The following is a 54,902-nucleotide window of genomic DNA, read 5'->3' on the forward strand; positions in this document are numbered from 1 at the left end:
TTGGCGCGGACTGCGTCAGCACCATGACCTACGACGACAACGATTTCCTCAACCTGCATGTTGCCAAGCGTATCCACTACATGCTGGACCATTGGCTTACCGCACACAGGGTGCAAAACCTTGTACAGCTTCGATTTCATCCGTGTACCCTGACCAGCTGCCAGAACCACGGCATGGATCTTAGACATGTCAACCCTCCATCGTAGAAGTTCCACAATGACTATATCTTAATCATATGTGGATTTCAAGACACTGGATGCAGGATTCTGACTGTTTCCCTGATCTTTCCTGAAAGTTAGCCATATAACGTACAACATTTAATTTTCTGATAAAAGTGTGATATATTGATGGGCGAAAGGGGTTTTTTAGAGGAGGTAGGAATACATGAGTGCTCACGTTTACTTGCTGACCGGATATTTGGGAAGCGGAAAAACCACACTTTTGCAAAAACTGCTTACTCATCTGCAGCAACAGGATGACAAGGTTGTGGTTTTGATGAACGAAATGGGAGAAGAAGATATTGATGGCGAACAGCTGCAAGGTTTTGGTTTCCCCGTAAAAAAATTGTTGGATGGCTGCATTTGCTGCTCTATCCAGGGAGAATTGACCGAGGGGCTTAAGGACATTCTTCAATCACTTGGGCCGGACCGTATTCTTATCGAAACGACTGGTGTCGCAGACCCGATTGAAGTGGTCGATGCACTGACACATCCAGAATTGTACGATCGCCTCGATTTGCGCGGAATCATCAGTGTCGTAGACGCATCGCGTTTCCTGGAGCTCAATTCACGCTTTTCATCCACAAGCTCTTTAGTCAAGACCATCCGCAATCAAGTCAAATACGCAGACTTGCTCCTATTAAATAAAATGGATCTCGCTACTGCCGATGTGCTTCAGAAAGTGGAGCAGAAGTTAAAAGAGCTAAACCCACTTGCCCCGATCCATACAACGATCCAAAGCGACATGGATCTAAACCGTCTTTTGTCCGTCGAGCGCCTGGCAAAGCAATACAAAAAAGACAATGACACCGCGAAAGCTGTACCTGTTCAAAAAACGATTGGACGACTCTCGCCCATGGACAAGCTCAAACAATCATTGGGGCTTCGAACGAGCCAGCCTTCACTCTACAACAGTATTGACAGCTTTTCCCACCAATTCACGGGACCTGTCCATGCGGAAAAATTTGAAGACTTTCTCTATGCGCTGCCAAAAAACGTCTATCGAGCCAAAGGCTACGTGCAGTTTCATGGCAAGCAAGAGCTTATCTCCTTTCAACATACAGACAATCAGGTTCATTTGTTTCCATTTGAAAATTTCGGTCCAAAAATGGTAGCTGTCTTCATCGGAGAAGGAATGGATCAGGAAAAAATCTTGAACGATCTAAAAGATTGCTACATGTAAACGGACACCGAAGCACCCTGCCAGTAAGGGACAGGGTGCTTAGTTTGTTTATGCACCAGCTTCGATGGTGCTTTCTTCTTCTTGACCTACGCGTTCGTACTCATTCAATACTGCCGCTTGAATTTTTTCTCGAGTAGTCGAGGAAATCGGGTGCGCGATATCACGGAATTCTCCATCCGGTGTGCGCTTGCTCGGCATGGCTACAAACATGCCATTGTTCCCGTCAATGACACGGATATCATGAACCACGAATTCGTGGTCGATTGTAATGGATGCAATCGCTTTCATCCTACCATCCGTATTCACTCGGCGAAGTCTTACGTCTGTAACTTCCATCTAGTTCACTCCCTTTATCTATGAAACGCGTTTAGGAGTATTTCCACCCTCTGGGTAAATATTCCTGCTAATCTTATGCAAATTTTTATAAAATATATAAAATTATTCATATCATTGAGTATATTTACGAAACAAGCTTGAGACCAGGGTCATAAAAACATTAGAAAACTTAGCTACGCCAAGCTTTTGGCGGAGCCTTAGTTGCACTTATACTATCATCCTTACATTTATACTTTCCGATAGTACAAAAAACAGCCCGATGCTGGCTATGCGCATCAGGCTGATTTCTATTTTTACGGCCGCTAGTACGCGTCCTCTCCCCAAGGAGCAGACCACGATAGTCAGCCTCTTATGCTTCCAAATAAGCAACGACTTCAATTTCTACTTTCACGTCACGCGGCAGACGCGCAACCTCTACAGTAGAACGAGCCGGTTTATGGTCGCCAAAATACTGACCGTACACTTCGTTCAATTGACCAAAATCGTTCATGTCCTTAATAAAGACGGTTGCTTTCACAACGCTGGACAAGCTGCCACCTGCTTCTGCCAATACCGCCTGGATATTTGCAAAAACCTGATGTGCCTGCGTTGCGATGTCGCCCTCTACCAGTGTACCATCTGCACGCAGCGGGATTTGTCCGGATGCAAACAGGAACGGACCTACCTTAGCCGCTTGGCTGTAAGGACCGATTGCTGCTGGAGCCTTGTCAGTTGAAACAAAAGAGATTGCCACCATTCATCTACTCCCCTCTATTTTCAAAAAAGCTGCCTAGCTCAATTTCTATCTGCTTACCCTTGATGTCTACATCCTGCAGCTTGGCAAGTGAAACATATTCATCGACCAGACGCTCGGAAACGTCTGCCGTTGTTTCCACCAAAACGCCACACCCAACTACGGTAGCACGGAATTCCTGCAAAAGATCGATCATGCCGCGCAGCGTACCGCCTGCTTTCATGAAGTCGTCCACAATCAGGACACGCGACTGTTCAGCCAGGGCACGTCTCGCCAGTGACATGGTTTGAATCCGCTTACTGGAACCTGATACATAATTAATGCTCACAACTGAACCTTCCGTCACCTTGTTGTCACGGCGCACGATGACCACCGGTACATTGAGGAACATCGCTGTTGCATAGGCAAGTGGAATTCCTTTGGTTTCCACCGTCATGACAACATCCACGTTCTTTTCCGCATAGGCCGTTGCAAAAATTTTGCCGATCTGGGACATCGTTGACGGGTTACCGAGAATGTCCGACATGTACAGGTACCCACCTGGCAAAAGCCGCTCCGGATTAGCCAGATGTACAATCAGATCGCGAACAAACTGAAGGGCCTCGTCCGTTTTGACCTGAGGAATAAACTTTACTCCTCCTGCCGCCCCCGCCACCGTCTTCAGCAAGCCTACACCTTGGACTTCAAACGCTTCCTTGATAATAGACAAGTCCTCACTAATGGATGATTTCGCCGCCCCGTATTGTTCGGCAAACAAAGTAAGAGGAGTCAGTGTGTGGGGATGAGCAAGCAAGTGCTGCGTCATGTCGACCAGACGGGCACTTCTGCGCAATTTCTTCATGGCTCTTCCTCCAAAACCGAATATTATGGTGCTAATGTATCATTTCCATACGGGTTCATGCAAGCACTTCCCCTTCAACGGCGCCTAACATTCGGACAACGTACACATCTTTTACAAATCCACGCAAGGCATTATAGATGCGATGCACTTTAGCTTCCTTCTGCACAAGGGCAAATACAGTCGGTCCACTGCCTGACATCAGTACGCCATCTGCTCCCGATGCCATCATGAGCTCCTTGATTTGCCGCACCTGTGGATGCATGGATAACGTTACATTTTCGAGCACATTTCCAAGCGATTGACACATCAGGGAGAAGTCTTGTCCCTCAATAGCTTGAAGCATCTGCTCGGTAGATGGATGGTTGGTGATCTCCTGCACACGCAAATTGCCGTATACATCTGGCGTTGATACTCCTATTGGCGGCTTGGCAAGAATGACCCAGCACGGAGCTGGCGTCCCCAGATGCGTGATCTGTTCTCCCCGCCCTTTTGCTAGCGCTGTTCCTCCATAGACACAGAATGGCACATCTGAGCCGATCTCTGCGCCCAATACTGCCAGCTCGTCTATTGTCAGACCGAGATCCCACAATTGATTCAGGCCGCGCAATGTCGCTGCAGCATCACTGCTTCCTCCAGCCAAACCGGCAGCAACCGGAATTTGTTTGTCGATATACATATGTACGCCCTGGCGCACCTGATAACGTTCTTTCATAAGGACTGCCGCTTTATACGCATGGTTCCGAATATCATCTGGTACGAAGCTGGCAGAACAGTCCAGCGTAATCTCACCATCTTCGCGTAGAGTCAGATCTACACGATCAGCCAAGTCTACGGTAGTCATCACCATTTCCACTTCGTGATAACCGTCCGGCCGTTTGGCAAGCACGTCAAGAGTCAAGTTGATTTTGGCCGGAGCTTTGACCGAGATACGCACGTTGTTCACCTCTGCCCACTTTCTCAATTTCCTAGTTCCCTATTGTAGCATAGGGATTCTCTTCCATGCCACTTGATCAGCCAAAAAGAATATGCTGGCTACCATTAGGCGAAAGATTCGAAAAAGCGGCACGAACCAAGCATGCCTCTTACTCCCAATACCCCGTACCCAGAGCATGCTGTACACCCAAAAAGACCAGGGAATCGCCCTGGTCCTGTCAACGAGTTTGTTTGGTATGCGAAAAGCGTCTCGACGTATGGTACGAAGCACACAGCTGTGACAGGCCTGTTTATCAGCCTGTTATAGCTTTCTGGCTGCCATTGCTTCCTGTGCCATTTGCACAGCCCGTTTTACCATGTTGCCAGCGTCACGCGTCGTGATGGCACCCCAGCCCTCGGCTTTTACCTTATCGTAAAAGCCAAGCTCCTTGGCCAGCTCCATTTTGAACTCCTCTGACATCATGCTGTTTCGTCTGCGACTCATAACAGCCTCCCTTCTCGTTGACAAGGTTAGTTTGTCCCACAGAAGCTGTTTCATATGAAAACGGGCACCTAGTTATCCCAGCCTGAGAGCCTATGTACGGATCATTTTCAGTTAACCAGGTATGAGACCGCAAACACGCTGAAAAATAAAACAGTAGAACCCAAGGGGCTCTACTGTTGTACAAATGTAATGCGAATGTGCTCGTTTTCGCGGCACACCGTCAACTCTACTGTTTCCGTCAAGATGTCAGCATAGCTGTAAGAGACCCGCTCAAAGAGTTGATCATCGTCAAGCTTTACTACAAATACAGAGGGGTATGTTTCCTCGAGGATGCCACTTCGTTCAACGGTTTTTCGGCGCCCACCATTTGCCTTCAGCAGGATGCGCTCACCAATATGCCCGTCTAAACTGCGTTTAATGTCAAGTAACGCGTTTCTTGCCATTGTTCCATCCACCTCGCTTACATCTATTGTAACAGCACATGCTTATTTTGTCAAAGAAATAAAAAATTATAGCAACCCAGCCGATATTTTGTCAACGGGGTTTTTTTCATGAAATACGTTGATTTTTGTCAATAAGATCGGCTCTAAAGGCTGAATTCACAAAAAAACCCCACTTTTGGCGTAATTAGCCCAAAAACGGGGAGTGATTGGAACTATTTTGCGATCAAACCGCGCCGTAAGCCTTCGTTGGCAAGGCGAGAAAATTCCTCAATACTGAGTGTTTCCCCTCGACGAGTCGGATCGATTCCGATATCGGCGAGCATCTGTATTACTTCATCCTTTTGCGTTTTTAGAAACAGACCATTCATCAGGTTGTTCAACAGCGTTTTGCGACGCTGCGCGAACGAGCTACGCACAACCCGGAAGAAGATGTCCTGATCATCCACCTCGACAGGAGGACGCTCTCTCACCTTGAGACGAATCACGGCAGAATCTACGTTTGGACGCGGTATAAAGACACTAGCAGGAACAATCATAGCTACCTCTGTTTCGGCATAGAATTGTGCCGCTACAGAAAGGGAGCCATAATCCTTTGTACCTGGTTTGGCTGCGATCCGCTCCGCTACCTCCTTTTGGATCATGACAACGATGTTTTCCAGCGGGAGACGCTCTTCTAACAGCTTCATCAAGATTGGTGTCGTCACGTAGTAAGGCAGGTTCGCTACCACGCTCAGCTTGTCCACGCCCGTCATTTTTTCCTCTATCAGCGACTTCAGGTTCAGCTCCAGCACATCGCCATGCACAACCTCGATATTTTCATAGGGTGACAGTGTGTCCTCCAGAATGGGCAGGAGCCTCTGATCGATCTCAATCGCCATGACCTTGCCTGCGATACGTCCCAGCTGCTCCGTGAGTGCTCCGATTCCAGGACCGATTTCAATCGCGCCTTTTTCTTTGGTCAGATCAGCAGCGGAAACGATATTATGCAAAATATTGGTGTCGACCAGAAAGTTTTGACCAAGACTCTTTTTAAAAGAGAAGCCATACTTCTCCAAAATTTCCTTGGTTCGTGTAGGTGTGGCGATATCTTTGCCAGCAATTTGGGTCATGGCTTACTCCCTCTCTTTGTCAATGGCTTTTATAGCCGCTTCGAATTCATCTCGATTGATCTGAAAAGCATTCAGGCGTTGCAGCATCTGTTTGGCATTCGCATAACCGATGCCGAGCGCCTCTCCCAGCTTTATACGACGCTCCTTGGAGTCAGGACCTGATGTCAGTCCGTTTTCGAGCATATCGTCTGCTGTAATCTCTCCTGCCGTTTCTGCCATCTCTGTACGCACTTCTGACAGCGCACGAATGATTACTTCATCTGAGGCGTTCTCCACCCCAATATCGCCTTTTTTAGTGCCGTCCTCTTGCGTGATGAAGGCATGCTTGCAGCCGGGCACCTGGCGGCTAATAATTTTGCGTATGCGCTCCCCTTGGTAATCAGGGTCCGTAAAAATGATAACACCGCGCTTTTTCTGCGCGAGCCTGATTTTCTCAATCGTTCTTGTATGAATGGCAGAGCCGCCTGTCTCAATCGTATCCGCGTTAACCGCTCTTTTGATGGCAGCGGTATCGTCCCTTCCCTCTACCACGATGACCTCTTTGATCTTCATCATGTGCTCCCACTTTCGTACAAAAATCCGTATGGTACTAGTGTTCCAAAAAAACCAAGCCCACAGCCCAAAAAGAGTGAAACGTTTTTGGGCTCTGGACCGTCTTACTAGTATTCAGCTTATCACGACTGGCTTAAAAACGGAAAGACAGGAGCAAATCGCTCCTGTCCTACGGTTTCTGCGGGCCTATAATATAAACGGTTTTGTTGCGCTTGCGTCCAAACTGGACCGCCTCCGATTCTGTGCCAACAAAAACGTCAATTTTACCACCGCGCATAGCGCCACCCGTATCCTCTGCTCGACGGTATCCTACTCCATCAATGTAGACCCACCATCCATATGGTATGACCTTAGGATCTACAGCGATTGTATGACCAGCCTTAGCTTTTACCCCTGTTGCCGTGCGGCCATAGCCTGGCGAGCTCGGATGTTTGCCCCCACCTGATGGTGAATATGCAGTCAGGGTTACCCCTGTCAGTACTTTATTCGGCCTAAACACTTTTCCACCACGAGAAACCATACCTGCTGAAGCGACCAAGACCCGTTGTGATTTATCATCCGTTTGGAGCGCTGGGGCTGCAGTTCCGACAGCGATCACATGGTCCTTCTTTGGTGCAAGTACGTCTCTTGAAACCAGCTCACGGGAGACCTCAACTCCATCTTCCATGACCAGCTTGTAGTGTGCAATTGCCTTACCTTCTTGCCCGCTTTGTAGCACGCGGGTCTTGCCCTTTTCTAAAGAGGGATCGTTCTTGCGGATTTCCTGATAAGCAACTTTCTCATCCACATCGACCGTCTGCTCCACAACGCGTTTGACGCTGATCGCAGAATCTTTGGTTAACGATGCGGTCAAAGCCGGTTCTACCCGGTCCTTTTCACTAAGCGCAATGCCGCCGTCCTTCAACGCACCAGCTACATCGCGATTTAGTGTCTGTATCACTTGTGTCTGCCCGTCAACCTGGACTGGTATTGACCAGGTTGTATGTAAGGTAATTATTGCTCCGTCTGATAGCTTCGTCTGAGGTGTCGGTTGAAGGGAATCCTTTTCCGTTACCGTAATGCTTCGCTCGGTTAAGAACTGCTCCACGGTTTTTGCTTTGGTAGCTACCGTCTTGCTTTCTCCGTCCAACGAAAAAGTGACCTGTTTTGGCTGGGTAGCCTGGGCAGAGAAATAGCCAATCATGGGAACCAGCACAAGAGCAAGGCAGCCGAAAACGACAAGCCCCCGATTCTTATACCTTTCCCAAATTGCGCGTAACTCCATTTCCCACACTCCTTTTCCTAGAAAAGCGCGTTGGCTTTTCCTGTCTAGCCAGGTAAGGGTCGATGTAATTGCACTAATATTCTGGAAGTGGCCGGTACTAATTAAGGTCGGATTTGATTGTATGTTATCTTCCCGGCTTTGTCAAATTCCCCCTACTTTGGCCGAAGCGATAATGGAACCAGACTATCAAAAAACCAATGACGAATGGTAGCAGGTTCCTGTCGAGAGCACATGTCGGATGGACAATAATCGTTCGACACATTGTTCATGGTATGCGTCGATAAAAAGGAGTAGAACAACGACAAAAAAGCGGGAAATCCACGAAAGTCGTGATTTCCCGCTTTTATTTATTTGCTCAATCGAAACAAACGCTTGGCATTGTCTGAAGTAATTTGTGCCATTTCTTCGTAGGACAGGCCACGAATGTTCGCCATCTCCTCGCAGACATAGCGCACGTAGCCACTCTCATTTCGCTTGCCACGGAACGGATGTGGCGTGAGATACGGGCAATCCGTTTCTATCAACAGCTTGCCCAGCGGTACTTTGGCCGCTACCTCTTTTGGCTGCTTGGCATTTTTGAAAGTGAGCGGTCCCCCGAACGAAATGTAGAAGTTCATATCGAGAGCGAGCTTGGCAGTTTCCCAGCTGCCCGAGAAGCAGTGCATGATCCCGCCCACATCGGCAGCCTTCTCTTCTTTCAAAATGGTCAAAACGTCCTGATGGGCGTCCCGATTGTGAATAATGATCGGCATGTCGAGCTTGCGCGCAAGGCGTATCTGCTTGCGGAACACCTCTGCCTGAACATCTTTCGGCGATGTATCCCAATAGTAATCAAGACCCATTTCGCCCAAGCCTACGACTTTTGGATGACGACTCAGCTCCTCAATCCATTCCAGATGCTCATCCGTCATGTCCTTGGCGTCCTGAGGGTGCCAACCAATGACTGCATAAATAAAGTCATGGGCTTCTGCCAGCTCCATGCAGGTCGGGATCGTCTCTGCATTAAAACCGATGTTTACAATCGTACTGACGCCATTTTCCCTCGCGCGGGCGATGACTTCTTCCCGATCCTCGTCAAATTCCTTTGCATTCAAATGCGCGTGCGTTTCAAATAACACAGCTGGTCCTTCCTTTCCTGCCCCTTGTTACTTCACGATTGCTCCGTTTGGCATGCCTTCGTCTACGGTAGCAAGTGTCAGCTGATCTCCTGCGGATGCTGCCAAAATCATGCCTTGGGACATTTCTCCACGCAGTTTTACCGGCTTGAGGTTGGCAACCAGAATAACCTTTTTGCCCACCATATCTTCCGGAGTATAGTACTTGGCAATACCGGAAACAACCTGACGCTTTTCGTAGCCGAGATCCAATTGAAGAATCAGCAGCTTATCAGCATTTGGGTGTTTCGCACATTCTACGACCTGTGCCACACGCAGCTCTACTTTGCCAAAATCATCGATGCCGATCTCGTCTTTTGCATCAGCTGGCTTTTCCGCTTGGGTCGCTTCGGGTTGGTTTGCAGTTGTTTCGCTCACAGCTGGTTCCCCTTTCAACGCATCCTGCTTTTTCTTGTTTTCTTCTGCCTGACGGCGTGCTTCTGCTGTCGATTCATCGATGAATGCCAGCTCGGCTTGAACGTCCAGACGCGGGAACAGCAGCTCTTTACGACTAACGGTGCTGCCTGCTGGCAGTCCACCCCATACACCTGCGGATTCCCAGCTTGTCGCTTCGGCATTACCCAAAATACCCAATTGGTCCCAAATTTTCGCAGGGGCCTTGGTCATGAATGGCTGGATGAGCACGGAGCTGATCCGAATGCTTTCTGCGAGGTTATACATTACGGTTGCCAGGCGTCCTTTTGTTTCCTCGGACTTGGCAAGGTTCCACGGCATCGTTTCATCGATGTATTTATTCGTTCTTCCCACCAGCTCCCAGATGTGAGCAAGCGCGTTGCTGAAGCGCATTTCTTCCATATGCTCCTCAACCAGACCTTTGGTTTTTTGCGCCAGAGAGATCAGGCTGTCATCCGGTTCTCCTGCATCCTCGGCAGCCGGAACAACTCCATCAAAGTATTTTTCGATCATGGTTGCGGTACGGCTCAAAAGGTTACCGATGTCGTTTGCCAGGTCATAGTTCAAACGTTGTACAAACGATTCAGGTGTGAAGATACCGTCTTGACCAAAATTGATTTCACGAAGCAGGAAGTAACGAACGCCGTCAGAACCATAACGGTCGATTAACAGCTTCGGATCAATCACGTTCCCTTTTGATTTGGACATTTTTCCATCTGGCATCAAGAGCCAGCCGTGACCAAAGATTTGTTTTGGCAGTGGAACGTCGAGAGCCATCAACAGGATTGGCCAGTAAATCGTATGGAAGCGCAAAATGTCCTTCCCTACCATGTGAATATTGGCAGGCCAGAAACGGCGATACTTGCTGTCGTCATCGGACAGATAGCCAAGCGCGGAAATGTAGTTGGTCAAAGCATCGATCCACACGTAAATGACATGCTCCGGATCGCTTGGTACTTTAATCCCCCAGTCGAATGTGCTGCGGGATACAGACAAATCCTGCAGCCCTGGTTTGAGGAAGTTGTTGATCATTTCATTGCGGCGGCTCTCTGGCTGGATAAACTCAGGATTGGCCTCAATATGCTGAAGCAGTCTGTCTTGATATTTGGACATGCGGAAGAAGTAGTTTTTCTCCTTCACTTTTTTCACTTCACGACCGCAGTCTGGGCAGATGTAGCCTTTGTCCGTCTTACATTGTGTTTCTGTCCAGAACGCCTCGTCCGGTACACAGTAATAGCCTTCGTACTCGCCCAAATAAATATCTCCTTGGTCGAGCAAGCGCTGGAATACTTTTTGTACCACGTCTTTGTGGCGAGGCTGTGTCGTTCGAATAAAATCGTCATAGGAAATGTCGAGCTTGTTCCACAAGTCCTTGATCCAATCGACAACCGGATCAATAAATTCGAGTGGCTGCTTGCCATCCTCGGCTGCGCGCTCCTGAAGTTTTTGACCATGCTCATCTGTACCTGTCAGGTAGTAAACGTCATAGCCCTGCAAACGCTTGAAGCGTGCCATCGCGTCACATGCAATTGTGGTGTAGGCATTCCCAATGTGCAGCTTGTTGCTTGGATAATAAATCGGTGTGGTAATGTAATAAGTCGGTTTCATTGCAACATATCTCCTCCTATTTACGTTTTAAAAAAAGGAAAAGCCCACCCCAAATAAATTGGGGCGAGCTCTATCTCGCGGTACCACCCAAAAGCTCCATTCCCTCACGGATAATGGACTTGGCGAGTCAAAAGTGACTCGACCCGTAACGTGGGCATACGCTGTAGACTACTGCGAACAGTCAAGCCGTCGCTCGTTCATCTACAGGACTCAGGGTCCATGTTCAGCATGCTCGCTTATACCGGTTTTCAGCTAGCCCGGCTCTCTGGAATAAGGAGTATCCGCTTACTCTTCCCATCATGGTCGTTCATTATAGGAATGCCTCATTTATCCTCTATTGTACACGACCAATATGTTTTGTAAACATCCTCCTTGCGCCTTTTTACAGAAACAAAACGGTCATGAACGTTTTGTTTAACCGCAAGCGGTTACATCCACTTTTATGAAAAACGTCACGTCGTTTTTCACAGAAAAAGATTGATTTTACAAGAAAAGACAATGACAAAAATAGGACAAAGTGGGAAAATAAGGTTTATTTGTCGAACAAACTCGATATTATTCGACATAATACGACGTTAAATTCAAGTCATAATCCCAGTAAATTTTATCCATAAAAATTTCCAGATTGTTGAAGACATATAACAAAACGTTGATAAATCAATCTTTTCATTTTCTAAAAACGCTTTTGTTTTCAAGGAATTGTCAAAATGATGTTGACACCTTTGGGAATCGCTGGTATGATGATCCCAACAGAAAATGTCGAATATTGACGATTAACCATATATGCGTACCAATAGGATCGACATATCCACATTTTAGGAGGAGAAATCATTATGATGAAATCAACAGGTATTGTTCGTAAAGTGGACGAGTTGGGCCGTGTAGTTATTCCAATCGAATTGCGCCGTACACTTGGCATCGCAGAAAAAGACGCTTTGGAAATCTATGTAGATGGCGAGCGCATCATCCTGAAAAAGTACGAGCCTGCATGCATCTTCTGTGGTAACGCTGATCGAGTATCTCATTTTAAAGGTAAAATTGTTTGCCAAGACTGTCTGACTGAAATGCCGGTAGTAAAACGCTAATTTTAGTCTTTACATATAGGAAGCCTTCGAAGGTGGACAAGCCCTTCGAAGGCTTATTTTTATGAGAAAATCGGGCGACACCACGAAAAAAAGCTGACCTGTTTGGCCAGCTCTATTCTTCCTCCGCATGACGGTGGTATTCATTATAGATATCCCGTTTTGCTACATCGCGATCATCAGCCGTCTGCTTGATCGCTTCCTTTTTTGTCATGCCTTGCGTACAGTAATGATCGACATGCTCTACCACACTGAGCGCAGTCCACCACAGAGCCTCGTCTGCTTCATCCTCCAGCGGCCCTGTATACCCTTCTACGATCAGGCAAAATTCGCCTCGCGTTTCGCCCTCCTGCAGCCAAGCGATCAGCTCGTCCAGCGTCCCGCGGACAAACTCTTCGTATCGCTTAGTCAGCTCTCTCGCCAAAACCGCGCGACGATTTCCCCAAGCATCCCGAATGGCAGCCAGCGTCTTTTCAATGCGATGTGGCGCTTCATAAAAAATCAGCGTCTCCTGGTATCGCTTGAGCCTTTCCAGCTCCTCGCGACGCTCCTTGTTTTCGCGCCCCATAAAACCGCAAAACACAAAGCGCTCTGTCGGCAGCCCCGACGCGATTAGTGCAGTCAGCGCTGCATTCGCACCTGGAACAGGGATGACTGGATAACCTGCCTCTGTCGCGTCACGTACCAACTCAGCTCCAGGGTCCGAAATAGCAGGCAAGCCAGCGTCGCTCACCAACGCTATTTTTTTGCCTTCTGCCAGCCATTGCAGCAAGCCGCTCCCACTTGCTTCCTTATTATGCTCATGATAGCTCACGGTTCGTTTTTCAATTTGAAAATGATTCAGGAGCTTTCTCGTCTGACGGGTATCTTCGCAAGCGATAACATCGACTGATCGCAGCGTTTCCAGACAACGGACTGTAATATCGTCCAAATTACCAATCGGTGTTGCCACCAGATAAAGGACACCTGTGTCTTCTGAAGCAAAGCTGCGTTGTACGTTCATCGTGAGTCCCTCCCTCCTGCTGTGACCTCATTGCCTTCCATACTCTTTTGACATGCCGTATCCTGGTGATCAAGCATAGCGGCAATCAATTCTTCTTTTTTCGGGCGAGGCAGCCGTTTGATGGCTTCTTCCCGTTTCAATCCCCAGGAGCGATCTGTGCCTTCTTCCCAATAAAGCATGGCAACAGGGCCTCGTCCCCGGGTGTATTTCGCTCCCTTGCCTTCATTATGTGCACGAAGCCGTCGCAACAGCTCGGTAGTGTACCCTGTATAGAGGCTGTTGTCCGCACAGCAAAGGATGTAGACAAAGTGACTTTTATGTGAGGGAATCGCGTCTTCCGAAATAGATTTCTCGTAGTTCTTCACAGTATTCCTCTCCATTTTCGTAGACAATCAACGGCGGCCCGATTCTCAGCTCAGGCTTGCCTCCCCTCATCCCCTCGATGAGGACCATGTTTGGTTCCGCTTCTCTGCGCGGATATACCAGCCGCATCCGTTTCGGCTCGATTCCGTACTGACGCATCAGCGAAATGATATCGATCAGACGAGTAGAACGGTGCACCATCGCTAGCTTGCCACCCGTTTTCAACAGCTGGCTGCCAACCCGAACCACATCCTCCAGCGAGAGCATGATTTCGTGTCTGGCAATGGCAAAATGCTCGCTGATATTTTTTTCACCACTGGTAGCAGGCATATACGGCGGATTGCAAGTAATGAGATCGAACTGACCATGACCGAACCGTGAGACTGCTTCCTTTACATCGCCGTGGTGCATCGTTATCCGCTCTTCCAGCCCATTTAGCTTCACGTTGCGGCTTGCCATGCTAAACAGGCGCTCTTGAATTTCGATGCCTTCGAATTTGGCTTCTGGAGTACGTGTCGTCATGATCAGCGGGATCGCGCCATTTCCTGTACAGAAATCCAGAATTCGTCCCCTTTTTGGTGCAGAAGCAAAGCGCGCCAGCAATACCGCGTCCATCGAAAAGCAAAACACTTCATGACTTTGAATGATTTTCAGTTCGTGAGTCAATAAATCGTCAATGCGCTCTGATTCAAAAAGAGGCACGCCTGTGACTGGTTCCATCTGTTGTTCCTTCCTTCATCTATTTACTTCTCTTTGAAAAAGCGACCTGACACGAGGCCCAGGTCGCTTTTTCTTACACACCGTTTATTTTTGAGGGCCTCCGCTCAGAAACGAGAGACAGAAGAGGCAATCTCCTTCTTTACGTAGGCTTCCAAAATGCACATTGCAGATATGAAATCCTTCTGCGTACAGCCTGGCCAGATTGTCATATCCTTCTCCGACTACGGCCTTCTTGGCTTTTTCCTTCGCAACAGGGCTTATTCCCTTTTGCTTCGCTTGGGACCCTGTCTTCTTTTTGTCCAGTCGGTTGCGAAGGTGCTGGTTTTCAACGAGTAATTGGGCATTTTCCTCCATCAAAACGACGATGACGTCTTTCAACTCACCGATCTCTTTGTACAGGTCCCCAATTCGTTCTTCAATGCTCGCCATTTTGACGAAGATTTCCCGTTTGTCCACTAGCTCACCTCTCCCCTACCCCCACGACTTATTCAAAAGTGGGGAGCCCTATCGCAATCTCATCAAGTCCAAACTCTGTAATCCGTTTGTCGATCGAAAGCTCTACTTGGACGGATTGGTCCAGTACGTTAACAGACACGACGCGTCCATGCCCCATCGGGGTCGTTACCACTTTACCAACATCAGGCATTTCATCGCGCGTGCTTTCATAGTTGTCGTTCTCGTATTTTAAACAGCACATCAACCGGCCACAAAGACCAGAGATTTTGGCTGGATTCAACGAAAGGTTTTGGTCCTTGGCCATTTTGATCGAGACAGGCTCAAAATCACCGAGGAACGTCGAACAGCAAAGCAGGCGTCCACAAGGTCCGATGCCGCCCAGCATTTTTGCTTCATCACGCACACCGATCTGACGAAGCTCAATACGCGTGCGAAATACAGAAGCCAAGTCTTTGACAAGCTCACGGAAATCGACTCTACCATCTGCCGTAAAATAAAAGATGATCTTGTTGCGGTCAAACGTGTACTCGACATCAACCAGCTTCATATCAAGCTTGTGTTCCTTGATCTTCGTCTGACATACCGCAAATGCATTCTTGGCAGCCTGCTTATTCTCGTCTACCTGCTTTGCATCCCGGTCATCTGCCATCCGAATTACCTTTTTAAGCGGCAAGACCACATCAGAATCAGCTACTTCCTTTTTGCCGATGACGACCTTCCCAAACTCGACCCCTCGCGCCGTTTCAACGATGACGGTGCAATCCTTCTCTATCGGCAGTCGGTCAGGGTCGAAATAATATATTTTGCCCGCCTTTTTAAAACGGACGCCAACAACCTCATACAAGGGTTATCCCTCCTGGATTTGAAGAACCAACCGCTCAAGAGCCAACTGTGCGTTGGCATTTCGCTCTATCCGATTTTTCGTTTCCATGACCAAATCTATCCCATGCAAGAGCTCAGCTTTTGTCCATACCAGTGCTTGTCCTTGCAGCACATCCTGTTGGTCGCTGTTAATGAGATGGGCATGCCTGCCTACTTGCACGTACAGGATATCGCGCAGCCAAAGGATGAGCAAATCTAAAAAGAGGGGTAGTTCCTCCTTTATTTTGTCGCTCTTTTGCAACAAATCATGGATGGTAAAGAGCGCAGACGAATTGCGTTGTTTGCACTCATGCACCAATTGTATCACTAGATTTCTTAGCTGTGCAAACGATTCTGATTGGCTGAGCACCTTGGCTTCTTCCACATTTGTTGTAATGTGGGAAGCAACCTGTGCCATTCCTGCTAAAACCCCTTCTGCACGCAGTTCTTTTGCGATAGAATCCGCAGAAAGTGGGGAGAATTGTACAATTTGGCATCGGGATAAAATTGTTGGAAGCATCGCGTGGCTGTGCTCGGTTAACAGCAACGCGAGTACGCCTGCAGGTGGTTCCTCCAGAAACTTGAGCAGACTGTTGGCAGCCTGGGTGGTCATTTTATCAACGTGCTCGATGATGTATACCTTATGCTGGGACTCAACGGCCCGCATTGCCATTTCTTTTTGCAGCGCCCTTATCTGATCAATTTTAATAGACGCGCCATCTGGTGTAATAAACAGCACATCGGGATGATTGCCGCCCTCGATGCGTCTACATGTAACACAGGCCCCGCAGGCGTCAGCCTCCCTTTCCTGACAAAAAAGGGATTTCGCCAGATGCAGGGCCATCTGCTTCTTTCCCGCGCCTTTGGGACCGGCCAATAAATACGCGTGGGCCAGTCGCTCGTTGCGCAAGCTATGATATAAGAGCTCTGCCGCTCTTGGCTGCTGAGAAAAATGAGTCCATGTCATGATGTTTCACACCTACTAAAAGTACAAATTAATCAGCATGCCGCGAATTTCGCCAATCCGGGCCAACAGATCAATCATCGGTGCCTGTTCACTGAGCAGCTCGTCTGTTAATCTGAGCAGCTCCGCATCCACCTCTTTGACGATCTTGTAGAGCCTGCTGCGTCCACGCCGATTCATTCCTCGTCGATCATCCAGGGCTACACCGTATTTGACGGCTTCCTCCATGAATTGCTTAACGAGATTTTTATAGGAATAGAAGTCACGAACGGATCTGGAACGGGCGAGAATCTGTCCCTGCTTATCAATGTCTGTCAGAAGCCGGTTCAACCGCTCCTGGGACATGCGTTCGTCTTCACCTTGAATCATCGTGCCAAAATTCATCTTTTCGAGCTGAGGATTTCTTCGGGAATCCGCAGCTTTTATCAGGTCCAGTTTCGGTCGTAATCCATCACCGATTTTCAAATCGCCACCTCCGCACACTGATCCATAAGGGTTTTGTCCCTGTGAGATCAAGTATATACGAAAGCGGCGAAAAAAGAGAGAAGGAACTATTTATTCATGTGAGGCTAGAACGAGTGGAACTCTCCGACATCCAGTACGAATACGGCTGCTCCGCCTACCTGCACTTCCAGTGGGTACGGCATGAACGAGTCCACGGCATTACTGAGAGGAGAAACGGGAGTGACCATTTGTTTGCGGGATTTGCAGTTATGCGCAATGATGTCGATTACTTCCGGCACGCTTTCGTCAGACGTACCGATCAAAAAAGTCGTGTTGCCAGCTCGTAAAAAACTGCCTGTACTGGCAAGCTTGGTAGCCCGAAACCCCTTTTTCACCAGCTGTTGAGACAGACGGCCACTATCTTTATCCTGGACGACCGCAACTACCATTTTCATCGGCTATCACCCTTTCCGCAGATAATCAATCCCTTAAAGTGCGTGTTCAAGAAACCTCTATCGAGGCTTTCTCATGGAGGAGCGACCGCGTTTTACTGGAAGGTTTTTATGCGTTCCAGAAAGTTTAAACGCGGATGCTTTCACACGGTGAAGCACTTAAACTTTCTTACACGATCAAAAAGACGACTTTTTGAACGACCGCTTAGAGGTACATGGTTTCTTCATTGTATGAAAAACATCTAGGCATGGTACGGTATAAAGCCTATTCATATTATACAGCATGTACGTTACAATGCGGTACTGCCAACCTTGTTCAAAGCGTTCAAACTTCTTTTATAGACGGGCTGTAAGTGCAGCCAAAGCATCTTGATACACCTGCTCCATCGGCTGCTCGGCATCAATGACGACAAAACGCTCTGGATCAAGCGCCATCGCCAATTGATAGCCTTCGCGCACCCGTTCATGAAAACGAATGCCTTCGAGATCCAGACGATTTACTTCGCGACCCCGTGCTGCATCAATTCGCGCCAGTCCTGTCGCCGGCAGTACATCAAAAAACAGCGTCAGCTCCGGCATGCAATCCCCGACGGCAAAACGGTTGATTTCATATACGGCATCAATGCCCAATCCTCTGGCATGCCCCTGATATGCCAGGCTGCTATCAATAAACCGATCGCAAAGCACCAGCTTTCCTTCCGCTAACGCCGGAATTACTTTTTCTGCCAAATGCTGACGTCTGGCAGCGGCATACAGTAGCGCTTCCGTTCTTTCGTCCATTTCTGTATGGGCAGGATTTAAAATAATTTCACGAATTTGCTCAGCAATATTTATTCCGCCGGGCTCGCGTGTCAGCATGACATCCATACCGCGTGAAAGCAGCTCTTCATACAACCGCGCAATCACAGTTGATTTACCTGCTCCCTCTCCGCCTTCTACCGTAATAAACCGACCTTTTTTTCCTGTTGTCACTTTCTATGCTCCTTCCACACCTGTTGAACCACGACCTTGTAGTTTCCCGTCAGCATCAGTCGTTCACTACAGCTTCGCCTTCCTCGGCAAGCAGGCCTTGACATTCGTTTTATTTAAAGAATGACTTGTATCGTCTGCAGGCGATCATCCTGTACACCGTGAAAACGGGTCTGCCCGGCCCGCAGTTCTTGCAGCATCGCTAGTCCCTCTGCATCCATTCGTTCACCCGGCACCAGCACTGGTATCCCTGGCGGATACGGGACCACCATTTCCGCTACAATTCGACCCAGCGATTGATCCAAGTCAACGGTTTCCTGAGGCTGATCGACAGCTTCTTCCATCGGTAGAGCCTGCTCACGCAAATAGTGAGAAGAAACAACTCCAGACAAAAGCACACGCTCTTCGGCTGGCTCTACCTGTGGCTCCAGCGATTCAAGCAGTCGAGCCAATGCATCCAGATCACGTGCCGAAGTCCCGGACGAAGCAGCCAGCAGCACGTGCGAGTCATCGGACAGCTCAGGGAAAATACCGAAACGCTCCATGTACTCATGCAGGGCAAAACCGCTTAGTTGCGGGGTTCGCAGATGCAAAAACAGCTTTAATGGATCGAGCGTGGCATATACGCTATTCGAAGCTTGCTCAGGCCATTCCAACCATTCGAGTCTTGCCGCTCGCTCACGAAGCTTGTCCATCAGCGGCAAAAGCCTATCCCATTCGCCTGGAGCTTCCATGACCAGATGGCGTCTCGCCAAATCAAGCGAAGCCATCAGTACGTAAGAAGGGCTGGAGGATTGAAGCATGGCGAGGTGCCGATACAGTCTCGCCCTGTCAATTCGCTCTCCTTTTATGTGCAGCATGGAAGACATCGTCATGGCAGTACCCATCTTATGTGTCGACTGCACAGCTGCATCCGCTCCGGACTGCATCGCCGAGCGAGGGAAAGCAGGATGAAAACCAAAATGCGCCCCGTGTGCTTCGTCGATCAAAAGCGGCACATCAAACCGATGAACAGTCGCAGCCATCTTAGCCAAATCAATGCCCATCCCATAATAGGTAGGATTCGTCAAGAAAACGGCTTTGGCATCTGGATGGGCATGCAGCGCCCGCTCCACATCCTCCCGCCGGACTCCGGCAGCTACTCCTGTTGCCAAATCGACAGCCGGAACCAAAAATACCGGTGTCGCTCTGGCCATAATAATCCCATGATAAACAGATTTATGGCAGTTCCTTTGAACAAGAATTTTATCTCCCGGACGACAAACCGTCATAATAAGCGCTACATTCCCTACTGTGCTGCCCCCGATGAGAAACCGCGTATCATCAGCGCCAAATGCTTCAGCTGCCAGACCTTGCGCTTCGGCAATCACACCAGTAGGTTGATGGAGATCATCTGTTCCGCTGATCTCGGTCAAATCGAGCTCCAAAATCTCCTGGAATCGATCTTTTGCATGACTATCAAAGCTATGTCCCATTTTGTGCCCAGGCACATGAAACGGGTGCGGGCGACGCTTGGCATGCCGTTCTAGCTGTTCATACAAAGGCGCATGCTTTTGTCTCTCTCTAAAATCAGCATCTTTCTCCACCACGCGCTACTCACGTCCTTACTTCATCATTTACCACCACTATTTTAGCACGATTTGGCAGGGAAAACGTGATTTCATCAAGCTTTTTCCGCAACGAAAAAAGACACCGGGATTTTATCCGATGCCTTTTTCCATTACGCATCTTTTCGCAACCATATACGCCTCATCTGGTGAATAAAGAACGGATACTTCTCGTCCTGAACGTCGGTATTAACCATTTCCTGCTCGCATCTCTGACAAATAAACTGCTCACAGATGGCGATTCCGTCGCTGCGTTCCAGTTCACAGACGATACATCGCTGAGCAACCTTTTCCATAGTGCAAACGCCTGCCCTTTTCCTCAATCTACCAACATTATACCCCATTATAATCAGCATCATTCCCAAACGTTCGTCTTTTCGCCGAATGTGCGGTAACTCTTTAAGTAGGCCTGGGCTTCCTGGATGGGAAAAGAGGCCGTCGCATCTACTACGATAGCTTGTCTCATCAAACGGACGAGCTGATGCAGCGGCAGCTCGCGAAGCTGGTCATGTACGCCTCCAACAATCAGTAAATCACTGTTTTCCAGCGTTTTTTCCCAGTTTGTGCAAACCGTCCAATTGGGAAATTTTTCGTTCGGAAATAGCCCGTCCCCCCACATATAAAGGAAAACCTCTTTATCAGCCAACCATTCAGCAGGCATCTGGCTCCACAGGAATATTCGCCCCCACAAAGCAACTTTATGCACGTTCGCTTTTTGCAGGACATACCTGTATTCTCGCTCTATCCATTGGCACACTCTGGTATGGTCCTGTCGATCTGGATACAGCCATTGCTGGCCAATTCGATTGTCCATCCCCAGTGCTCGGGATACCCTTTGCAGTGATATCCCCTGCTGATCACAAACCTCGCCCAGCTCCATAAAGAATTGCTCTTTCCATGCCAAATAACGCGGCAATTGATCAATGACCTCATCGACTTCACGCATTTGACAGACCATCGACATATGACCGTGATGGGCGAGCTGGCGACAAAGCTGGCGAATCCATTTCCCATTCGGATTGCCGCCAAGCAGTACTCGTTCCCGTCCGCAAAAAAATGCCATACGGACCACTTCCCCGCTTCCCTGGTTGGCATATGTCCGCTGGAGAGAATCCGCAAAACCGTTAGGGATATGTTCTCCATAGATAAGAAGCAATCCTGGTGTCTCAGACACTCGAACAGGTCCATGCCCTAGAACCGCAGCATGGTCGGGGTGGGCTATAAGAAGCCCTGCCACTTCCTCAGCTGGCACGTCCCCCGTTCTCCACGGTTTCAGCACGATTCCGCATGCTGCCAACTCCTCCTGCACATGTGGTGCGACTTTATCCGTAGGCGTGAGAAGCGTCATGATATAGGTGGACAAATGATATCCTCCTTTCTAACGCAACGAGCGATCTTGTTTTCGGAACATTTCCTTGCAAATAGCAGACAACACGCTTGTCATATACGGCACAAATCGGATAAAAGAGGCTCCTGTCGTCCGCACCTGATAATGAATCGGAATTTCTTTCATCCGATAGCCTTTGCGAACCAGATTGAGCGTCATGACTTGGGCATAGTTGTAATCATGGATAATCTCCACATCCGCAAGCGCACCCCGGTTGAATGCTCTCATGCCTGTCTGCCCATCATGCAGCCTCTGCCGAAGCAATATCATTTGCAAAAACGTAAACAAATAATTGCCTAAACGTCTGTGCCATTTCATTCCTTTTATCGTACCCATAAACCGCGAGCCCATGACGTAATCGGCTTCTTTTGTCAGCAGCAGCGCGACCAGATCAGGAATTTGTCCCGCTGGATACTCGTTATCAGCGTCAATCAGGACGACATAATCTGCCCCTCTGCGATAAGCCTCCGCCAATCCAGAACGAACGGCAGCACCTAGACCGCTGCTAACCGGCATCTTATAAATTTCATCAGCACCGGACGCAAGTGCTTCTGCAACGGTCTGATCGGTAGAACCATCATCAACAATCAGAACGGTGACATGGAGCAACGATGAAAAGTTGCGCGGCACCTGACGAATGACATGTGCGATAGCCGCTTCCTCGTTTCGTGCCGGGATAACTACGTACAGCTGCTTTCGAATCATCTCACTCTCCCCTACAACTCTGCCATGCTTCAAGACGGCTTTCTTCTATCTTATACATCTTGTCTGCAAGTGGCTTGGACGCAAAGCATACCAAAAAGCCGTTGGAAGGGTGACCAACAGCTTGATTTTTTAAAGACGTATCCAGCTTTCTTCCGATTAGGTCGATATGCGATAATAAGGAAAATGTTTTTAGGAAGTGAAGTGACTTCTATGAGAGAACCCCTTCATCAAACCATTTACAGCTACAAGCTGCTTTATCGTTTTCGCTGGAGCCTTGTCGGGTATCTGCTCCAGCTGCTTTTGATAGGTTTGTCCCTCATCGGAATTTCGAAGATGATAAATATGCCTGTCTATAAGCTGATTGTGGCGTTGGCGATTTTGCCCGTCGTTCCGATTTGTCATTTGGTCGTATTTCGTCTCTATACTGCAATGCGCGGGTTGAAGCCTCAGACGACTGCCGACATGCTTGTCTCACCGTGGTGGGGAACCGGATTTCCGCTACCCGTATCGATGTCTGTGTACCGCTCCAGCGAGAGTATCGTTCTAGGGGGAAGCCTCTTCATCTCTGCGGGTGCCTATGTGTGGTTGCCAGAAGACTACGGACTGATGCTGCTGAGTGCAACGGTGATATTTGCTGTTCCACGCCTGAGTGCTTTGCTTGCTTCCTACCGACAAACCGGTAATAGCCGCGTCAAATACGAAAACCGCGGTGTTGCTTTTTTGCTGACAGATGGATGAGCCTAGCTTTTCGTACAACAACAAATGACTACATCACCCACAGCTTGATGACAATCAAGGCAGCAAGCCCTGGCAAGCGGAGAAAGCCTGCGAGCAACGCTGTAACAGGATTAATCGGAATATGAAAGCTGGCAAGCTCCCCGACCAGATTGGTAAAAAACAAAAGAATGGCGCCAATGACCAGCTGCATGACACCGAATCCAAGCCACCGGATCGGGCCAGTGACCGATTTGCTAGCAGTTATCAGCAGTAAGATCCCGATAATGATTAAAGCGATGATCCATCCTGTAGTCATGAGCTTCCCTCCTAGGCTTGCTTCCGATACCGCTCTCGTTTGGCTTGTGCCAGAAGATACATATAGCGTTTTTCGGTGAGATGCAAATAGTAGATGACATCATCCAAGCTGCTATCCGGTTCACTGATTTCCGCGAGATGACGGGCATGCTGCCAATTCAAGCGTGCCTGATTCACCGCCACATCCAATTCCTCCGCATCCCAAGCAATAACGACCCTCGTCTTCTTTCCCCACCGACTCACTAACCCGTTCCCCCTTTAGTGAAAGTAGTATAAGACCCCTGACAGGTTGTTGACAGCATGCAGTAGTACTGCGCCCCATATCGATTGATACCGATGCCGAACAAATCCGAGGCCAAGTCCAATGACAAACAGCGGTACAAACAACGCGATATCAATATGCAAAAGTGCGAACCAGAGACTGCTGAGCAAAATTCCGAGGATCGCCCCCAGACGACGCACCAAGTACGTTTGCAGCACACCGCGAAACAACACTTCCTCAGCAATCGGCACCAATACACCAATGACTACAAAGGATGCGATCGATGCGAGCAAGTCCGTATCCTTGGCTTGCAGGATTTCTTTTTCGATCTGTTGCTCGCGCTCGGAAGAAAGTGAGAGCCCCAGCCAGTCGGCTAACGGACTGGTAATCGCGACGTCTAAAACCTTGGCAATGAAAAGGAACAGCACAAGCAGTACAAGTATCATTTGACCTAACCGAACCGGTCTCGTCAGTCCGATTTCTCCCCAGCGCCCGCGAAACCATATTGGTATCAAAAGCAGAAGAAACAATTGAAACGATGCAGATTCCAGTGTCCCTCCAATCGTCCCCTCGGAAAAGAGCGTGCCCTCCAGAAAAAAGCCATACAAAAGCAGAACGCCCGTTTGAAAGACATGCATCCAGGCAACGATATGGAGCACGTCATTCCCTGTAAAATCCTGGGCTCCCCAGAACCAGGAGGATTGGTTTCTCTCTCTCCACAGGGCGAAGATGAATCCGATCGCAACGACAAAGCTACAAATGACCACAGCCAGTAAGAGGAGCGAAATCCACACCGGTGGCTGGTCTGTTGTAGAAACAATCCATCGTCCGTCATCCCCCTGGGAAAAACGAATCATGGAAAACTCTGCCGCAAACATGAGCCAATATCCTATAAACAGCATGATCGCCCACGGAGTGGACTTTTGTCGCTGTACCCCACCATGTAGCGACAGTCCTGGTCCTGTCAACATCTCCTCACGCTCCTACTTTCACTCTATGTCTCGTCCATTCAAAAAAGTCCGTTTGATTTATTTACCTGCGCTTCTGCCACGCCCTTGATATATTCATTGCGTGTGCGCAAAAAATGAGTCATATATTTTTCCAGAACAATCCAGTCAACGAGCCTGCCGAGCATTCCAAAAGGAGACGTGTAATCAAATGTGTCCAGCATCCGAGTCTGGCTGGCTCCAAGTGGAATAAATTCATGCACATGTGAAAACCGCTTGAATGCTCCAGCAACCATTTCATCAACAAAATACCGCGGCTCTTCCATCTCGGTAATTTTGGCCGTCAGATTTTGCTTTATCCCGAAATGAACGGCCTCCCAGGTAACCGACTCTCCCAATTGAATCAATCCACTCGTGACACCACCGATCGCCCTCTCACGGGTCTTCGCAGTAGACTCCATGTGCAAATCAATGCTCCTCGCTGCATCAAAGCAGATTTGCTGTGGAGCATGAATCAGAAATTCCATACGGATAACCGGCATCTCGCTTCCCTCCTCATTGATAGCAAACTCGGCGATGCCGAGCCATTCACTCGTTTAACAATGAATTTTCCTGAAAGCAGAATGAAAAAAGACAGGTGTAAGGACCCTGTCTTCTCTTCGTTCCTATAGGTCACGCCTGCCTTCGAGTGCCTTGGTCAGCGTTACCTCGTCGGCATATTCCAAATCTCCACCTACCGGCAAGCCATGAGCAATGCGCGTAACGCGAATCCCAAACGGCTTGATGAGACGAGAAATGTACATCGCTGTTGCTTCACCCTCGATGTTTGGGTTGGTTGCCAGAATGACTTCCTTCACCTGCTCGTCTCCCAGACGCTTTAGCAAATCGGGAATACGGATATCCTCTGGTCCAATCCCATCCATGGGAGAGATCGCACCGTGCAGCACGTGATAATATCCTTCAAACTCCCGGGTTTTTTCCATTGCTACGACGTCCCTAGGCTCCTGCACAACACAAATGATCGATCCATCCCTGCGCTTGTCCCGACAAATATGGCATGGGTCCAAATCGGTAATGTTGTTGCAGACCGAGCAATAGTGGAGCTGACGTTTTGCATTGACGAGTGCTTTCGCCAAATCGAGCACATCGTCTTCCTTCATGTTGAGAACAAAAAAGGCGAGCCGCCCAGCGGTCTTCGGACCAATGCCGGGCAGTTTCATAAATCCTTCAATCAGCTTAGACACCGGTTCTGGATAGAACATCGCGTATTACTCCTTTACCTGTCTACACACTCCTGCCTCATTAAAACAGGCCTGGGATGTTCATGCCTCCAGTAAATTTACCCATTTCCTTGCCTACCATCTCATCAGCCTTGCGCAGTGCATCATTGACAGCAGTCAAAACGAGGTCTTGCAGCATTTCTACGTCCTCAGGGTCTACTACCTCAGGCTTGATCACGATATCTTTAATTTGTTTATGGCCATCTGCTTTTACAAGCACTGCTCCGCCACCAGCGGAACCTTCTACGATTTTATCCTTCAAGCCTTCTTGCGCCTTTTGCATTTCATCTTGCATCTTTTTCACTTGCTTCATCATTTGTTGCATTTGCTGCATGTTTTTCATTGAGGGTTCCTCCCTTATAGTGGTTATGAATTTAGTCAGTCTTTTACTTCAACAAGCCCTTCACCAACGAGCCTTATTGCCTCGGTCAAAAACGGATCCTGCCCTTCCTCGACAGCCTCATCCCTTTGTCCCACCTGCTCATCTACGCCTTGCCACTCTTCCTCCATGACGGATAAAAGCTGCAACTGCCTGCCAAGTGCATTTGACATGACACGCTCAACGACGCTCCGAAGCTCAGGCTCCATGGTTTTGTCGCAATGAATCGGACTTTTAAAGATGACCACGACTGCATCATTGCCAGCAGCAACTGGTTGACCGTTTACAAGCCATGCCTGGTACTGGATTTTGACCTTTTTCAAATCAGTCAAAATCTGACTCCACTGCCCACGCACTTGTCTCGTGAGATTCTCATCCAGATTTTTGGCCACTTCCCGAACCCTGTTAATCGGTGTACGGGAGCCGCCACCTGCTGCCGCAGCAATACGCCTCGGCTCAACCTTGCGGGGTTCTTCGACACTTGGTTGCCCGGGAATCATTACCTGCCCCTGGAGCACTTGCGCCAATCTCTCTTCCAATATACGTATACGATTGGACATGCCAGACAGTTCCTCGCTGTTCATCGGCGCAGCGTCCAATATTGCTGCTCCTCCGCCTTGCGCTCCCGACGGCTGACACATTTTAACCAATGTCAGCTCAACCAGAACGCGAGCGTACGTGGACCATTTTAGCTGAGCCAGCGCTGCATTGCACATCTCAATCGTCGCATACAGATCAGGCAGCGAATACAGCTTTGCCACTTCGGCAAACTGATCGTCTATCATCGTCCGCTCCACGATCTCCTCGAGCTGCGGAGCTGTTTTCAACAGAAGCATATCGCGGTAGTAGTAGAGAAAATCATGCAAAAATTGCTCAGGGTCCTTGCCCTGTACCATCACCTGATCAAATTGCTCCATGACCTGGGCCACATCACGCTCTACGATGTGACGGGCGAGTACGGAAAAGTAAGTTTGGGCTACTGTTCCAGTAATTTGCATGATATCACTTGCACGAACCTCGTCCTCACTATAGCTGATCGCCTGATCCAGGAGGCTCAGTGCATCACGCGCACCGCCTTCTGCCATTTTCGCAACCAGCTGAAGTGCCTGTTCCTCTACTCGTACTCCCTGCGACTCACAAATCTTCTGGAGAAGATTGACCATTACCTTAAGTGGAATCCGGTGAAAATCAAAGCGCTGGCAACGAGAAATGATCGTTGCAGGCAGCTTGTGCGGCTCTGTTGTCGCCAAAATAAAAATGACGTGTGATGGTGGCTCCTCCAGCGTTTTAAGCAAGGCATTGAATGCCTCCGTCGTCAGCATATGCACCTCGTCAATGATGTACACCTTGTACCTGACGTCGCTTGGAGCAAATTTCACTTTGTCACGTATGTCACGGATCTCTTCGACCCCACGGTTAGACGCGGCGTCAATCTCCAGCACATCGGTTACGGAACCATTGGAGATCGCTTTGCATGTTTCGCATTGATTACACGGCTCGCCGTCTATCGGCTGCTCGCAGTTAACTGCTTTGGCCATGATCTTGGCCGCGCTTGTCTTACCCGTACCACGGGGACCGTTGAACAAATAGGCGTGGGACAGCCTGCTTTCACGTAAAGCATTACGCAAAGTAATCGTCACATGTTCTTGTCCGACTACATCCTGAAACGTCTGTGGTCGATATACGCGATATAGCGCGGTATAAGCCATGTTCTGTGACACTCCCCATCTGCACAGTCCTCTTCCATATTCAATTTATTATACACTATCGAGGTGGTTCATACAAAGAAAACGCCCCATCACATATGTGCGGGACGCTTCTGGTGTATACCGTTTCTTACAGATACGGCAGCATAATGTGAAAGGTCGTTCCGTACCCCTTTGACGAGACACGAATCTGTCCACCGATGTCGTGTATGATTTTTTGACAAACCGACAATCCAAGTCCTGTTCCTTCTTCTTTTGTTGTAAAAAACGGATCGAAAATCTTGTCGATGATGTACAGCGGAATACCAGGCCCTGTATCGTGGATATCAATGCTCACACGATCCCCATCCTGATCGATATGGTGAGAAATCTGGAGTGTCCCCTGTTCTCCCATCGCCTCAATCCCGTTTTTACAAATATTGATAAATACTTGCTTTAACAGCTCATTGTCACCAACGACCATCGGCATTTTCCCTTGTGAGGTAAAGCGAACATCGATTCCGTAGAGGAGAGCCTGTGATTCAACAATAGGTAGAATCTCACCAAAGACGGTATTGAGATCAACCATGCAGTATTGAATATCGCGTGGCTTGCTCAAAAGTAAAAATTCACTGACGAGCGAATTAATCCGGTTAATTTCCGTAAGCATGATTTCGGTATACGTTTTTTCCCGATCCATGCCACTGTCAGCAAACGATTTCAAGAACATTTGCAAAAATCCCTTGATAGAGGTAAGGGGATTGCGAATTTCATGAGCTGTGCCGGCAGCAATTTGTCCAATCATGGCAAGGCGCTCATTTCGCTCAATCTTTTGCTCAAAGGATCGTAAATTGGTGATATCTTTAAACAGAACAAACGCTCCTACGGTCTTGCCACACTCATCTTGCAGCGTGTTGGCATCCACGATCAGCTCATAACGCTGGTTGTCGTTTGTCCATGATGTCGCGATGTTTTGAAGCTTTACGCCTTCCAACAACTCTTTTTTGATGAGGCGATGCTGCTCCGGTATGCCTGAAAAGACTTGATCTACATGTTTGTTGATTACACTCAGTCTCTCCATGCCAAGCAGCTTGCACGCTGTCTGACTCGCCTCGATAATGTAAGCATGCTCATCTAGAATGAATAAGCCCAGACTCGTATCATGAGTGAGTTTGCCCAGCAAGCGCTCAGACAGCAATTGATTGGTTTCCTGCACCAATTGATATAAATGAATCAGATAAAGCTCCTGCTCATCTTGTTGTCTGAGTATCATCACAGGAGTTTTTTTGGATCTTCCATGTTTATCACGCCAGTCAATCTCCACGCTTGAACCTGCTTCTACCTCTCTGTGTAGAAGCTCCTCATACAATTGTTCTGCTGAGCCTTGGTAAGGAAGGATCGTCTGAAACGGTTGTTTCACAAGTTGATCACGTGAATATCCGGTTACACGAAGCAGTTGTTCGTTGACTTCCACGATACTACCCGCTTGATTCACCAATAAAACGGCAGTAGGCAGTTGATGCATGAACCGCTGCAATCGTCCGGACGAGCCTACGAGATGTAACGAAAAAGATGCACTCACAGCTTGTCCCCCCTGGCCTATGACGTACTTTAAGTGTGAAATCATGTAGTTGTGATTTCTTCTACCATAATGAAAATTTCGTGAAAAAGTACGCAAAACCTGCTCTGGAAAGGAAAGGATTGAATGGAAATGTTTCGCTAGGTATCGCCAAAAATCAACAAAAAATGATTAGCTCGATTAATATTCTTCGCTTTATCAGACGGATTGGCACAGTTAACGTTTCCAAATTTTGTTGCGTGAACAAATAAAAATAGCATGCTCCCGTTAGGAAACATGCTATTTACCTATTCGTATAGAAGTACCGTGCACCTATCTTCGATAATTCTCATCCAAGCGTTACTTATGGTAGCAGCTCAGAACAGGCTACCCTGCGGCACACGCGATGATCCACTTATGGCTGCTTCCTTCCGGACCTGACCAGGTTCATGGGTTCGCGTTGCACAGGACCCGCTCCTCAACACCGCCGCCATAAGGCAGCCTCACATAAGAAAACCTAGGATAGGAATTCAACCCTGCTATTGCGGATTGCAGGTTACAGGGCACCGCAACCTCCCCGTCTAGCACGGTAGAATTAGAATACCAAAGATACGAAGCGATAGCAAGGCGAAAAGGCATCCAATGGAGGGAAAAGCATCCTACGCTTGTCCCTGCTTCTTTTGCAGCCTCTCTAAGACAGCGGTTTCATGATTATTCTGCTGCTCAATTCGAAACGCCCCCTGATCAAAAGCCTGCTGAAAGACTTTGACGATCTTTGGGTCAAATTGTGATTGGATTCCGCGTAAAATTTCTTCATAAGCTTCAGTTGCAGTCATCGCCTTACGGTAAGAACGGGTAGACGTCATCGCATCGAAGGTATCGGCAACAGCAAGGATGCGACCAATTAGGGGAATTTCTTCTCCTTTTAATCGATTGGGATAGCCGTGTCCATCCCAACGCTCATGGTGATGTCTGACACCCGGGCTGACATGCGCCAGACTCTCGATTTGTTCTACGATATCGGCACCGATCGAGGAATGCTGCTTCATCCGCTCATATTCTTCAGCGGTTAGTCTTCCATTTTTCAGAAGAACATCATCCGGAATCGCTACTTTTCCGATATCATGCATCAAGCTGGCATAGCGTAGATCATCTCGTGAAACCGTTTGGCAATCGATCGGGTCCATATGATCGTAAATAATAAGTGCATAATGGGTGACCCTTTCTGTATGCCCAGCCGTATACGGATCCTTCATTTCTACTGCCAGATAAAAGCTGCGCACGATTTGATCCAGTTCTTTTTGCAGGTATTCCCGCTCACGGCCAATCAGAGCGTGCAGCTGTTCTGCCATCTGGTTAAATTTCCGTTCCAGCATCGTAATCTCTTCCATCCCCTGAATCGGAACACGAACAGAAAAATCGCCCTTCAATAAAACATCGGTTGCCTCTACCAACGTATAGATCGGCTTTCTTACCCAATGAGAAAGCCTATGGGCAACATACGCAGAAAAGCCAACAATAGCAATGATGGTGCAAAGCAAAATGATATGCAAGCGGTCCAAACGGCTGGTAATATCATCTCCTGGCAGCCACTCCACATACACATTGCCACTCGATGGAGAGACTTGTAGATAGGCGTACACTAGCTTTCCATTTTCGCGAAAGGAAAAAACCTCTCCCTCGTGGGAATTTTTTATCGATCTGCTCAAGGAGGCGTATTCCGAAAGCCCTTGAACTTGCTTGCCTAATTTGTCCGGGTCCGAATGAATGAGAATTTTTCCGGTCGGGGAGATTACCATCAGTTCTTTATGAGTATGTAAAACGTTTGTTTTCAGCCAGGTTGCCATTACATCCAATTTTATTTCGACTAACAAAATACCGATCGATTTTCCCTCGTTATTGCTCACCCGCTGGGAAACAAACATCGATTTTTGGTTGCTGATCTGATCCAATCGGCTGTAGAGCCAGATTTGACTGTCCTTCAGACCGATATCCTCTGGATTTAGCCAAAAGGGACGGCGACTATTTCGATCCCATCCCGCTTCCTCTCGCATTGAAAATGTGCGAAGGTCGTCGCGTAGCAGATGGATATTGCCCACGGTTTCATGCGTATAGGCAAAATGTAAAAAAACACCTCTTACTGAATTTACGTCCGAGAGACTGTCAGCCACTTTCAATACAGGATGTTCTGCGAGACGGCTGGTTTCATTTTGCATGTTTCGGAAATATAAGATCAACTGCTCATCAATCAGGTTAAGATGCATGCCGATGCTTGTTTCATATTGACCATACACAGCCTCTTGCGCTTCTTTGTAAAAGAGAAAGCAAATAAACAAAATCGGGAGCAGGCTCAGCAGCAGAAATGTTGCAAATAGTCGGTCTTTTAGTTTCAAAAGCACAAGGCTCCCCCTTCCTTTTCGCGCTATAGGGATATAGAAGTTACATTCCATCATTTCCCAACATTGGTACAGATGCAATCTACGTGTCACTTCCCTATTTCCGCGCTAAATGAAAAGGTAAACCTCTGTTTTTATCAGACAGGATTCTTTTTGGCACATAGACAAACCCTGTATCGCGTATTATCCTAGCTAAGACAAAAATGCTGTATGTAAGGAGATACATGATATGAAATACGTTCTGTTGGTCTTTTTAGGGGCATGCAGCTACGGAATTTTATCGACCATTGTAAAGCTCGCTTACGGGCAAGGATATTCTCCAGCAGAAGTGATCGGTGGTCAAATGTTTTTCGGTTTTTTGCTTACCTGGATTCCAGCTCTCTTCTTTTTGCGGACCAAGCCGAATAAGCGGCAGCTGATGCTGCTTGTGGCAGTAGGTATAGCCGTCGGTTCTACGGGCGTTTTTTATTACAATGCCCTTCAGTCCATACCGGCCTCCATCGCCATCGTCCTGCTATTCCAATTTACATGGATGGGGGTGCTGGCAGAAGCAATCATCTCCCGGCGTCGACCCGACACCCCAACACTATTCTCTCTCGGGCTGCTGCTGATCGGAACACTCCTGTCAGGTGGCTTGTTTGAAACGGGGGGCCTGGCACAGTTTCATCTTACCGGCGTCATTTTCGGATTATTGGCTGCTGTTGCTTACACGTTATTTATCCTCTTCAGTGGTAAAGCGGCGGTCACCGTAAACCCGTGGATACGCAGCTCTGGCATGGCGACTGGGTCATTCTTACTCGTCGCATGCATATATCCACCTGTGTTTGTTTGGAACGGTGCCTTGTGGGACGGACTTTTTCCCTATGTGTTCTTGCTTGCCTTTTTTGGCATTCTCATTCCTACCGTTTGCTTCAATTTTGGTGTCCCTCACATCGGACCAGGAATGGCTGCCATTTTAGGTGCTGCCGAGCTGCCTATGGCCGTTTTTTCTTCGTTCATCATCCTGCATGAATCGGTCTCTTGGTTGCAGGTGGTAGGTGTCGTCATCATCCTGATCGGAATAATCCTGCCCGAGCTGATGCGCAAGCGCGGAAAGCGACAAGAAGCGTCGCTTTCCTGAGCTTGTCCGTTTACACACATAGACTCAGCTGTCCTGATTACTGAGCTCGGTAACGTAAATGCCTGCCAGCATCAGAAAGACGCCAGTCAACACGACAGCCGTAACGGGCTCACCCCAGAGCAGCCAGGAAAAGAAAAATGCAAAAACGGCTTCCAGCGATAGCAAAATGCTGACATGGACGGGTGGCGAAAATTGCTGGGCTTTGATTTGAACCACATACGCAAGCAAGGTTCCTATCAGGCAATCAAACCAATAGGCAAACCATCCATAGGAGCTGAGCGGCCCTGGAATCGGTTCGGTAAAGATCGCGATAACTAAATCGATCAGCCCTACCACCAGCAGCTGAATCATCACAAAGCCGAGTGTGTCTATTTCCGCTTTCTTTTCGTAAACGCGGTCTACCATCAGGATGTGCATGGCAAAAAAGATTGCACATAAAAAGACGAGCATGTCTCCAAAGGAGATCCCTGTCCACTCTCCTTCTCCAGACAAGCATGCAAGTCCGATGAAAGCCAAGATGCTACCAATGATCGCTCCCTTGCCTACAGCTTTTCTCCGCCACAGGAAGTACAGAAAAGGCACCAGCACTACATTGGTTCCCGTAATGACCCCTGCCTTGCCCGGGGTCGTACGATCGATTCCTAATAGCTGCAGGGTAAAGGCAGCGCAGAGTACCACACCACATAGTGCTCCTTGTATCCATACATCACGCCCAAACATCCGCAGCCTTTTCCAAATAAACGGAAGTAGGATCAATGCCGCAAGAAGAAATCTCGTACCCAGAAAATAAAAAGGGGTGATCTCTAGCAGCAAATCTTTGCTCAAAATAAAGGTGTAGCCCCAGGCCAAGGCAATAATAAACAGCGACAGATCTGCCCAGAGCAGTTGCTTCTTTGTTGCCATGCTTCTTTCTCTCCTCTCACTCTCATCTATTATAATGGGTGTGACAGCAGGAGATAAGAAAACAAAACGAGCCATATCCACTTTTCTGAAAAATGTCGAGACGTTTTTCATAGAAAAAAATCCTCTGCCGCAGCAGAAGATTTTTTGGGGTATCCGTGCTTGACTATTCGTTTCTTTCACGATCATTCACCAGAGTCTGTGTTGATAAAACAGAGACTCTTTTTCTTTTCCATACCTTATATCCGTAAATGCCTGCTGCCGCCAAGAGCGCCAAACCCGCAATGCCGACAACCATGCCCTGGTTAAAGATACTTAGGAATGCATTCAAATTGGCTACATTGTTTCCCATGAAATGTCCGGCAAAAAACAAAATCACGGTCCACAAAAGCCCCGTCGTATAAGAGAATGCCGCATAACGACCAAACGTCATCTTGCCGATCCCCACCAGATAAGGAACGACGTGTCTAACGACAGGCAAAAAATAACTGATACATAGTGCATAGCTCCCGTATTTCTCCAAAAGAGTCTGCGCCTGCTGCACGTATTTGCCCATTCCCTTTTTCCGACCGATCCAGTTCAGCGCAGGCGCACCCAACACTCGCCCCAGGACGTAGCCCAAAGACAAGCCGGAAACAACCCCCAAATACGTCGCAATAAAGGCAGGGAGAATCTCCAAAACATGCATCGAGGTCAGAACTCCGGCAGACAGGACGATAACCTCATCGGGAATCGGCATACCTACGATTCCGAGCCACAATGTAAAAAAGAGAGCAAAATATCCAAACTGGCCCACTGACTCGGTCAGCATTTCCACCATCATTATTGATTATCCTCCTACCGCTGAGCCTTGTGGCATACGTATACAAAAGCGGGCGGTACGTTGAATGGAACCATTTTTACTGAAACGCTGTCGAAGACCTCTAACAGCTGCTTCTTCATTTGCAGGGAGTATTGAAATGCGACAAATACACCACCAGGCTTCAGTGTAGTGATGACCTGCTCCATGATTTGATCGCGCAATCCTTGCGGGAAATTGGCGAATGGCAGTCCAGACACAATACAGTCTGCTTTACCCAGTCCAGCCTCAGAAAGCACACGCCCCAAGTCAACGGCATCCTCGTGGAAAAGAACATTTGGAAAAAGAGGCTCCAGCCTGTTTCTCATTGTGGTTTCCTTTTCAAAAGAAACCAGAGTCGCATCAGGACGCTTCATCTCCTGAATCCATTTGGTGAATATCCCTGTTCCTGCACCCAATTCTACTATTGTATTTGCTTTTTCCCAGTCAATCGGCTTCATCATTTGTTTGGCTAAGGCACGGGAGCTAGGCGTAATACTCCCGACTTGCCCTGGCGCCTGCAAGAAATTGTAGAAAAACATCAGCCGCTCTTTGATTCCAAGCGGTTGATGACAATCTATCATCATCTATCGATCGCTCCCTTCATCAAGTCTCGTTTTGTATTGTAACGGATATCTATAGAGTATTACGTGTCAAAAGGCGAAAGAATTTCTTAATTTATAGAAAAGAATTAAAAAAAATTATCCAGCCGAAGTGAAACCGCGACTCACGACTCTGCTAAAACCAGATTTTCTAATCATAACAGTAATGGATTCAAATTCAAAAATCCTCCGTCTCAAGTCTGATCCAAAATCACGCTTTTGATGGTTTTAGTTCACCGCATAAGTACGTTACAATAAGATCAATCATTGAACCGTTCATATAACGAGGAGGACTTATTATGGATTATCGTGGAGTAAAAGCGATTACTCATGCCAGCGCATTTTTTGCCCCTTTCCTGGTGCCTATCATTGTCTGGCTCTTGATGGCTGACCGTGAAGCAAAAAATATGGCACTGCAAGCTCTCTTGTTCCATCTGTTTATGGGAATTTTGCTCAGTATCTCCTGGGCACTATCCTTCCTGATAATTGGAATTCCATTCTTGATCATTTTCGGTCTGATGGCAATTTATTATCCAGTCAAGGGTATTTTATACTCGCTGCAGGGGCGCCCGTTCCATTATCCGATTATCGGTTCGTTGGTAGGCTAACAATTTCCTGCTCAAATTGAAAAAAACAGGAAAAAAGACCAGCTCGCAAATCGCGATACTGGTCTTTTTTTTGAAGGCCTTGATGGAACGCTCATCAATGGCTGTATTTTATTTGGAGCCAACTGTGAAGCGTTCGTTGCGGTGTTTTGGATTCTCGATTTCATCCAAAACCGCAATCGCATAGTCAGCATAGCTGACGTAGCTTTGACCGCTTGCGTTCACCAGCAAATGATCTTTGCCCAATTGGTATACGCCTGTTCTTTCACCAGCTGGATCAAAGAAAGCAGATGGGCTGATAAAGGTCCACTGAATGCCGTTTGTTTCTTGCAGGATGCGCAGGTTTTCACCCTGGTTTTGCGCTGTTGCCAGATATTCCTTAGGGAAATCAGGAGTCTCGAGCACACGTGTCGTTTTCGCTTCGTCTACAAACAGACTGCCCGCTCCGCCCACTACGAGCAATCTAGTAGCAGGAGCACCTTTCATTGCTTCGATCAAAGCATTTCCTGCCTCGACGTGAAGATGTTCTTTTCCTGCAGGTGCACCGAATGCATTGACAACGGCATCAAATCCATTCAAGTCCGACGCCGTCAATGCAAACACGTCTTTCTCCAGTACAACTGCGTTCGTTTCGTTGATTTTAGATGCATCGCGCACAATCGCGGTAACCTGATGGCCACGATCCAACGCTTCCTTCATGATCAATTGCCCTGCTTTACCGCTAGCTCCTACGATTCCGATTTTCATGTGTATTCCCTCCGTCATATATGATTTGTTCGTTTCGGCTTGGTTATGAATGTTTCTCTTGCAGAAAGTGCGATGTCGAATCGCCCGTTAGTTGTAACCGCATAAGTTACATCACACCCAAAAATAATAGGCGATTCACTCAACCGACCTGTTGTAATCATTTTAGTTACAACAAAACCAAAAGTCAAGCATGAAAACAAAACAGCTATCCCAGGATGCTTTACCCACCACCCTGGAATAGCCGTCTTGCATTCTTATTTCTTTTTTGTAGGTCCTTGCCAAGCTGTGATGCCGCCTTGCAGATGCGCCATTTTTTCGACGCCATGCTTTTTCAATATTTTCGCTGCCTGCTTGCTGCGCATGCCACTTCGGCAATAGAGCAAAATATCATTTTTCGTAGAAATTTCCCCTGCCCGGCTATTGAACTGAGACAACGGGATATTCACCGCCGTAGGAATATGCCCTGACTTGAATTCGTGCGGCTCACGCACATCGATAAGCAGCACCTTGCTTTTTTGATTGACTCGTTCCTTGAACTGCTCTGCTCGCAGCGTCTCCAAGCCTTTTACCGGAAGGAAGCGAGAAACCAGGTACCATGTAAGCAACGCATAGGCAATGATGATAAGAATCGTAGAGAACTCCATGTGAACACCCTTTCCAATCTTAAATTAGCGGCTTTTCACGAGGAGCTCTACCGCCTCTTTTACCAGCTTGCCAGTGTCTCCGCCCGCTACCTGTTCTTCCAGCAAACAACGTTGAAGATTCTCAGCCACAATCTGGGCAATCGCTTTGTCTGAGGCATTGCGAACCGCCGACAGCTGGGCGACTACCTCCTTGCAGTTTTTCTGCTCGTCCATCATCTTCAAAACGCCACGAACCTGCCCTTCAATTCTGCGTAAGCGTCTTTTAATATCTTCACCATAGTTGTACTCCATGTGAATACCTCCTGTTTTCCATCACACATACGTATACAGGTATATTATGCGATAGCCAAGCTTTGTCAAGCTACAGGGAAATGGCATGAGTTAAATAAAAAGATTTACTTTCGCTTGGGTGGCATCACCCAAATAAGCGGCTACTCCTGCATACTCCATTCCATCCAGCAATTCCTCCTGCTTCAATCCCAAAAGATCCATCGTCATTGTGCAGGCAACCAGCTTGACTCCCTGCTCCTGTGCCAGCTCGATCAATTGCGGAAGGGACAGCGCATTGTGCTTTTTCATGACATGCTTGATCATCTCTGGTCCCATCCCCATCATGTTCATTTTGGACAGGCCCAGCTTTTTCGCCCCTCTCGGCATCATCTTGCCAAATGCTCTTTCCAGAAAACCTTTTTTGACATCGACGATCTCATCCTTGCGCATCGTATTCAAGCCCCAAAACGTAAAGAAAATCGTGACATCGTGATCGTAGGCAGCAGCACCATTGGCAATGATAAATGCTGCAATTGCTTTATCTAAATCCCCGCTAAACAGGACAATCGTCGTTTTTTCTTTTTGCGTTTCCATTGTAAAATCCCCCTCCATATACTCATACTTGTATAGGTATTAAAATTGGCACAAAGTGCTTTTCACAGCAAAAGCTCCTTCGTTAACGACTATAGAATATCGCTCCAAATCTTGATCGCCGTCGCACAGATCAAGACGATCAAGCCATACCGCAAATACTTCACATCCATCTTTGCACTGACGCGGCTTCCAAGCGGTGCTCCGAGCACGCTCCCGATGACCGTAAACAGGACAGGCAGCAGCGGAATATGTCCCGTAGTCAGCTTCCCTAATACACCACCAATAGCGGAGATGAATACGATGGCAAGTGAGGAAGCGATCGTAACCCGCGTAGGAATTTTCAGGACGGTAAGCATGATCGGAATCAGAATAAAGGCTCCTCCCGCTCCCACGATCCCGGAGACGATCCCGACACTAAAAGCAGAAGCAATCGCTATCAAGCGGCTATACACTGCGTCACTGCTCGTTTCTTCGTTTCCCTTGTTTTTTATGAGCATTAAGACGACTGCTATTATTGCTAAAATCCCGTAAACGAGATTGATGCTTTCACTAGACAAAAATTTCGAGATGAATCCACCCAGCAGGCTCCCGATCAAAATACTTGCGCCCATATCCTTCACGAGGCCTTTATGGATGAGCGCAGATCCTTTTCCGTTCCGCTTTCGAAAAGCAAGAACACCCGACAAGGATGCAAAAAACACTTGAAACATCGAGATAGAGGACACCTCTTGCGCCGAAAAGTGAGCGACACCAAGCAACGCAGGTATGAAGAGCAAGAGTGGATAGTTAATGATCGCTCCACCTATTCCAAGCAATCCGGAAAAGAAGGAGCCAATAAAGCCTAAAGAAATCATCATGAAAAATAACGCAAAATCCATATATCCTCCCTGCCTTCTCATCTTTTTGCACATGAGAACATTCAGACTGCTTCTCAAATGATGAAACGTCAGGTAAAATAAAACCAAGTAAATTAATCAGAATAAGGTGATATTCATGCTCCGTTTTCTGAAATCCATTTTTCAACATCGCTGTCCTACATGTAAAGAGCCATTGCATACAAAGGTCGATTCCCTGCATTGCACCAAGCTTTGCCCAAACGGTCACTATAGAGAAGAAACATACTCCCCGCTAGGCGTCCGCATTATCTATGAAAATCGGGAATAAGCGAACACGGTAAAAGGTGCTCGCTTATTTTTTTATTATCCCTTTTTCACCAGGAATTTGTATACCCCATTTTCTTCTCCATAGGAAACCATTTCATTTTTCGTTTGCTTCACCCACGCCGTAAAGTCGTTCAAGGAACCTTTATCCGTAGAGAGCACTTCCATCGTTTGACCAGACTGCAAGCCGTCCAGCGCTTTTTTGGCTTTGACGATCGGCATCGGACATGCCAGTCCTTTTGTATCTACAGTAATGTCTGCCATTGTATATTCCTCCTTAATCATAAGCAAAATCATTTTATACTAATACCGGTATGGGTATATAATAAAGTCTAATGCTTTTCCTGTCAATACGCCTGCAATATGGTCGTGCGTCCGTCTCAATCCTGCTGGGGAGCCGGCTCCTTTCTGAGTTGGACGTGTACGCGTGTCCCGCCTTGTGAAGCAGGGCTGATTGTAATTATTCCCTGATGATCTTGTATGATCGATTGAGCGATTGCCAGCCCGATTCCGTTTCCTCCCCTGATTCGATTACGCGATTTGTCCACCCGATAAAACCGCTTGAACAGATGAGGAAGCTCACTCTCCGGTATACCTATCCCCGTATCCTCTATCATCACGTGAACCCAACTTTCATCACTGAATGCCCGTACCTTTACCTCCCCCTGATCGGTGTATTTACGGGCATTATCCAGAAGAATGTCCAGCAGCTGCCTCATTCTTTCGCGATCCATGTACAGAAAAAGTGGCTCCGTCCATTCAAAAGACAATGTAATTTGCGGAGGATAGACGGGAAGCCATGCATGCTTTACTTCGAGCAGCAGAGGCGTAAGTGACTGGATGTTTTTTTGTGTGTTACTCTCAGACTCGTCTTGTAGCTTGGCAAGCGTGAGCAGGTCTTCGATTAATCGCGAGAGTCGATCACATTCCTGTCTCAAAGCACCTAAGGCTTCCTCTCGAATCTCTGGCTTGTTTTTTCCCCATCTTTGCAGCAGGCTTACATATCCCTCGATTATTGTGAGTGGCGTACGTAATTCGTGAGAGGCATCCGTCACAAACCGTTGCTGTGATACCAGCGTATCCTCCATCCGATCCATAAGGAGGTTGAAGGCATGAATCAGCTCATAAATTTCCTTTTCTACATTGTAATGATGAATCCGTTGAGACAGACGTTGTGGAGAAATGGAATGAATCTGCGTGATGAGCTGGTCGAGTGGTCTTAGTCCCCATTTGCTCAGAAAGTAGCCGCCGATCCCCGAAAGCGCAAGCGTAATCAACGAAGCAAACAAAAGAATCGAAAATAACATCGTAAAGTACCATTCCAGCGCTTCCGTGGTTTCACTAATTTCCACATAGATAATACGAGAAGCAAACGGAAACTCGACCGATTCCTTCGCAGTCAAAATCCTGTCATAAAAATCATCAGGTTCCTTGCTCCAGTTGGCTCCTTCAATGGAAGCAAGCCGTTTGCCTTTCTGATCAAGGAGTGCAATGGATTGGTTCGCATCCGAATAGTTCATAAGTAGCCGCGACAAATAAGACATATCCAAAGAGGATTCCTCAGTGATTTCTGTCTTTAGGTCTGAAGCAATCGCAGACGCCTTTTGATTGAGCAGACGCTGTTCATGCTGGTATACAAGATTGGAGGTGCTCCAGAAAATAAATATGGTAAGAAAAAGCAGCAGGACAAGCATAACTGAGCTGAACAAAAAAGTGAGTCTCCACTTTAAGGAGTATCTACGCTGTATAAACACAAAAACCACCTTCTGAGCAAAGGAGTTAATTATTCACGTAGGGTATAACCGACCCCGCGAACAGTATGAATCAATTTCTGAGACGTTCCCTTTTCCAGCTTGTTTCGCAAATAACGAATATACACGTCAACTACGTTTGTATTCCCCATAAAGTCAAAGCCCCATACCGATGTAAGTATTTGCTCACGAGATATCGCTTGCTCCTTGTTTTGAACCAAATAATACAGCAAGTCATATTCTCGCGGCGTCAATATCATTTCCTCGTCCGCCAGAAAGACTCTCCGCGCATTTGGATGTATACTCAAATCCCCTATCACGATCTCTTGTGTTGCCTGTCTCTCACGATGTCGCAATACAGCCCGAATCCGTGCAAAAAGCTCTTCAATGGCAAATGGCTTTGATAAATAATCATTGGCGCCACTATCTAAACCGGTAACAATATCGGGAACCTCTCCGCGAGCCGTAATCATGATGATCGGGACCTCACTTACCTCTCTGATTCGACGACATACCTCTATTCCCGATAGCTCTGGCAGCATGATATCCAATAAGATCAGGTCATAACTCGTCTCAAATGCTTTCTCTAATCCGCTAGGACCATCGTGAGCCACATCAGTAGCGTATCCCTCGTTTTCTAGTTCCAGCTGCAAATACCGCGCTAAATTTTTTTCATCCTCAACAATCAATACATATCCCTTGGTGTCTGGTAGCGTCATCTGATTCAACTCCGTAACCTCAGCAGAAAAATAGAGAATATCTTACCAACAGTCTTCTCATGAAACTCTAATGAAATTCTACCCAGAATCTTAGTTTTCATCTCTAAGATAAAAGTGTGAGTGGAGAACCTCTCAAAAAACCGCATTCAGAAGGAGGCAAATGATGATAAGACGAAACTGGAAAGGCAAAACGAGCACGGTATTGGCGATTCTAATGGGTACTTCGCTTCTAATGGGGGGACAAGCCTATGCGGCTAATGAAAAAAGCTCCATTACGCATAAACAACATAAGCAGCATAAAAAGCATACACAGGTAAAGAAGAAGCTCCACCAGCAAGATCAGCAAGAAGAAGCTCAGCTTGATAATCAATCAAGCGATCAAGAAAACTACAACGACAATGCTTGGAAAAGTGATTCTGGCGTATCCACAGCTTTGGACAAGCAGAGTAACTCATTGGTAGCAACTCCAACTGGAAAAAAAGCTTCTGTAGGCTCAAACGTTGCTGACCAGGTTATTTCTAACGGACTAAAGTACAAAGGCACGCCGTACAAATTCGGCTCCAGCAAAAATACTACTGGTACCTTTGATTGCTCTTCTTTTACGCAACGTGTATTTAAAGAAGCAGGGATCACCTTGCCACGAGATTCTCGTCAACAATCCAGAGTAGGACAACAGGTTTCCAAAAATCAGCTGCAAAAAGGAGATTTGATCTTCTTCCGCAGCCATGGAAGCTCTTCACCTCGAATTACTCACGTAGCCATTTATGCAGGAAACAATACCTTGCTCCATACCTACGGATCGCCAGGAGTGACTACGTCAAAATTCTTCGGAACATCATGGGAGAAACGCTTTGAAATTGCACGAAGAGTAACCTCTTAATCATCATGTAACGATAGAACATGGCGCTGCGCAGGCTGTCGAGGAAACTCGGCAGCCTGCTTGCTCTCGTAAAACTAGTGAATCTGCCAAGCCAATTTGCAACTGCTGAATCAAATAAAAAACCTCACTTTGGCAAATTTACAAAGGAAGGTAAAGATTTTATGACGATCATGCCTCCAAAAGAGTGCGCAAAGTATGCACCTGACATGTCGTAATCGCATCGACTCCCATCTCGATCATCTTCCTTTGGTAAAAGGGATCATCGACCGTGTACACCCAGACCACCAAGCCTTTGGTATGCGCATAGGATACTAGTTCCTCGGTGCAAGCAAGATAGTGCATATTCAGTCCAAAGTAGCCTTCCCGCGTCAATCTGTCACACGTCTGCATAACCTCCTCCCCATTGTCGGCCCACTCCGTTGAATTCCAATCAGCAGGTGTGTTCCAGACAACCCGGTCTCGGCCATGCTCTATACCCTCTGTGTCTCCTGTGAAGAATACCCGTTGTGACATCCCCATTCTCTCGATAACTTCAATGGCGGGACCAGCCGCTTCTGCTGTCTTCAGGTCGAGATTGTAGCGAATGTCCGCCTCCATCGTTGCCTCAAACAACTGCTCCAAGGTCACGAGTTGGCGGTCCTTATAAAGGGGGGATAGCCATGGACGCAGATCAGGGTGATTCAATTCTGCGAGTGTCGCGGTCTGAAAAACAGGCAACACATCGTGAAACAAGAAAGCAATCCCATCCGCGGAAGACTGCACGTCCACCTCGATCAAGCCAGCTCCGGCTGCTATTCCAGTCAGACTCGACTCGATCGTATTGTCAGGGGTTCCCATACATCCGGTATGTGCGGTAATTTGAGGTAGTTTCTTCATCTGATCGACTCCAATCTCTTTCCATCTTTTACAGACTACTGCCCTGTACGTCCCGCTTCAGCCTTCGCGTCCTTCGCCATTGTTCGGATGTAGAAATACCCCATCGCAGAGCAAAGCAGGAACATGAAGACGGCAAGAGCACTCGCCTGTGCGGTTTCTTGGTAGACAGAAAACACTTGATGCATCGCGACACCGAGAACTTGAGGAGAGTTCGGCCCAATCAGGTACGGTGCGGTGAAGCTGCCGATTACTCCCATGAACACGAATGTAGCGGCAACGAGCAACGTTTTATAAGAGAGTGGCACAATGAATCGGAAGAACAGCTGCCACTTGCCTGCGCCCGTATCCTTGGCACTCTCGATAATCGAATTGGGGATGCCTCCGAGAGCGGACGCCAGCAGCATGGTCGAAAACGGAATGTTAAACCAGAGGTTAGCCAGAATCAAGCCCTTGAAATCAAAAATGATCATGGGAAAAGACTCCATCCCGAGCAGGGCGCAAATACGGGCCAGCCATCCGTGATTGCCGTACATGGAAATGATCGCGTAGGTGGCGATTACGCCCGGAACGAACATCGGAATGAGGTAGAGTCTGCGTATCCAGATCGCTGCTGCTCCATTGCTAAATCGCAGCAGTAGCGCTACCCCGTAGCTGATCGCCAGTACAAGTATCGTAGAAACGATGGTGACTTTAAGCGTATACCAAATATTCGATTGCATTACTTCATCGGTAAACAGGGCCACATAATGAGAGAGATCGTAACCTCCCTGCCCATTTTGCAAGCTTTCCTGAATCGAATAAATGATGGGAATGATCACGACGCCGAGTAGCAGCAAAAAGGAGGGGAAGACCAGGGCAAGCCCCAGAATCCCCGATTTTTTTTCTTTACTTAGTCTCATTTCGCCCCAGCCACTTCTTTCTGCCAGCGCTTGTTCATCTCTTTCTCCAATTCACCACCGGAAAATTGACGGTAGCCATTTGCTACACTCGCAAACTGCTCTTGCAAACTACTCGGCATTTCTTCCCATTTGATCCCTGGATATCCGTACATCGTGTTCACGACGACTTCTTGTGCTTCTGGAGTCAACAGGAAGTCGAGGAACTTCTGGGTTGCTTCTTTTTTCGCGGACATAGCTGGTACCAGCATGTAAGCAGGTCCGCCTGTAAAGCTTGGCTCGATCTGTGCCACCTTTGTCGACTCTGGCAGCAGTTTTTTGTTGATTTGCTCCAGCGCCATATCGGACCAGGCTGGAATCATGTCTACTTCACCAGATGCGAGCAAATCAAGCGTGCCCTGGTTTTTCTTCGGATAAATACCTTTGCCGTACATGTATGGACCAAGCTCTTTCAGTAGAGAAAATCCTTTGTCCCATTTCGCCATAACGGCGGGATCATTGCTCGTAATCGCGTCCGGCTCCAGGAAATTGTAGATCGCAGTGACGACGAATGAATTTCCTGAACCGCCCGTAGCCGGATCGTTATAGGCAAAGCGTCCAGGGTTTTGACGAATCCAGGTGTACAGCTCTTCCGCGGTTTTTGGAGGGTTCGCGACTTTTTCGCTGTTGTAAGCCAGGACGACGGAAGAAGCGCGATAAGGAACGCCTAGGTATTGAATCTGTTGCAGGAATTTCTGGTCTACCTTGCTCAGGTTGGGGATTTGGGAATCGTTCAATTTTTCCCAGATTCCTTCCTTTTCACCAGCCGTTATCTCGCCGAGACCGCCTTCAAACAGATCGATATCCACCGTGCTTTGTCCACTTTTCTTCGCTGCAATAAGGCGATCCACAATCGGCGATGCAGCTTGTCCCGGAGGCAGATACGTCTGCTTTACTTTAATGCCGGGATTTTTCTCCTCAAATTTAGGGACGAGCGCTTCCCATAAATTCTTGACGTTCAGCGAGCCGCCATAATGGAAATTGATTACGACAGGTTCAGTGGAAGTGCTGGCAGTATTGGTATTACTAGCTGTGACGTTTCCGGCAGAATTAGATTTGGTCCCGCAGCCTCCCAAAAGAGATGCAGACATCATCGCTGTAAGCAGTACCGCAGTAGACTTTTTCCATATGGTCACGATTGATTTCCTCCTACCCCACCTGGGTCTCTTATAGGTAAAAAAGATTGTTCGCACATCATCGTTGCTCCACTTGACTTTTTCCCACTCACCTAGAGAATAGGGCTGACTTTCCAAAATCTATCCGACAGAATTGCCCCTGCTGAAGCTGTTCTGTCCCCTCCCTCGGCATGAACGCCTTGATGATCCCGTGCTGCGTATCAAGCGATATCTCAGCGTAATGTCCCAGCATCATAATCTGACGGACAGTCGCTTGCAGACCTGTTTCATGCTCATCTCTTATCTGAACTTCTTCCGGACGCACAGCGAGCATGACTGGACCAGACAAATCTGTTTTCAGGGGCTCAGCCAAACCGTCAACCCGCGCTTCTTTGCCATCTGCCACCCCCTTTACAAAGTTCATCCTGCCGATGAAGCTCGCCACGAACAGAGTTGCTGGATGATCGTACATCTCTTTTGGGGAAGCCAGCTGCTCGATTTTTCCGGCGTTCATCACGACAATCCGGTCAGAGATGGAGAGTGCTTCCTCCTGATCGTGAGTGACAAACACCATCGTCATGCCTGTGGCCGCCTGGATCTCTCGCAATTCCTCGCGCAGTTCCAGCCTGAGCTTTGCATCCAAGGCTGAAAACGGTTCATCGAGAAGTAATACCTCCGGTTCGAGAAGCAGTGCACGGGCTAGTGCGATGCGCTGCTGCTGACCACCAGAAAGCTCGGTAGGGTATTTCTTTTCCGCCCCAGCCAGCCGCACCATCTCCAGCACACGCGATACGGCATAATGAATGTCTTCTTTTTTGCGTTTTCGAATTTTTAGCCCGAACGCCAGGTTTTCATAGACGGTCATATGCGGCCATAAATTATAGCTCTGAAACACCATTGCTGTCGGCCGTTTCTCTGGCGGCAAGGAGAGGATGCTCTGTCCCTTAATCCGAATATCACCTGCCTGGGGATCAAGAAAGCCGCCAATGGAACGAAGGACCGTCGTCTTGCCGCAGCCTGACGGACCGAGCAGAGAGACCAGCTCCCCCTTTTGTACCTCCAGCGAAATGTCAAAGACACCTTCCCCCGTTTTAAATCGTTTGCTCAGTTGATGGATCGAAAGCTGCACTGCCATTTACGCTCACTCCTTCTATTGCTGCCGAAAACTCGCTTACTTGATCTGAAATCCACCGGAAAGAACATCCGCATTAACGAAACGCTTGGCTACCAGCAGCAGCACCACTGTCGGGAGGGTCAGTATTATGGAAAACACCGCTCCTGCCGTGCTTGGATAGTCCGATATGATGGAATACATGATAATTGGCATCGTTTTGTAATCAGGGATTCCGATCAGCATCGTTCCCTGCGCCTCGTCCAACGAGTTCAGGAACGTAAAAATCGAAGCTACAAGAATACCTGGCATCGCCATTGGAAGAGTGATATGCCAGAAAACCTGAAGAGGGCTGGCCCCGGCATCACGCGCTGACTCTTCTTGTGCCTTATTGATGCTGCGAAAGGCTGACGTCGGAATCCAGGTCATGAACATAAGGGTGTTTACGATATGGATCAGAACAATCCCGAAGAATGTGTTCATCAGCCCGACTTTATAAAACAAAACGGCAATCGCCACGTATAGCCCCATTTTCGGAAACGCCTGGGTTAATAAGAATGAAAACAGAAACCAGCGGCTTAGCGGAAACTGGATTCGTGCGAATGCATACGCTGCCGGGATGCACACAATGATGGAGATGAGTGTCACGACCGTGGCAATCAGAAAGGATAGACCAATGGAAGAGAGAACCTCATCCTGACTGAGTACGAAGTGCCACCATTCCAGCGACCACACCTGCGGCAAAACTGCGGGATACTGCCATTTTCCTGAGAACGCTAGCAGCAGCAAATTGAGCATAGGCCCTATGAAGAAAAATACAAACAGGAGCAAAAAAGCAAATTCCAATGTTTTTCTTCTTCCGAGTGATTTGAAATACCATCTCACGGATGTCATTCCTCCTTGATGAGCAGGCATGTCTTGGCGACAATGCTTGCGAGACTCATTTTTCATTCATGAAATAGACAGGGTTCGTAAACGCGATTTTGGTACCTACACCGTGAAATACTCCGAACAAGTCCGCTCTCAGCCATTTCAGCCCATGAACAGGCAGTTGGCATGTCGCTTCGACCTCACCCGGCTCTAACTTCACCTCAGCCATGTTCCCGAGGTTGCTTCTAAGTATGATCGAAAGAGGCTGCGGCTCTAACGTCCAGGCACCTGGACGCACACGAAGATCGAGTGACACCGCAACGGTTGCTTCCTGACTTTCTGCTGCATCGCGGATGGACACGGTCTCTCCAAGACCGTAGCTTTTCCCAGCGAGAACAACCTGACAAAGCAGGAGCGGGCCCATGCTGATGCTCACTGCTCCGCTGCGAATGGCTTGCAGTGCTCCCGCCTCCGATAGCTTCTCCGAGCTTGGAAGGCCGAGAAACGTTGCAGCCTCAGGACCGTCCCCCGCTTTTGATCCGTGCCAATCCCGCCCTGATGTGGCACAGATTTGAAAGCCTTGGTCTAGCAGCCCTTCCCATAACTCAAGTGACGGCTGGTTGTGCATGCGAATAGATGGAAAGGTCTCATGCCAAACCTCGATGTAGTCGACATCATTCCAGTCGGAAATGCGATAATCCCAGTGACAACCGGTGCAGATCGGGCTTCCGAGCGCATACGGATGGGCGATCCCAACCAGTCCACCCTGGCTATGTACCCGCTCAATCCCTTTATGAATGTCATCAGGACCCAAATCCCTCCAATCGGCATAGCCCTTCAAGCCAAGTGTCACCATGTGACCGTAAAAGGTTGTCCATTCCATCCCCTGGATGATGACGATTTCTGTCTCTTCCTCTACCGCAACCCTCTCAGCCAAGCCAGAAATGGTATTGTGATCCGTTAAGGCAAGACCAGCCAAGCCTCGCTGTTTGGCTTCTCTCGCCATTTCAGCCAGCGAGTGCCTGCCGTCGCTGTGAGGTGTATGTGTATGAAGCTCGAATGGATGCCAGTTCATTTATTTCGCGTCCCCTTCCCATATCTTCAATTCATACTGACAGCTTGGCGTGACAATACAGTGCACACTCAAGGTCACTGTCCAGATTCCCTTTGGCAGTTCACCTGCCGTAAAGCCCGGTGAGGCTTGTTCTTTGGACAGTTTATGGAGCTGAAAGGGATCATGCCGATGCGCGGAACCTCGAAACCCTTCTGGGTCGTCAACAGAGATGGTAATCAGGTTTTGGAGCGGAAAGAAATCTTCCCATTTATCCAATAAAGCCTGCTGTTGTTTCAAACCAGCATCCCGGCGAAGCGCAGCCTCAATTTCACGCTTTGCCATTACGGGATCTTCCAGCTTTTTTGGCTCATAAGCAAACTGGATGTGCAGCATGTCCGCTGACTGCGGCAAGTGGAACCGGAAAGCCAGATGCGTCTTGGAGCAAATTGGCGAAAGCCTGCCCATTGTTTCAAATCTCAAATTCATGTCTGATCACCAGCCGATTCAAAGGATATATAGAGTCATCTTTCTGGAATCGATACCATAACTTTTTCGCCTTTAGTGTAAAACCACACTTTCCTACCCGTCAATTCACAAAACGAGCATTTACATAACCTTTAAAATCGACTACGAATATGTTAATTTCTCACCATCATTGGACCATTAAGGAATCGCGATTTTTGTCAGTTTTCCTCGATTTTCTGTAAAGGTCTCGTAAAGTTGAAAAAGACAGTTTACACGGCAGCATACTGACGAGTACACTTGGAACTGTATTCTATGGAATCGATACCATATAGAAAAAAAGCAATTCTCAATAGTTAGGTTGTGGTCAATTGGATATCAAGATCAAAGATGTTGCCAAAGCGGCCGGAGTATCGGTCACCAGCGTTTCGAGAGTTCTGAACGGAGAGCAGTATGTAAGCGCGGAAATCAAGCAGAGGGTCAATGAGGCAATCAACGAGCTCGGTTATACCCCCAGCCATATTGCCCGGAGTTTGAAGCGTAAAAAAACGAATCTGATTGGTGTCATTGTCTCCAACATTACGAGCAATTTTTTCTCTACCATATTGAGCAGCATTGAAGAAACCGTTGACCAGCACCATTACAATCTGCTCGTCTGCAATATTATGGAAAACCTAGACAAAGAGCTTCGTTATTTGCAAACCTTTCAAGAGATGCGAGTAGATGGCATTATCATCATGCACGAGAAGGTGAATGACGACATCCGCCGTTTTCTTCATCAAACCAAGATCCCGATCATCTTTTGTGCCTCACCTGTCGATCCTGCTTTCCCCAGGGTCACCGTTGATGATTTTTCAGCAGCCTATGACGCCACCCGTTTTCTCGGGGATCTCGGTCATCAGCGAATTGCCTTTATCGGAGGAGATCTCGAGGATGTATCATCTGGGCGGAAGCGATACGAAGGCTATCTGAAAGCTATTTCTGACATTGGACTTACGATTGAGCCGCGCTGGATTAAATTTGGCGACTATCAAGTCAAAAGTGGTTACGAGCAGATGAAAGCCATTCTACAGGAGGGACCTCGACCGACAGCCGTATTTGCTGCAAGTGATGACATGGCGCTCGGAGCGATGAACTGTCTCCACGATTGCGGCTTTCACGTTCCTGAACAAATGTCAGTCATCGGCTTCGATGGCAGTGAGCTAACCGAGTTGACAAGGCCGCGGCTTACCTCCATGCAGCAGCCCATTGCGATGATTGGGCGTCTGTCAGTGGAGTTGCTGCTCGAAGCGATCCAGAATCCGGATCAATCCGCCACGTTAACAACGGTACCTCATCAGCTCGTCATCCGCGATAGCTGCCGGGCTCCTGCTGGGCTCGTGTAAGGAAAGGAACACAGATGACTCAACAAGAATCTACCCTGAAAAAATGGAGCCTCCTCTCTCTCGTCTGGCCCATATTCGTGGAACAGCTGTTGCAGATGCTCATGGGCAGTATTGACACGCTAATGCTCAGTCAATATTCCGATAAAGCTGTAGCAGCTGTTGGGGTGGCTGCCCAGGTCTACGCCCTCGCCACCTTTCTGTTTGGATTCGTCGCCACCGGAGCCGGCGTACTGATTGTCCAGGCTATTGGAGCCAAGCGTCCTACCCAGGTCGGGGAAGTCTCCGTCGCCGCGCTAAGCATGAATCTGCTAGTCAGCATCATAGTCAGCATGACGCTTGTAGCCTTCGCTGAACCATTCCTGAGACTGTTTAAGCTGGCAGAAGAGCTGATCAGCTATGGCGTCCCTTATTTGACGATTATCGGATTGTCGTCCATGCTCAGCTCTCTGATCGTCACCGTTGGCGTTATTATGCGAGGTCATGGTCACGTACGCGAGGTCATGACAGCATCATTTCTAATGAACATCCTCAATGCAGCTGGCAACTACATCGTGTTGTTTGAACCGTTTGGCCTTCCCGTACTCGGTGTGGAAGGGGTAGCCGTCGTCACTGTAATTAGCCGAGCCATCGGAGTGTTCATTTTACTTATCCTGTTTCAAAGAAAGCTTCCAGGTTTGCTCCCCTATAGGAGAATCCTTCGCTGCTTGAAGCAGTATGCACTGCCTATCTTGCGGATTGGCATCCCTTCTGCTGGTGAGTATATTTCGTACAACGCCTCGCAGGTTGTCATTACATCATTTGTTGCCATACTGGGGACCGTCGCCCTAACGACCAAGATTTACACCCAAAACCTGACGATGTTTATCTTCTTGTTTTCGGTCTCAATTGGACAAGCCACGCAAATATTAGTTGGACGGTTGATAGGAGGAGGGCAATCTGAAGAGGCCTACCGAATTTGCCTGAAGAGCTTAAAAATCAGTTTGCTGATTACTTTCAGCGTAAGCATCGGAATGTTCAGCTTTGCCCAGACGCTGCTTAGTTTGTTCACAGATGACCCGCTCATTTTGGAGACTGGGCGCACACTCATGCTCCTATCTCTTATCCTGGAAGCGGGACGTACATTCAACATTGTGCTCATCGGCTCTCTGAACGCTGGAGGAGATGTAAGATTTCCCGTAATCGTAGGAATCATCTCCATGTGGGGGCTGAGCGTGCCTTTGTCTTACTTCTTTGGAATCAGTCTGGGATTTGGACTTGCCGGCATCTGGTGGGCGTTTATCATCGACGAGTGGCTGAGAGGATTGCTCATGCTATGGCGGTGGAGATCCCGGTCCTGGCAACGAATCGGACTTTCCCTTCCGGAGGCGTCGAATTTGTAGGGTGCACCCCATATGCGTGCGTACAGATGGGGGTGCTCGCTTTTTTATGCTGGGAGACTTACAAGATTTTTCGTAATAAAAAATGGAAGCATATTTTTTCCGCATTTACTAGATTGAATCATATCCATGCCAAATCACATGTAATATCGCTTTACTTTTTGTACTTTAAAAGGAAAAACACATGTATCTCCGTTAATATGAGATACATGTGTTTTTAGGTATCAGCAAAATTTCACGGATTCAGGTGAATATGAGTGATCTGCTGTTCAAATGAATATAAATGGTATTCCTTCTCCTGTTTTATATAAAATATTCCAAAGAAAACTATAGACCTCAATTAATAATTTCTCTATACTTTCCAGTATTGCTTGTAATAACTTGCCACAAGGAGAGTGAATCAAATGAAGAAAAAAGCATTTGTAGCTATTATAAGCGCATCAATGCTGGCTAGCATGGGAGCTGGCGCTTTAGCGGCAACTAAGCTGCAGGAAATTAAAGCTTACCTTAACCCTGAGGTAAGGGTGCAGGTCGATGGAACTCATGTTGATTTGCGTGATGTCAAGGGTAACATTATTGCACCAATCTCCTATCAAGGAGCAAATTATTTTCCTATTCGCTCCATCTCCGACGCACTTGATATAGCAGTCGATTATGATGAGACTACCAAAACTATTATTATAGGCGAGAAAGTCGACGGCGTTTCTATTGTTGATGGCTTCAAAGATATGTATCATACGAAAAACTCAGCTCAAACAACCTATAAAGGTAAGGATTATAAAGAAGCTTATTTCAACGATGGATCTGGCGACCGTAGCACCAACTTTATGCTCTATCCGAATAAAGAGCATCAAACACTATATCTTCAGATAGCAGCTGTTAACGGTGATATAAAGGACCTTACTATAGAAGACGGCGATACCAATACGATTTTGAAAAAGATAGATGTGATCAAAGCTGAGGAAGGCTTGGTTACTGTCCAAGCGAATATCGGTGACGTTAAATCATTGTATATTCACGGAAATGTAAAAGGTGGTACTGCTGTCTTTGTACCATTGACCACTTCGTATTATAAATAGGTCTTATTTAACAAAGGGTATCTCACGAAGGGGATACCCTTTGTTTCTATTTCAGCATTTGAAAGCCGCATTATGTCACACCTGAGTGTTTACTTAAAGGGATAATACCAATGTATCAGGCTTTTTCCTATTTCATACCCCAATTTGGGTTCTATTTAGCGTATTAAACAAAAACAACAACCAGTATTTTGTTTGAAGCATATTCTTACCAAAAACAAATTGAAGCATATCTTTGCCACGGTGGCAAAAATATGCTTCAATCTACAGCTTCCTGTGACTTAAACCATAAATTGTGCACAAATTAAACCATAAACTGGCCACTTGACTGCAGTTTTCTCATATAAACATCGGGCTTTTAAAATTAATGTCTAGTTATTTAAATCATAAAGTGGCCACGAGTTCTAAAATAAATCATAAAAAGGCCATCAGTTCTCTGTTTATCACATTAATAAGGAGATTAATTACCGTTTTCCCTCCGTCGATATTTAGATTGACCACAACGTGTGATTTGTCTCTATGTTGATATACTTTCAAATTCCAAATATTACATATTCATAAGTTATTGATTTTACCTTTGGAAAGGCGGTCGTATATTTCGTTCGGATGAGCTTCGCACGATCCTGTTACTTAATTATGAATCTACAGAGATCGAATGTCATTTTTTGCACCTCACAGAAGCTCTTTCACTTCTACACAATTATCCATTCTTCCTGTATTATGGTAAATACTAGCACGTTTAAACCCGCTATTACACAATAAGAGTCCCATTTTCCTATTAACTTATGAATGCAGATTTTTGCAAAAACTGTCATTGATACTGAATATGTAAAGCAGAGTAATCGAGTATATGTTTCTATTATCAACATGGAAGTGGTTGGAAATATGTCAAAGTTTATTGACCTATACAAGACCTTTTTAATTCAGTCGAATTTAATGGATCAATATAAAAAGGTAAACAATCTAGATGAAATCAAAGAGATTGTGTATAAAAAGTTAGATTCTTACTTTGATAATAAAGATTCACTTAGAAAAAATCTTTTAACAAGTCTATTATCAGAATCAATTGGCCTTGAATATCTTGATAAGGTTAAGGGCTCACGTAGATTATTTGAAAATATACTTTTGATCTATAAAAAATCAAAATATGCAGATTTGCGAAGATGTATAGATAGTGTAGCGTATTGGAATTACTATAATGATAGAAGTACAGCAAATGTTTGGAATGTATATAATCAACTAGAAGATCTCAAGACTACGATGGAGACTGACGAAATTGTTTACAGATATTTCAATGTAATTGGGGTTATTATTGAGGGAATAATAAAATATCATTTAATGATCATTTATAATCAGTTAAATATTATTTATACAATACAAGTAACTACTCAAGAGATACTTAATATGGAGTTAGGGACACTAGTCTCCTCCGTTAATAAATTTCTAAAAAATCTCAACGTTTCGTTACCTAAACCTAAAGGTTTATCTCTAAATCAATGGAGAAATATTGCATACCATCATACCTATCGTTTGGAACATAATCAGATTATGTGCGAAACACGTACTGGGAATACCATAAAACTAACTCTTAATGAGTTAGAGGCATTAGTACAAAAGATATTCGAGACAGCAAGAGCTCTAAAGGCAGCATTCACGATTTTTTACATTGATAATGTTTCATTATTAAGTAAGCTGGACAAGACAAAATATGATCGAAAAGAAGTTGCCATGGTAGACCTGATTTCTTTTATTTTATCGCAAGGTTATGAGATAATTAACGCCGACATCAGTCCAGAAAAAGCAACTATTTCAATTAAGGAAATATTTAAACGAGAATACATATTCCAATATGTATTCTTGTTACTACAGATATGGAAGACTTTTAAATCAATTGACTGTGAAATCAATTATTATAGCTTTAAAGGTCACTTATTCGCCACTTTTAGCGCTTCCAGTGAGATCATTCAGAAACTTGATCAAAAAGATAT

62 protein-coding genes, 1 other RNA gene and 1 other annotated feature (1 of these 64 only partly in view) are annotated in these 54,902 nt (G+C 47.2%); of the genes, 10 read left to right on the forward strand and 53 right to left on the reverse strand.

What is annotated here, in order from left to right; all coding sequences use genetic code 11:
• A protein-coding gene (gene glmU / locus ADS79_RS33695) for a bifunctional UDP-N-acetylglucosamine diphosphorylase/glucosamine-1-phosphate N-acetyltransferase GlmU (protein ID WP_049742860.1) crosses the window boundary here: on the reverse strand, positions 1–188 show its beginning. 1,198 nt of this gene lie to the left of the window's left edge; the window shows 188 of its 1,386 coding nt (coding positions 1–188); it begins with the start codon at positions 186–188; the stop codon falls past the left edge of the window.
• Positions 189–384: 196 nt separating this feature from the next.
• Between glmU and ADS79_RS33700 the strand changes: the two genes are divergently transcribed.
• On the forward strand, positions 385–1,401 hold the full coding sequence (locus tag ADS79_RS33700) for a CobW family GTP-binding protein (protein WP_049742861.1): 1,017 nt from the start codon (positions 385–387) through the stop codon (positions 1,399–1,401).
• Between the two features lie 48 nt (positions 1,402–1,449).
• Here the strand turns inward: ADS79_RS33700 and spoVG are convergent, their stop codons facing one another.
• The 11 genes from spoVG to metG all read right to left on the reverse strand — a co-directional run bounded on the left by spoVG (position 1,450) and on the right by metG (position 11,272).
• Positions 1,450–1,737, reverse strand: a complete 288-nt coding sequence (spoVG, locus tag ADS79_RS33705; protein ID WP_049742862.1) for a septation regulator SpoVG — start codon at positions 1,735–1,737, stop codon at positions 1,450–1,452.
• A 349-nt stretch (positions 1,738–2,086) separates the two neighbouring features.
• On the reverse strand, positions 2,087–2,470 hold the full coding sequence (locus ADS79_RS33710; protein ID WP_049742912.1) for a RidA family protein: 384 nt from the start codon (positions 2,468–2,470) through the stop codon (positions 2,087–2,089).
• 7 nt (positions 2,471–2,477) lie between these two features.
• Positions 2,478–3,311, reverse strand: coding sequence for a pur operon repressor (gene purR, locus ADS79_RS33715; RefSeq protein WP_049742863.1), 834 nt, complete (start codon positions 3,309–3,311; stop codon positions 2,478–2,480).
• A 55-nt stretch (positions 3,312–3,366) separates the two neighbouring features.
• Positions 3,367–4,245, reverse strand: a complete 879-nt coding sequence (gene ispE / locus ADS79_RS33720) for a 4-(cytidine 5'-diphospho)-2-C-methyl-D-erythritol kinase (protein ID WP_049742913.1) — start codon at positions 4,243–4,245, stop codon at positions 3,367–3,369.
• 300 nt (positions 4,246–4,545) lie between these two features.
• A complete protein-coding gene (locus ADS79_RS33725; protein ID WP_049742864.1) occupies positions 4,546–4,728 on the reverse strand; it encodes a small, acid-soluble spore protein, alpha/beta type in 183 nt (60 codons plus the stop codon).
• A 170-nt stretch (positions 4,729–4,898) separates the two neighbouring features.
• Positions 4,899–5,171: a biofilm formation stimulator Veg gene (gene veg / locus ADS79_RS33730; protein ID WP_005830485.1), complete on the reverse strand. Its 273-nt coding sequence runs from the start codon at positions 5,169–5,171 to the stop codon at positions 4,899–4,901.
• Between the two features lie 212 nt (positions 5,172–5,383).
• Complete coding sequence (rsmA, locus tag ADS79_RS33735; protein ID WP_049742865.1) at positions 5,384–6,280, reverse strand: 16S rRNA (adenine(1518)-N(6)/adenine(1519)-N(6))-dimethyltransferase RsmA; 897 nt, start codon at positions 6,278–6,280, stop codon at positions 5,384–5,386.
• 3 nt (positions 6,281–6,283) lie between these two features.
• Positions 6,284–6,832: a ribonuclease M5 gene (rnmV, locus tag ADS79_RS33740; RefSeq protein WP_049742914.1), complete on the reverse strand. Its 549-nt coding sequence runs from the start codon at positions 6,830–6,832 to the stop codon at positions 6,284–6,286.
• A 169-nt stretch (positions 6,833–7,001) separates the two neighbouring features.
• Complete coding sequence (locus tag ADS79_RS33745) at positions 7,002–8,096, reverse strand: 3D domain-containing protein (RefSeq protein WP_049742866.1); 1,095 nt, start codon at positions 8,094–8,096, stop codon at positions 7,002–7,004.
• A gap of 347 nt (positions 8,097–8,443) precedes the next feature.
• Positions 8,444–9,214: a TatD family hydrolase gene (locus ADS79_RS33750; protein ID WP_049742867.1), complete on the reverse strand. Its 771-nt coding sequence runs from the start codon at positions 9,212–9,214 to the stop codon at positions 8,444–8,446.
• Positions 9,215–9,241: 27 nt separating this feature from the next.
• Entirely contained in the window at positions 9,242–11,272 is a 2,031-nt protein-coding gene (metG, locus tag ADS79_RS33755) for a methionine--tRNA ligase (RefSeq protein ID WP_049742868.1), read from the reverse strand.
• Positions 11,273–11,328: 56 nt separating this feature from the next.
• Positions 11,329–11,582, reverse strand: a binding site (T-box leader).
• A 523-nt stretch (positions 11,583–12,105) separates the two neighbouring features.
• Between metG and ADS79_RS33760 the strand changes: the two genes are divergently transcribed.
• Positions 12,106–12,357 (forward strand): AbrB/MazE/SpoVT family DNA-binding domain-containing protein, encoded by a 252-nt coding sequence (locus ADS79_RS33760; RefSeq protein WP_049742869.1) that lies wholly within the window; start codon positions 12,106–12,108, stop codon positions 12,355–12,357.
• 112 nt (positions 12,358–12,469) lie between these two features.
• Here the strand turns inward: ADS79_RS33760 and rsmI are convergent, their stop codons facing one another.
• The 13 genes from rsmI to ADS79_RS33825 all read right to left on the reverse strand — a co-directional run bounded on the left by rsmI (position 12,470) and on the right by ADS79_RS33825 (position 22,285).
• Positions 12,470–13,357: a 16S rRNA (cytidine(1402)-2'-O)-methyltransferase gene (rsmI, locus tag ADS79_RS33765; RefSeq protein ID WP_049742870.1), complete on the reverse strand. Its 888-nt coding sequence runs from the start codon at positions 13,355–13,357 to the stop codon at positions 12,470–12,472.
• Positions 13,354–13,737 (reverse strand): GIY-YIG nuclease family protein, encoded by a 384-nt coding sequence (locus tag ADS79_RS34785; protein WP_084766178.1) that lies wholly within the window; start codon positions 13,735–13,737, stop codon positions 13,354–13,356. Before ADS79_RS34785 ends, rsmI begins: the two co-directional genes overlap by 4 nt.
• Complete coding sequence (locus tag ADS79_RS33775) at positions 13,673–14,440, reverse strand: tRNA1(Val) (adenine(37)-N6)-methyltransferase (protein WP_049742871.1); 768 nt, start codon at positions 14,438–14,440, stop codon at positions 13,673–13,675. Before ADS79_RS33775 ends, ADS79_RS34785 begins: the two co-directional genes overlap by 65 nt.
• An 84-nt stretch (positions 14,441–14,524) precedes the next feature.
• Positions 14,525–14,896 carry a DNA replication initiation control protein YabA gene (yabA, locus tag ADS79_RS33780; RefSeq protein WP_049742872.1) on the reverse strand — a complete coding sequence of 124 codons (372 nt, stop codon included), beginning with the start codon at positions 14,894–14,896 and terminating at the stop codon, positions 14,525–14,527.
• Positions 14,897–14,924: 28 nt separating this feature from the next.
• On the reverse strand, positions 14,925–15,740 hold the full coding sequence (locus tag ADS79_RS33785) for a PSP1 domain-containing protein (protein WP_049742873.1): 816 nt from the start codon (positions 15,738–15,740) through the stop codon (positions 14,925–14,927).
• 3 nt (positions 15,741–15,743) lie between these two features.
• Positions 15,744–16,724, reverse strand: a complete 981-nt coding sequence (holB, locus tag ADS79_RS33790; protein ID WP_049742874.1) for a DNA polymerase III subunit delta' — start codon at positions 16,722–16,724, stop codon at positions 15,744–15,746.
• A 15-nt stretch (positions 16,725–16,739) separates the two neighbouring features.
• Entirely contained in the window at positions 16,740–17,186 is a 447-nt protein-coding gene (locus ADS79_RS33795) for a YaaR family protein (RefSeq protein WP_049742875.1), read from the reverse strand.
• Between the two features lie 104 nt (positions 17,187–17,290).
• Complete coding sequence (locus ADS79_RS33800) at positions 17,291–17,620, reverse strand: cyclic-di-AMP receptor (RefSeq protein ID WP_007719896.1); 330 nt, start codon at positions 17,618–17,620, stop codon at positions 17,291–17,293.
• 333 nt (positions 17,621–17,953) lie between these two features.
• A complete protein-coding gene (gene tmk / locus ADS79_RS33805; RefSeq protein WP_049742876.1) occupies positions 17,954–18,589 on the reverse strand; it encodes a dTMP kinase in 636 nt (211 codons plus the stop codon).
• Between the two features lie 113 nt (positions 18,590–18,702).
• Entirely contained in the window at positions 18,703–20,175 is a 1,473-nt protein-coding gene (locus tag ADS79_RS33810; RefSeq protein ID WP_049742877.1) for an aminotransferase class I/II-fold pyridoxal phosphate-dependent enzyme, read from the reverse strand.
• A 131-nt stretch (positions 20,176–20,306) separates the two neighbouring features.
• Positions 20,307–20,489: a sigma factor G inhibitor Gin gene (locus ADS79_RS33815; RefSeq protein ID WP_049742915.1), complete on the reverse strand. Its 183-nt coding sequence runs from the start codon at positions 20,487–20,489 to the stop codon at positions 20,307–20,309.
• A gap of 59 nt (positions 20,490–20,548) precedes the next feature.
• Positions 20,549–21,556 carry a hypothetical protein gene (locus tag ADS79_RS33820; RefSeq protein WP_141261125.1) on the reverse strand — a complete coding sequence of 336 codons (1,008 nt, stop codon included), beginning with the start codon at positions 21,554–21,556 and terminating at the stop codon, positions 20,549–20,551.
• 15 nt (positions 21,557–21,571) lie between these two features.
• Complete coding sequence (locus ADS79_RS33825) at positions 21,572–22,285, reverse strand: glycosyltransferase family 2 protein (RefSeq protein WP_049742878.1); 714 nt, start codon at positions 22,283–22,285, stop codon at positions 21,572–21,574.
• A gap of 210 nt (positions 22,286–22,495) precedes the next feature.
• Here ADS79_RS33825 and ADS79_RS33830 point away from each other — a divergent pair, with 210 nt between their 5' ends.
• Positions 22,496–23,023 carry a hypothetical protein gene (locus ADS79_RS33830; protein WP_049742879.1) on the forward strand — a complete coding sequence of 176 codons (528 nt, stop codon included), beginning with the start codon at positions 22,496–22,498 and terminating at the stop codon, positions 23,021–23,023.
• A 28-nt stretch (positions 23,024–23,051) separates the two neighbouring features.
• On the opposite strand, the gene ADS79_RS33835 is transcribed toward ADS79_RS33830, so the two are convergent.
• The 10 genes from ADS79_RS33835 to ADS79_RS33875 all read right to left on the reverse strand — a co-directional run bounded on the left by ADS79_RS33835 (position 23,052) and on the right by ADS79_RS33875 (position 31,827).
• On the reverse strand, positions 23,052–23,318 hold the full coding sequence (locus ADS79_RS33835; RefSeq protein ID WP_049742880.1) for a pro-sigmaK processing inhibitor BofA family protein: 267 nt from the start codon (positions 23,316–23,318) through the stop codon (positions 23,052–23,054).
• 11 nt (positions 23,319–23,329) lie between these two features.
• Positions 23,330–23,560: a DUF2508 family protein gene (locus tag ADS79_RS33840; RefSeq protein WP_049742881.1), complete on the reverse strand. Its 231-nt coding sequence runs from the start codon at positions 23,558–23,560 to the stop codon at positions 23,330–23,332.
• Between the two features lie 15 nt (positions 23,561–23,575).
• Positions 23,576–24,550, reverse strand: coding sequence for a CPBP family intramembrane glutamic endopeptidase (locus ADS79_RS33845; RefSeq protein ID WP_049742882.1), 975 nt, complete (start codon positions 24,548–24,550; stop codon positions 23,576–23,578).
• Between the two features lie 38 nt (positions 24,551–24,588).
• Positions 24,589–25,068, reverse strand: coding sequence for an SRPBCC family protein (locus ADS79_RS33850; RefSeq protein WP_049742883.1), 480 nt, complete (start codon positions 25,066–25,068; stop codon positions 24,589–24,591).
• 123 nt (positions 25,069–25,191) lie between these two features.
• Complete coding sequence (gene recR / locus ADS79_RS33855) at positions 25,192–25,788, reverse strand: recombination mediator RecR (RefSeq protein ID WP_049742884.1); 597 nt, start codon at positions 25,786–25,788, stop codon at positions 25,192–25,194.
• A gap of 40 nt (positions 25,789–25,828) precedes the next feature.
• A complete protein-coding gene (locus ADS79_RS33860) occupies positions 25,829–26,140 on the reverse strand; it encodes a YbaB/EbfC family nucleoid-associated protein (protein ID WP_049742917.1) in 312 nt (103 codons plus the stop codon).
• 44 nt (positions 26,141–26,184) lie between these two features.
• A complete protein-coding gene (gene dnaX / locus ADS79_RS33865) occupies positions 26,185–27,894 on the reverse strand; it encodes a DNA polymerase III subunit gamma/tau (protein ID WP_049742885.1) in 1,710 nt (569 codons plus the stop codon).
• A gap of 127 nt (positions 27,895–28,021) precedes the next feature.
• The gene (locus tag ADS79_RS33870) at positions 28,022–29,452 is read right to left on the reverse strand and encodes a PAS domain-containing sensor histidine kinase (protein WP_049742886.1); all 1,431 of its coding nucleotides are present in this window, start codon (positions 29,450–29,452) and stop codon (positions 28,022–28,024) included.
• A 301-nt stretch (positions 29,453–29,753) separates the two neighbouring features.
• Positions 29,754–30,018, reverse strand: an RNA gene (gene ffs, locus ADS79_RS34790) — signal recognition particle sRNA large type.
• Positions 30,019–30,087: 69 nt separating this feature from the next.
• Positions 30,088–31,827: an HD domain-containing phosphohydrolase gene (locus ADS79_RS33875; RefSeq protein WP_049742887.1), complete on the reverse strand. Its 1,740-nt coding sequence runs from the start codon at positions 31,825–31,827 to the stop codon at positions 30,088–30,090.
• A 226-nt stretch (positions 31,828–32,053) separates the two neighbouring features.
• Here ADS79_RS33875 and ADS79_RS33880 point away from each other — a divergent pair, with 226 nt between their 5' ends.
• Positions 32,054–32,944: an EamA family transporter gene (locus ADS79_RS33880; protein ID WP_049742888.1), complete on the forward strand. Its 891-nt coding sequence runs from the start codon at positions 32,054–32,056 to the stop codon at positions 32,942–32,944.
• A 24-nt stretch (positions 32,945–32,968) separates the two neighbouring features.
• Here the strand turns inward: ADS79_RS33880 and ADS79_RS33885 are convergent, their stop codons facing one another.
• The 3 genes from ADS79_RS33885 to ADS79_RS33895 form a co-directional block, all read right to left on the reverse strand.
• On the reverse strand, positions 32,969–33,847 hold the full coding sequence (locus tag ADS79_RS33885; RefSeq protein ID WP_049742889.1) for a DMT family transporter: 879 nt from the start codon (positions 33,845–33,847) through the stop codon (positions 32,969–32,971).
• A gap of 163 nt (positions 33,848–34,010) precedes the next feature.
• Positions 34,011–34,667: a DedA family protein gene (locus ADS79_RS33890; protein ID WP_049742890.1), complete on the reverse strand. Its 657-nt coding sequence runs from the start codon at positions 34,665–34,667 to the stop codon at positions 34,011–34,013.
• A gap of 14 nt (positions 34,668–34,681) precedes the next feature.
• Complete coding sequence (locus ADS79_RS33895; RefSeq protein ID WP_049742891.1) at positions 34,682–35,269, reverse strand: class I SAM-dependent methyltransferase; 588 nt, start codon at positions 35,267–35,269, stop codon at positions 34,682–34,684.
• A 314-nt stretch (positions 35,270–35,583) separates the two neighbouring features.
• On the opposite strand from ADS79_RS33895, the gene ADS79_RS33900 reads away from it, so the two are divergent.
• Positions 35,584–35,892 carry a DUF4870 domain-containing protein gene (locus ADS79_RS33900; protein WP_049742892.1) on the forward strand — a complete coding sequence of 103 codons (309 nt, stop codon included), beginning with the start codon at positions 35,584–35,586 and terminating at the stop codon, positions 35,890–35,892.
• Between the two features lie 108 nt (positions 35,893–36,000).
• Here ADS79_RS33900 and ADS79_RS33905 read toward each other — a convergent pair whose 3' ends face one another.
• From ADS79_RS33905 to ADS79_RS33940, 8 genes are all read right to left on the reverse strand, one after another.
• Positions 36,001–36,636, reverse strand: coding sequence for an NAD(P)-dependent oxidoreductase (locus ADS79_RS33905; RefSeq protein ID WP_049742893.1), 636 nt, complete (start codon positions 36,634–36,636; stop codon positions 36,001–36,003).
• Positions 36,637–36,890: 254 nt separating this feature from the next.
• A complete protein-coding gene (locus tag ADS79_RS33910) occupies positions 36,891–37,280 on the reverse strand; it encodes a rhodanese-like domain-containing protein (RefSeq protein ID WP_049742894.1) in 390 nt (129 codons plus the stop codon).
• A gap of 24 nt (positions 37,281–37,304) precedes the next feature.
• Positions 37,305–37,571, reverse strand: coding sequence for a metal-sensitive transcriptional regulator (locus ADS79_RS33915; RefSeq protein WP_049742895.1), 267 nt, complete (start codon positions 37,569–37,571; stop codon positions 37,305–37,307).
• A gap of 90 nt (positions 37,572–37,661) precedes the next feature.
• Positions 37,662–38,144 carry a DsrE/DsrF/DrsH-like family protein gene (locus ADS79_RS33920; RefSeq protein ID WP_049742896.1) on the reverse strand — a complete coding sequence of 161 codons (483 nt, stop codon included), beginning with the start codon at positions 38,142–38,144 and terminating at the stop codon, positions 37,662–37,664.
• An 89-nt stretch (positions 38,145–38,233) separates the two neighbouring features.
• Entirely contained in the window at positions 38,234–39,022 is a 789-nt protein-coding gene (locus ADS79_RS33925) for a sulfite exporter TauE/SafE family protein (protein ID WP_049742897.1), read from the reverse strand.
• A gap of 321 nt (positions 39,023–39,343) precedes the next feature.
• Positions 39,344–39,568 (reverse strand): sulfurtransferase TusA family protein, encoded by a 225-nt coding sequence (locus ADS79_RS33930; RefSeq protein ID WP_049742898.1) that lies wholly within the window; start codon positions 39,566–39,568, stop codon positions 39,344–39,346.
• Between the two features lie 116 nt (positions 39,569–39,684).
• A complete protein-coding gene (locus ADS79_RS33935; protein ID WP_236700189.1) occupies positions 39,685–41,013 on the reverse strand; it encodes a sensor histidine kinase in 1,329 nt (442 codons plus the stop codon).
• A 74-nt stretch (positions 41,014–41,087) separates the two neighbouring features.
• Positions 41,088–41,774, reverse strand: coding sequence for a response regulator transcription factor (locus ADS79_RS33940; protein WP_049742899.1), 687 nt, complete (start codon positions 41,772–41,774; stop codon positions 41,088–41,090).
• 163 nt (positions 41,775–41,937) lie between these two features.
• Here ADS79_RS33940 and ADS79_RS34795 point away from each other — a divergent pair, with 163 nt between their 5' ends.
• A complete protein-coding gene (locus ADS79_RS34795; protein ID WP_084766177.1) occupies positions 41,938–42,654 on the forward strand; it encodes a C40 family peptidase in 717 nt (238 codons plus the stop codon).
• A gap of 168 nt (positions 42,655–42,822) precedes the next feature.
• Here the strand turns inward: ADS79_RS34795 and ADS79_RS33950 are convergent, their stop codons facing one another.
• From ADS79_RS33950 to ADS79_RS33980, 7 genes are all read right to left on the reverse strand, one after another.
• On the reverse strand, positions 42,823–43,530 hold the full coding sequence (locus ADS79_RS33950) for a glycerophosphodiester phosphodiesterase (protein WP_049742900.1): 708 nt from the start codon (positions 43,528–43,530) through the stop codon (positions 42,823–42,825).
• A 35-nt stretch (positions 43,531–43,565) separates the two neighbouring features.
• A complete protein-coding gene (locus ADS79_RS33955) occupies positions 43,566–44,429 on the reverse strand; it encodes an ABC transporter permease (protein WP_049742901.1) in 864 nt (287 codons plus the stop codon).
• Positions 44,426–45,601 carry an extracellular solute-binding protein gene (locus ADS79_RS33960; RefSeq protein ID WP_307725640.1) on the reverse strand — a complete coding sequence of 392 codons (1,176 nt, stop codon included), beginning with the start codon at positions 45,599–45,601 and terminating at the stop codon, positions 44,426–44,428. Before ADS79_RS33960 ends, ADS79_RS33955 begins: the two co-directional genes overlap by 4 nt.
• A gap of 88 nt (positions 45,602–45,689) precedes the next feature.
• On the reverse strand, positions 45,690–46,715 hold the full coding sequence (locus ADS79_RS33965; protein WP_049742902.1) for an ABC transporter ATP-binding protein: 1,026 nt from the start codon (positions 46,713–46,715) through the stop codon (positions 45,690–45,692).
• 36 nt (positions 46,716–46,751) lie between these two features.
• A complete protein-coding gene (locus ADS79_RS33970) occupies positions 46,752–47,576 on the reverse strand; it encodes an ABC transporter permease (RefSeq protein ID WP_049742903.1) in 825 nt (274 codons plus the stop codon).
• Positions 47,577–47,631: 55 nt separating this feature from the next.
• Positions 47,632–48,636, reverse strand: a complete 1,005-nt coding sequence (locus ADS79_RS33975) for a CehA/McbA family metallohydrolase (RefSeq protein ID WP_049742904.1) — start codon at positions 48,634–48,636, stop codon at positions 47,632–47,634.
• Positions 48,637–49,101, reverse strand: coding sequence for a hypothetical protein (locus tag ADS79_RS33980; RefSeq protein WP_049742905.1), 465 nt, complete (start codon positions 49,099–49,101; stop codon positions 48,637–48,639).
• Between the two features lie 347 nt (positions 49,102–49,448).
• Between ADS79_RS33980 and ADS79_RS33985 the strand changes: the two genes are divergently transcribed.
• From ADS79_RS33985 to ADS79_RS34000, 4 genes are all read left to right on the forward strand, one after another.
• Entirely contained in the window at positions 49,449–50,462 is a 1,014-nt protein-coding gene (locus ADS79_RS33985) for a LacI family DNA-binding transcriptional regulator (RefSeq protein ID WP_049742906.1), read from the forward strand.
• 14 nt (positions 50,463–50,476) lie between these two features.
• Positions 50,477–51,841, forward strand: coding sequence for an MATE family efflux transporter (locus ADS79_RS33990; protein WP_049742907.1), 1,365 nt, complete (start codon positions 50,477–50,479; stop codon positions 51,839–51,841).
• Positions 51,842–52,242: 401 nt separating this feature from the next.
• On the forward strand, positions 52,243–52,917 hold the full coding sequence (locus tag ADS79_RS33995; protein ID WP_049742908.1) for a hypothetical protein: 675 nt from the start codon (positions 52,243–52,245) through the stop codon (positions 52,915–52,917).
• A gap of 882 nt (positions 52,918–53,799) precedes the next feature.
• A partial coding sequence (locus tag ADS79_RS34000; protein ID WP_152969589.1) for a hypothetical protein occupies positions 53,800–54,902 on the forward strand: 1,103 nt, incomplete at its 3' end.

Source organism: Brevibacillus reuszeri (assembly GCF_001187725.1).
GTDB lineage: Bacteria > Bacillota > Bacilli > Brevibacillales > Brevibacillaceae > Brevibacillus > Brevibacillus reuszeri.

Bases quoted from the DNA above. Each gene is read 5' to 3' on its own strand.
- ADS79_RS33845 (WP_049742882.1), bottom strand. From the start codon at position 24,550: ATGTTGACAGGACCAGGACTGTCGCTACATGGTGGGGTACAGCGACAA.
- rnmV (WP_049742914.1), bottom strand. From the start codon at position 6,832: ATGAAGATCAAAGAGGTCATCGTGGTAGAGGGAAGGGACGATACCGCT.
- ADS79_RS33860 (WP_049742917.1), bottom strand. From the start codon at position 26,140: ATGCAGCAAATGCAACAAATGATGAAGCAAGTGAAAAAGATGCAAGAT.
- ADS79_RS33800 (WP_007719896.1), bottom strand. From the start codon at position 17,620: ATGAAAATGGTAGTTGCGGTCGTCCAGGATAAAGATAGTGGCCGTCTG.
- ADS79_RS34795 (WP_084766177.1), top strand. From the start codon at position 41,938: ATGATAAGACGAAACTGGAAAGGCAAAACGAGCACGGTATTGGCGATT.
- ADS79_RS33990 (WP_049742907.1), top strand. From the start codon at position 50,477: ATGACTCAACAAGAATCTACCCTGAAAAAATGGAGCCTCCTCTCTCTC.
- rsmI (WP_049742870.1), bottom strand. From the start codon at position 13,357: ATGAACGTACAACGCAGCTTTGCTTCAGAAGACACAGGTGTCCTTTAT.
- ADS79_RS33940 (WP_049742899.1), bottom strand. From the start codon at position 41,774: ATGACGCTACCAGACACCAAGGGATATGTATTGATTGTTGAGGATGAA.
- rsmA (WP_049742865.1), bottom strand. From the start codon at position 6,280: ATGACCCAAATTGCTGGCAAAGATATCGCCACACCTACACGAACCAAG.
- ADS79_RS33920 (WP_049742896.1), bottom strand. From the start codon at position 38,144: ATGGAAACGCAAAAAGAAAAAACGACGATTGTCCTGTTTAGCGGGGAT.
- ADS79_RS33700 (WP_049742861.1), top strand. From the start codon at position 385: ATGAGTGCTCACGTTTACTTGCTGACCGGATATTTGGGAAGCGGAAAA.
- ADS79_RS33890 (WP_049742890.1), bottom strand. From the start codon at position 34,667: ATGATGGTGGAAATGCTGACCGAGTCAGTGGGCCAGTTTGGATATTTT.
- ADS79_RS33885 (WP_049742889.1), bottom strand. From the start codon at position 33,847: ATGGCAACAAAGAAGCAACTGCTCTGGGCAGATCTGTCGCTGTTTATT.
- ADS79_RS33930 (WP_049742898.1), bottom strand. From the start codon at position 39,568: ATGGCAGACATTACTGTAGATACAAAAGGACTGGCATGTCCGATGCCG.
- spoVG (WP_049742862.1), bottom strand. From the start codon at position 1,737: ATGGAAGTTACAGACGTAAGACTTCGCCGAGTGAATACGGATGGTAGG.
- ADS79_RS33725 (WP_049742864.1), bottom strand. From the start codon at position 4,728: ATGAGTCGCAGACGAAACAGCATGATGTCAGAGGAGTTCAAAATGGAG.
- ADS79_RS33995 (WP_049742908.1), top strand. From the start codon at position 52,243: ATGAAGAAAAAAGCATTTGTAGCTATTATAAGCGCATCAATGCTGGCT.
- ADS79_RS33760 (WP_049742869.1), top strand. From the start codon at position 12,106: ATGATGAAATCAACAGGTATTGTTCGTAAAGTGGACGAGTTGGGCCGT.
- ADS79_RS33895 (WP_049742891.1), bottom strand. From the start codon at position 35,269: ATGATGATAGATTGTCATCAACCGCTTGGAATCAAAGAGCGGCTGATG.
- ADS79_RS33955 (WP_049742901.1), bottom strand. From the start codon at position 44,429: ATGAGACTAAGTAAAGAAAAAAAATCGGGGATTCTGGGGCTTGCCCTG.
- ADS79_RS33880 (WP_049742888.1), top strand. From the start codon at position 32,054: ATGAAATACGTTCTGTTGGTCTTTTTAGGGGCATGCAGCTACGGAATT.
- ADS79_RS33950 (WP_049742900.1), bottom strand. From the start codon at position 43,530: ATGAAGAAACTACCTCAAATTACCGCACATACCGGATGTATGGGAACC.
- ADS79_RS33975 (WP_049742904.1), bottom strand. From the start codon at position 48,636: ATGAACTGGCATCCATTCGAGCTTCATACACATACACCTCACAGCGAC.
- metG (WP_049742868.1), bottom strand. From the start codon at position 11,272: ATGAAACCGACTTATTACATTACCACACCGATTTATTATCCAAGCAAC.
- ADS79_RS34785 (WP_084766178.1), bottom strand. From the start codon at position 13,737: ATGGAGAGGAATACTGTGAAGAACTACGAGAAATCTATTTCGGAAGAC.
- ADS79_RS33965 (WP_049742902.1), bottom strand. From the start codon at position 46,715: ATGGCAGTGCAGCTTTCGATCCATCAACTGAGCAAACGATTTAAAACG.
- dnaX (WP_049742885.1), bottom strand. From the start codon at position 27,894: ATGGCTTATACCGCGCTATATCGCGTATATCGACCACAGACGTTTCAG.
- ADS79_RS33900 (WP_049742892.1), top strand. From the start codon at position 35,584: ATGGATTATCGTGGAGTAAAAGCGATTACTCATGCCAGCGCATTTTTT.
- ADS79_RS33925 (WP_049742897.1), bottom strand. From the start codon at position 39,022: ATGGATTTTGCGTTATTTTTCATGATGATTTCTTTAGGCTTTATTGGC.
- ADS79_RS33850 (WP_049742883.1), bottom strand. From the start codon at position 25,068: ATGCCGGTTATCCGTATGGAATTTCTGATTCATGCTCCACAGCAAATC.
- ADS79_RS33775 (WP_049742871.1), bottom strand. From the start codon at position 14,440: ATGGAACCAGTCACAGGCGTGCCTCTTTTTGAATCAGAGCGCATTGAC.
- purR (WP_049742863.1), bottom strand. From the start codon at position 3,311: ATGAAGAAATTGCGCAGAAGTGCCCGTCTGGTCGACATGACGCAGCAC.
- ADS79_RS33980 (WP_049742905.1), bottom strand. From the start codon at position 49,101: ATGAATTTGAGATTTGAAACAATGGGCAGGCTTTCGCCAATTTGCTCC.
- recR (WP_049742884.1), bottom strand. From the start codon at position 25,788: ATGTTCTATCCAGAACCGGTGTCTAAGCTGATTGAAGGATTTATGAAA.
- ADS79_RS33910 (WP_049742894.1), bottom strand. From the start codon at position 37,280: ATGGAGTTCTCTACGATTCTTATCATCATTGCCTATGCGTTGCTTACA.
- ADS79_RS33915 (WP_049742895.1), bottom strand. From the start codon at position 37,571: ATGGAGTACAACTATGGTGAAGATATTAAAAGACGCTTACGCAGAATT.
- ADS79_RS33745 (WP_049742866.1), bottom strand. From the start codon at position 8,096: ATGGAGTTACGCGCAATTTGGGAAAGGTATAAGAATCGGGGGCTTGTC.
- holB (WP_049742874.1), bottom strand. From the start codon at position 16,724: ATGACATGGACTCATTTTTCTCAGCAGCCAAGAGCGGCAGAGCTCTTA.
- ADS79_RS33825 (WP_049742878.1), bottom strand. From the start codon at position 22,285: ATGATTCGAAAGCAGCTGTACGTAGTTATCCCGGCACGAAACGAGGAA.
- ADS79_RS33815 (WP_049742915.1), bottom strand. From the start codon at position 20,489: ATGGAAAAGGTTGCTCAGCGATGTATCGTCTGTGAACTGGAACGCAGC.
- ADS79_RS33835 (WP_049742880.1), bottom strand. From the start codon at position 23,318: ATGACTACAGGATGGATCATCGCTTTAATCATTATCGGGATCTTACTG.
- ADS79_RS33905 (WP_049742893.1), bottom strand. From the start codon at position 36,636: ATGAAAATCGGAATCGTAGGAGCTAGCGGTAAAGCAGGGCAATTGATC.
- veg (WP_005830485.1), bottom strand. From the start codon at position 5,171: ATGGCAAGAAACGCGTTACTTGACATTAAACGCAGTTTAGACGGGCAT.
- ADS79_RS33830 (WP_049742879.1), top strand. From the start codon at position 22,496: ATGAGAGAACCCCTTCATCAAACCATTTACAGCTACAAGCTGCTTTAT.